This window comes from Mesorhizobium sp. B2-1-3, from assembly GCF_006442495.1.
In the GTDB taxonomy this organism is placed as follows: Bacteria; Pseudomonadota; Alphaproteobacteria; order Rhizobiales; family Rhizobiaceae; genus Mesorhizobium.
On sequence record NZ_VFWL01000007.1, the window covers coordinates 57391 to 114254 of the forward strand.

Genomic DNA, 56864 nt, shown 5'->3' on the forward strand with positions numbered 1-56864 from the left:
ATCGGTCGGCATCCTTGAAGTGCGCGAAAAACCTTGCGGGGTTCGATTTCGACATCGCGATCTGCGCTTCGGCGCAGGAGGCGGTGGAAGGGGCTCACATCATCACGACGGTCACCGCCGACAAACGCTCCGCGACCATCCTGACGGACAACATGGTCGGATCGGGCGTGCACATAAATGCCGTCGGCGGCGATTGCCCCGGCAAGACGGAATTGCATCGCGATATTCTGCTGCGCTCCGACATATTCGTCGAATACCCGCCGCAGTCGCGCATCGAGGGTGAAGTCCAGCAACTCGAGCCGGACCATCCCGTGACGGAGTTGTGGCAAGTGATGACCGGCAAGGCCGCCGGCCGCCGGGATGCCAGCCAGATCACCTTGTTCGATTCCGTCGGCTTTGCGATCGAGGACTTTTCCGCGCTGCGCTACGTCCGCGACCAGCTTCAGCGCACCGGCCTCTACGAGGAGCTCGATCTGCTGGCGGACCCGGATGAGCCACGCGACCTCTTCGGCATGCTGCTGCGCGCCGACAAGGCCGCCCAGATCACGGCCGTATCCAGCTGAGTTTTCGCAGAACCTGCGGCCGAATGTCCGCCTCGCAATAGCTGCGGCGCCGAGCGGCGCGCGGCTCGATATCCTAAAGCGGTTCATCGTTCGATGGAAATGACGAAGCGCTCTATCACTTTTATGCAATTCTCCAGGGAAAGCGCTACACGCTTTTCCGGGAAGACCGCTCTACACTTTTCCTGGAATTGTTTTAGCTCTTCGGGCTCAAGCCCACTTCAAACCACTTCTTCGACATCTGCGCGAGCGTACCGTCCGCGGCCATCTCGCCGAGCGCCTTGTTGAGGATCGCCTGAAGCTCGGGCTCCTGCTTGCGGATGCCCAGGCAAACATTTGACGCCATGATGGCGCCGACGAGACGCGGACCGCTTGTGATCAGCGTGCCGTTGCTCTTTGCCGCGCGGTCCCTCGCGAAGACGACATTGTCGGTCAAGGCAGGCTGTTTCGTGGCTTGCGCGCCATTAGCAAGGCGGCGGGCGCTGGTGTGCGCCAGACGACTTGATAGGCTTCTACTACATTGCTGGCCGTGACACTGAGCCCGGGAAGCGCGATCCAGGCCGGCGGCTGGCGTTCGAGCAGGCCGAGAATTGTGGCAATGCCCGTAGCAACGCCCTGATCGTGAGGCAGTTGCGCGGCGATGCCCTTGATCAGGCCTCCACCAACGAGGTCCGTGGCGACGTCGTTGCCGAGGTCGACTGTCGTCACCGGAATAGCCTTGCCCGCATCGCGGATCGCCGCGACGGCAGCGATTGCCGGCACGTCCCAGACGGCAAACAGTCCGGCGAGCTCCGGATTGGCCTGCAGCAAGTCGGCGGTCGCGGCTCTCGCTTGCGACACGTCGGCAAACTTGCCGCGAACCAGCGTCAGGTCGGGACGTCGAGCAGCCATCCATTTTCGGAAAGCAATCTCGCGCTCATGCGTCGCGAAGAAATCGATGCCATAGGCCAGAACGCCGACCTTTCCGCCCTGTGGTATATGTGGCGCCAGGAGTTCTGCGCCGATCTGACCGAGACCGAAATTGTCGCTGGAAACAACGCTGACGTAATCCTTGCCGGGCAGCATGCCGGTTGGGGCATTGTCGAGCAGCAACAGCTTCTTTCCGGCCGCCGATATTGCACGATGCGCGTCGGCGGCACGGTTGCTGCCGATTGGAATGGAGACCACCGCATCCACGGCTTCGCCGGCCAGCCGTTTCAGTTCCGAAATTTGCCGCTCGATGTCGAAGCCGCAGTCGACGACCTCGACCACCGCCGCTCCGTAGCGGCCAAGCGTGGTGACGATCCCGGCCAATTCCTCCTTAGCCCAGTCGCTCTTGGTGGTGTGGAGAACGATGGCGACCGAGAAGCGCCGGTTGCGGGCGAGATCGGCGTCGGCATTCGACAACCCGACCTGGTCGGCTGGAACCGCCCGTTCGCCATGCGGCCCAAGGCCGGTGATCGCCATTCCTCAACCCTCCCCAGGTTCACGCGGCCCGGCCGACTTGGCGATGCTATGCAAGCGCTCCTCCCGGTGGCCGTGGCTTTGCCGGGCGAGCGCTGGTTCCGAGTGCGGCCCGCGCGAGAAAATCCTTGAATTCCGGATGCTCACGCGGTGAACCGAGCGTAATCCACCCCTGCAGAAATTTCGCATCGAACAGTGCTTCCGCAACGACTTGGGCGGCGCCGACCAGTCCGGCCGAGCCGCCCATCTGCGAACGGACGATGCGCAGGTCGCGGGTGACGATCGGATGCGACTGGCGATAGACCGCCTCGCGTACGGCTGCCAACAGTATGTCCCCGGTCTGGGCCACGCTGCCTCCGAGTACGATCAATGACGGGTTCAGCAGATTGGCCAATGGCGCCAGTACCTCGCCGACCGCACGGCCGCAACGCCCGAGAAGGTCGATACAGAACGGATCGCCCAATTGGGCGCCGTGGCCAGCGTCGGTGACCGTCACTTCGCCGGCGCGCGCAAGCATCTCGGCCAGATAGGGGCTGCTCCCGCTCTCGGCCGCCTGGCGGGCCTCGCGTCCGAGCGCTTCGCTGCCGGCAACAGCTTCGAGATTTCTGCCCTCGATGAAAGTATGACCGATCATGCCGGCAGCGCCCTGCGCGCCACGGTGCAACGCTCCCTCCGAAACCACGCCGGCGCTGATCGAGCGGCCGAGCTTGACGAAGATCATGTCGGCGAGGCCGCTGCCGGACTTCAGTTCGCCCATCGTCATCGTCTGGACGCCGCTTCGCACCCATACCGGCGCGCCGACAAGCGTGGCCAACTGCTCGACGAAAGGGAATCCATCCCAGTTCTGGAACGCATTCAGCGCCGGCGCGAACAGCCGCTGATCATCGCATTTCTCAACGGCTCCGGGCACCGCCAGCCCGATGCCCCAGATGCTGGCCTCACTGCCATGCTCTTCCAGCATCCAGGCAAACAGCGTTGCTAGCCGCTGGACCACCGGCTCGGGACCTGCGGCCAGTTCCACCGCTTCGTGATGTTCGGCCAGCAGGCGGCCGGACAGGTCTGATACACCGACTGCCAGCGAGGAATGATCGAGCACGGCGGCCAGGATCATGCCAATGCGCGGCCGGAAGCGGACATGGCGTGGTGCGCGTCCGCCGATCGCCGGGCCGAGTTCGCCTTCTTCTATCAGCCCTAGCCGAAGCAGCGTGGCGAGACGATCCGTGACGACGGCGCGCCCCAGTTCCGACTGGTTCTCTAGCTCCTGGCGGGTCGTTGCCGCCTCGGTCCGTATAAGGTTGAGCAGCGTGGCCAAGCTGCCATGCGCGGATTCGCTGGCACGCGGCCGGCCGGCGGCGCGGCGCGGTTGGTCCGACTGTACGGGGTCTGTGGCGCTGCGCTCGTCCATAGTCTTGCCGAGGCTCATCTCCCGATCTCTATCGCTGCCGGCTCAGGGTCATCACGCCGTTAGCCATGGGTACCGTGGCCTCATTTACGGATCAAGCAGGAACTTATGTATTTTACAAACAAAAGTATGCCGACTTTTGCATTTTAATGATTGACGAGCGGCGAAAGGCGGGCATAAGTATCAGCCAGGCTCGGAGGAGGGCTCCTAACGTCGACAGCCCTCGCGAAGGCGAAGGATGTCGCACGTCCGTTGTCCGAATTCTTCTCCAGCCAAAGATGCCGGCCCCGCGCTGCGCGCGGTGATGCATCGGCTACAGGCAGGGAGGATACGAGATGCCGGTGAAACTGGCCTATCACGCCAATTGCTGGGGTGCGCTCGGTGGCAACGCCGTCGGCGTCACTTCGATCACCCAGCTTACCTATCGCACCTTCGGTGACATGGAGCAGGCGATCCGCGACATTGGATCGGCCGGATATACCGGAACAGAACTCTTCGACGGCAATCTCCTCGACTATCAAGGACGCAATGGCGCGCTGCGCGCTGCCTTGGACCAGTCCGGCGTCGTGCTCGTGGCCGGCTACTCCGGTGCCAACTTTATCTTCGACGATATCCTTGGCGAGGAGTTGGCGCGGATCGAACGCGGAGCGGCTGCCGTGGCCGAACTCGGCGGCGAGCATCTGGTCGTCGGCGGTGGCGCCAAGCGAGCCAAAGGCCGGCAGCCAGATGATTTCAAGCGCCTCGGCGCGGCGCTCGACAAGGTCATCGACATCGCAGCCAAGGCGGGCTTGCGCGCGCACTATCACCCGCATCTGTCGACCATCGTCGAAGGTCCCGACGAAGTTCGCGAGATTTTCAAACATACCGCGATCGATTTCTGTCCGGACACCGCGCATCTGGCAGCCGCTGGCGGTGATCCGGCCGCGCAGATTCGCGAATTCAGCAAGCGCATCAGCTATGTGCATTTGAAGGGCTGGCAGCGCGATCCCTTCGCCTTCACGCCGCTCGACCGCGGCGACCTTGATATGGAGCCGATCATCCAGGCGCTCGAGGACACCGGATTTTCCGGCTGGATCGCAACCGAGCTGGATGCCTGGCCAGACCCCAAGCAAGGGGCGGAACTCAGCATGAAATATCTGAAGAGCGCTTTGAAGCAGAGTTGAACCGACAGGTACCAAGCCTGTCATCAGGGAGGAGACCCAAATGACACGTTTCAACACAATAGCCGGGACGTTCACGGCGGCATTGCTGGCCGCCAGCCTCTATACCGCAGCTCCCGCTTTCGCCGACCCCGATTCAGCACTCGCCGAACTGCAGAAGACAGTGCTCTCCAAGGGGCCGAACGGCGAAGCTCCAGCGTCGGCGGCGTCCGTCAATCTGACGCAGGAGGAACTGGCCAAGATCAAGGACATGAAGGCGACGGCGGCGATCGTCATGCACTATGGCGGCAATGACTGGTCACGCGCGCAGATCGCCGGCCTCAAAGACCAGTTTGGCAAGATGGGCATCGAGGTGATCGCCACGACCGATGCCGGATTCAAGCCGGAAAAGCAGGTCGCCGACCTCGAAACTGTGATGGCCCAGAACCCCAAGATCATCGTTTCGATCCCCACCGACCCGTCGGCGACGGCGTCCGCGTACAGGGCAGTTGCCGATAAGGGCGTGAAGCTGGTGTTCATGGACAACGTGCCGGCCGGCTTCGTCGCGGGCAAGGATTACGTCTCCGTAGTCTCGGCCGACAATTATGGCAACGGCGTCGCCGCAGCGCATCTGGTGGCCAAGGCGCTGGGGGGCAAGGGCGACATTGGTCTGGTCTTCCACGCCGCCGACTTCTTTGTCACCAAACAGCGTTATGATGGCTTTAAGAAGACGATCGCCGACAACTACCCCGATATCAAGATTGTCGCCGAACAAGGCATTGGCGGCCCGGACTTCACCGGCGACGCCGAAAAGGCGGCATCGGCCATCCTCACTTCCAACCCTGCCATCAACGGCATCTGGGCGGTGTGGGACGTGCCGGCCGAAGGCGTCATCTCGGCGGCCCGCACCGCTGGTCGCGACGACCTTGTCATCACCACCTGCGACCTCGGCGAGAACGTCGCAATCAATATGGCGGGCGGGGGCTTCGTGAAGGGCCTGGGCGCCCAGCGTCCGTTTGACCAGGGCGTCACCGAAGCCCTGCTCGCAGGCTACGGTCTGCTCGGCAAGGAGGCTCCGGCCTTCGTCGCCTTGCCGGCGCTGCCCGTCACCAAGGACACGCTGCTCGAGGGTTGGAAAGCCGTCTATCACGCCGAGGCGACCGACAAGATCAAGGGCAGCATGTAGCGCGCCCTGCGGCCGGCGCACTCCCAGCCGGCCGCACCTCTTCTCAATTCGACAGGAGACCATCATGACCAAGACGCTCAACGTGGCGATGATCGGCGGCGGCTTTATGGGTAAAGCCCATGCGCTCGCTTATGCGACGATGCCGATGTTCTTCTGGCCCGCCCCCGCCATCCCCGTGCGCAAGGTGGTGGTCGACATCACCGAGGCACTGGCCGACGAAGGCCGCCGTCGCTACGGATTCGAGGAATCATCCGCTGACTGGCGTTCGGTGGTGACGCGATCCGACATCGACGTCATTGACATCGTCACCCCGAACGACAGCCATGCCGCGATCGCGATCGCGGCCGCTGAAGCCGGCAAGCACATCATCTGCGAAAAGCCGCTGGCGCGCGGCGGCGACGAGGCAAAGACCATGCTCGACGCGGTGAACAAAGCCGGCGTCATCCACATGGTTGCCTTCAACTATCGTCGCACGCCGGCAGTGGCGCTTGCCCGCCAGTACATAGAGGAAGGCCGCATCGGTAAGATTCTCAACTTCCGCGGCACCTATCTGCAGGACTGGTCGGCCGATCCGGATTCGCCTCTGTCCTGGCGCTTTCAGAGGAAGATCGCCGGGTCCGGCTCGATCGGCGACATCGGCACCCATGTCGTCGACCTTGCCCGTTATCTGGTCGGCGAGATCGCCGAGGTCAGCGCGTTGGTGCGCACCTACAACAAAACGCGACCGATCCAACGCGGCAATCTCGACAGGCTCGGCGCGGCAGAGAGGAATACCGATACCGAGCGGGCTGAGGTCGACGTCGACGACGAGGTGATGACGCTGCTGAAATTCGCCGACGGCGCGATCGGTTCGCTGGAGGCGACCCGCAACGCCTATGGCCGCAACAATTTCATCACTTTCGAGATCCACGGCACCAAAGGCTCCATTGCTTTCAACTACGAACGGCGCGACGAATTGCAGGTGATGTTTGCCGATGATCCTGCGGATGCACGCGGCTTCAGGTCCGTCTATTCCGGTCCGGCGCACCCCTATGGGTCGGGTCTGTGGCCAATCCCGGCGCTCGGCATCGGCTATTCCGAAACCAAGATCGTGGAGTGTTTCGATTTCTTCTCGGCTATTGTTTCGGGCAAGCAGCCCTTGCCCAATTTCGAGGATGGCTACAAGACCGAGCGGGTGGCCGACGCGCTGATCGAATCCGGCCAATCCGGCCAGTGGACCAAGGTCCGACCATGACAATCGCGGCGCCTGTTCATGCGGTGGAAATGAAAGGCGTCACCAAATCCTTCGGCGGCGTCAAGGCGCTGGTCGATGTCGACCTGCGGGTAGAGAAAGGCGAAATCCACGCATTGCTCGGTGGCAATGGTGCCGGTAAGTCGACCATCCTGAAAGTGTTGAACGGCGTTCATGTGCCGGACACCGGTACCATTCTAGTCGATGGCAAGCCACTCGCCGAAATCTCGCCCGAAGCTTCAAGGCGGGCGGGCATCGCCATGATCTTCCAGGAAATGAGCCTCATCCCCACGCTGACCGTGGCGCAGAATGTTTTCCTGACCCGCGAAGCCAAGGTCGCGTTCGGCCTGATCGACGATCGCACCGCCGAAAAGCGCGCCAAGGACCTGTTCGACATGCTGCAGGTCGAGGTCGATCCGAAAGCGACGATCGGCAATCTCGGCGCCGGCCAACGGCAGTTGACGGAGATCGTCAAGGCGATCTCGCAGAATGCGAAAGTGCTGGTCCTGGATGAACCGTCGACGGCGCTGGCGGTATCCGATGTCGAGCGGCTGTTTGCCTTCCTGCGCAAACTGAGATCGGAAGGCGTCGCCATCATCTATGTCTCGCACCGCATGGACGAGATAGCCCGCATCGCCGACCGCGCCACGATCTTGCGCGATGGCCGCAACGTCATCACCGCGCCGATGTCGGAACTGCCGATCGAAACGATGATTGAGCATATTGTCGGCAAACGCTCGCGTGGTCTGTCCGACGTGGTACGCGGCGAATCGAATGTCGGGGCGCCGCTGCTTGAGCTCGACGGTGTTTCAGGGGTGGAGAAACCGAAGAACGTCAGCTTCGTCGTCCACAGCGGCGAAGTGGTCGGCCTAGCCGGGCTGCTGGGCTCCGGGCGGTCGGCGATCGCGCGCGTCATCGCCGGCATAGATCCGATCGTCGAAGGCGAGATCCGCATTGCCGGCGAGCCGGTGGCGATCGCCAGACCAAGTGACGCCATCGAGGCCGGTGTGGCGCTGGTGCCGGAGGATCGGCTACGGCAGGGCGTCATCGCGGAGCATTCGGTCGCCTCCAACATGACGCTCGCCGTGCTCGACCAGTTGAGCAGCAAGGCCTTTGTGTCGACGAAAAAGATGCGCGAGCTGACTGATCGCCAGATCGCCCAGCTGCGGATCAAGACTGCATCGCGCGACAGCCCGGTGCGCACACTTTCGGGCGGCAACCAGCAGAAGGTCGTCATCGGCAAATGGCTTTCGAGGAATCCGGAGATCCTGGTCCTCGACGAGCCGACCTCCGGCATCGATATCGGTTCGAAGTCGGAAATCATCCTGCTGGTTCGCCAGCTCGCCAACGCCGGCAAGGCAATCATCATGATCTCGTCGGAGCTGTCCGAGATGCTGTCGGCCTGCGACCGTATCATCGTCGTCTCCGAGGGGCGCGTCGTGAACGATGTCAGCCGCGCCGATCTCGACGATCCCTCGGCGCCAAAGAACGATCCGGTTGCGCGACTCCAGGCGGCCGAGCGCAAGCTGCAGATCGTCATCCAGAAAGCGCTGAGCAAGAGCCAGGGAGGAATACATGTCCACTAGTCAGGCTGCCGCGTCCCAGTCCTCGCTGGCAGCGAGGCTTGGGCTCACCAACTGGCGGCAGAACATCATCTACATCGGTTTCGTCGTCATCTTCATCATTTTCGCGATAACGTTGTTCGACAAGGGCTTCCTCAACCTCAACAACCTGCTCAACATCGTGCGGCAGACGGCGATGATCGCGGTGATGGCGATCGCCATGACCTATGTTCTGTCGGCAGGCGAGATCGACCTGTCCGTTGGTGCCGTCGCGGGTCTCGCCTCGGTGACGACGGCGATGGCGATCGACGCCGGCGGACCGATCACCGGTGTGATGGCGGGGCTCGCCACAGGCGCCGTCGTCGGCACCTTCAACGGCCTGTTGACGACGCGGGTCGGAATTCCATCCTTCCTTACCACGTTGGCTATGATGGGCATCGCTACCGGCACCGCAATGTGGATCAGCGATACGGCTGCGGTGCCGATCATCTCGAAGAGCTACTCCTGGATCTTCGGCGGCGGCAATGTCGGGCCGGTGCCGGTGCTGCTGATCTGGATGCTGGTGCTGGGAGCCGTCGGCCACGTCGTTTTGAGGCGAACGAGCTTTGGCCGCCGCGTGCTGGCCACCGGCGGCGGCGAGATCGCGGCGCGTTATTCCGGCATCGACACCAAGTCGGTCAAGTTCCGCGTGCTTACCATCTCGGCCATGGCGGCGGCGCTGGCCGGAATGCTTTACGCCGGCCGGCTGCAATCGGGGCGCTTCCAACTCGGCCAAGGCGACGAACTGTCGGTGATAGCCGCGGCGGTGCTTGGCGGCACCAGCCTGTTCGGCGGCTCCGGCACGGTGATCGGGACAATTGTCGGCGCGCTGATGATCGGCCTCATCAATAACGGCCTGATTCTGATGGGGTTGGAGTTCAGCCAGCAGCTAATCGCGCGCGGCGCCATCATCATCCTTGCTGTTGCACTCAGCCAGGGGAGGAAATGAGATGACGGTTCCCTATACGGTCATCGGCACCGTGGTTGCCAAACCCGAAACCCGCGATGAACTGCAAAGAATCCTGTCGGGCCTCGTCGAACCGACACGTGCCGAGGAGGGCTGCATCAACTACGACTTCCATGTCGACCCGGCTGACCCCTGCGTATTCATGTTTTACGAGAACTGGCGTTCGAAGGACGATCTCGACAGGCACCTCTCCATGCCACATCTGATGCCGCTGTTCGGGAAGCTCGACGCCCTCGTTGCGCGGCCGGTGGATGTCCGTCAATTCGTCATGCTCAGCCAGCTGGCGCTGGCATCGCATGAGCGATCGTTTCCAACCCCGCGCGGTGAGAGCAGATCCGATGGAGACAGGTAAAGCGCTCGGGACGCGGGTGACAGCTGAAAGTGCCAGCTTTTGACGGAACGCCAATGGCCTCAGCCGGAAACCAGGTTTGTCAGCATGGTTGCCGCCTCGGTGCCGGCCAAGCCGAGGTCGAGAACGCTGCTCATGTGATTGGCTCCAGGAAGGGCGGTCTGCGAGACCTGTAGTCCCTGCTCCTTCAGATGCCGCGTAAACGCCTCGGCCTGGCTGTGGAATGGCGGCGTTTCATCGGTGCCGACAGCGATCTCGACCGACACCGACGGATCGAAACGGCGGGTGAGCGGCGAGAACCTGGCTGCGTCCTCGTCCGTTATCGCGATCTCGGCGGCAAGGAAAGAGGTCTGAAGGGGCTTCAGGTCGTAGAGACCGCCAAGCAGCAACGCGCCTTTGATTGTCGAAGTCCGGCCGTCGTCATTGAAAAGCATCGTCGCAAGTTGGGCGCCGGCTGAATGTCCGCTCACGGTCAGGCGCTCGGTATCGCCGCCGTGATCGCCGATATGGTCGAGCACCCAGCTTTTGGCGCGCCGCACCTGGTCGACGATCGTGGCCATCCTCACAGCCGGCATCAGCGCATAATCGACGATGACCGCGATTGCGCCGGCGCGCGTCACCGTCTCGGCGACATAGGAATAGTCGCGCTTGGAGAACATGCGCCAGTAGCCGCCATGGATGAACACATGGACCGGCAGGCGGTCGCGTTTGCCCTCCGGAAAGAACAGGTCGATGATCTCGGTGGCATCCGCTCCATAGGCGATGTCGGCAACCATCGGTATTGTTGCGCGCACCTCCGTGCTGCGACGAACGATCTCGGCGACGATGTCGTCGAACTCGGCGACGTGGTCGCGGATGCGGAAAGGATCATTCTGCATGGGGTGCCCGTTCACATGGTCACGGCGATGTACTTCGCCTCCATGAACTCGGCAATGCCGTGCTTCTGTCCGCCTTCGCGGCCAAGGCCGCTCTGCTTGACGCCGCCGAAAGGTGCCGCCGGATCCGACATCAGGCCGCGATTGAGCGCGACCATGCCCGTTTCGATCTTCGATGCCACGTGCATGCCCCTGGCCAGATCACGCGTGTAGATGTAGGCGGCAAGGCCGTATTCCGTGTCGTTGGCGCGCGCGATGACTTCGTCCTCGTTCTCGAAGCGGCTGATCGGGGCCACCGGACCGAATATCTCCTCCTGCGCCATCTCGGCATTGGCGGGCACGTCCCGAAGGACGGTCGGCGGATAGAAATAGCCCTTGTCGTCGGCGACCGCGCCGCCGCACAGGATCCTGGCCCCACGGGCGACCGCGTCCTTGACCAGCCGATCGATCTTGTCGACGGCCTTCCTGGTAATCATCGGACCGCATTCGGTGTCCGGGTCGGTGCCTGAACCGAGCTTGAGCGCGGCCATGCGTTGGCGCAGACCTTCGGCAAAAGCGTCATGGATGCCGGCCTGCGCGTAGATGCGGTTGGCTGCCGTGCAGGCCTCGCCGGCGTTTCGCATCTTGGCGACCATCGCGCCGTCGAGGGCCGCGTCCAGATCGGCGTCATCGAAGACGATGAACGGGGCGTTGCCGCCGAGTTCCATCGAGCATGAGATGACGTGCTTGGCGGCTTTGGCCAGCAGAACACGACCCACGCCGGTCGAACCGGTGAAGGATAGCTTCCGGACGCGCGGGTCGGCGAGCATGGCGGAGGTCACTGGTCCGGGGTTCGAAGTGGTGAGCACATTGACGACGCCGGGAGGCACACCCGCCTCCTCGTACAGCGCGGCGAGCGCGTAGGCGGTCAGGGGCGTCTCGCTGGCGGGCTTCAGAATGACGGTGCAGCCGGCGGCCAGCGCCGGCGCGATCTTGCGTGTCGCCATGGCGGCGGGGAAATTCCAGGGCGTTATGAGCACGCAGATGCCGATCGGATGATAATCAACGACGATCCGGTTGGCGCCTGACGGCGCCAGGCCGAACTCGCCGCTGATGCGCACCGCTTCCTCGGCATTCCAGCGGAAGAATTCAGCCGCATAGGCGACCTCGCCGCGCGCGTCCCGCAGCGCCTTGCCGTTCTCCAGCGAGATCAGCGCCGCCAGCGTATCGGACCGTTCGACCATCAATTCGAAACAACGCCGCAGTATTTCCGAACGCTTGCGCGGCGCGGTTGCGCGCCAGCCTGCCGCCGCCTTCGCAGCCGCCTCGACGGCAGCGGCGGCATCGGCAATCGTGGCGTCCGGGACAGCCGCAATCACGGCCTCCGTGGAAGGATCGATCACCTCAATGAGACGACCGTCGCAAGACGGTCGCCAGTGTCCGTCGATATAGAGGCCGTGCGAGAATGTGGTGTAGTCGAACATGTCCGGATCTTCGTTGAGTTGCCCTTGGGGTACGTTCATCTCATCACCTCTGGTCAGACTGAGCTTGCGGCCATGTCGCCGTCATAGGCGGCCCTCACCAGCCGCCGCATCGCGGCGATGTCGAAAGGACGAGGGTTGTTCTTGATCAGCCGATCGATGCCGAGCGCCTGCTCGGCGGTCCAGTCGATCTTGTCGTGTGGAAGACCCAGATCGGCCAGCGTGCGGGTGATGCCGATCGCCGCGAACAGCCGGGCCACCTCATCGATGGTGGCGCGCGCGGTCGCCTCGGAGCTCTTTGTCTCCGTCACCCCCAGAGCGGCGCCGACCGCCGCTATTTCGTCGGTCGCGGCGGGCAGATTGTAGCTCATCACGTAGGGAAGCATCGTCGCCACGCCCAATCCGTGCGGCGTGTGGGTAAGCGCGCCGACGGGATATTGCACGGCGTGGGCAGCCGCCGTTCCGGCCGTGCCGAAAGCGCAGCCGGCCGCCAGCGCTCCCATCATGACATCGGCGCGTGCGTCTTCGTCCGAGCCGTCCCTGTACGCCTTTTCGAGACTGCGGCCCAGGAGCTGGATGGCCAGCAGCGCGAAATGATCGGTAAGGGCGCTCTTGCCGACGAAGACATGCCGCTGCGGCAAGTGCGGATCGGCGCCGCGTTTGGCGGACGTAAAGGCTTCGATCGCGTGGGTGAGCGCGTCGGCTCCGGCAATTGCCGTGAGGGAGGGCGGGCATGTCGAGGTGAGTTCCGGATCGCAGAGCGCGACCGCGGCAATGAGATGGGGACTGGAAATGCCGACCTTAAGCGTCCGCTCCGGATCGGAGATCACCGCCACCGGCGTCACTTCCGAACCGGTGCCGGCGGTGGTCGGGACCGCGATTACCGGAAGCGTGGGGCCGGGCACCTTGAACTCCCCGTAGTAGTCCTGAAGCGACCCGCCGTGACTGATCAGCAGCGCGGCGCTTTTGGCCATGTCCAGGCAACTGCCGCCACCGATCCCGATCACCATGTCCGGCTTGAAGTCCTTCGCATGGGCGGCACAGACGGCAACGCTGTCACGAGGGACATCCGGGAGGATGCGATCGTACACGAGCGTTTCGATCGAGCCTGCTCTCAGTGCCGCGCTGATCTGCGCGAACATTGGCGTCCCGGCGAAACGCTCATCCGTGCAGATGAATGCGCGCCGGCCATATCTGGCGGCAATATCAGGCAGCGCGTGGCGCTGGCCTTTGCCGAAAAGAATCTCATGCGGCAACCGGGCTGCTGCAAATAGCGTCATGAAGTGTGTCCTTCGAATATGGATTGGGGAGCGGGGGATCGGAGATCACCGCTTGCCCAGCGTGCGTGGCGTGGTTCGGGCAAGGCACGGGCCAGAGCCGTCGTCGAGTTTTCCTGCCTCACGAATATCCTCTATAAAATCGTATAGGATATAGGATTGAATTGCGCGGAGCATCGTGTTAGAGGTCGCCCCTGTCAAGAGGCAAAACATGCAGAATCCAGACCTTACCGTCGACAATGACGCTCGGTTGACAGGCCGCATCCAGCGCGCCAACAGCCTGTCGGGCGACGTCTACGAGGCGATCTTCCAGCAGCTGATGTCGCTGAAGATAGCTCCGGGATCGCGGATCACCGTCGATAACCTCGTCAAGGAGTTCAACGTCTCGCATACGCCCATCCGCGAAGCTCTTGGGCGGCTGGAAGGCGAGGGCCTGGTGGTGAAAACCCATCTTATCGGGTACCGGGCCGCGCCCCAGATCACACGGCGCCGTTTCGACGAACTCTATGAACTGCGCCTGCTGCTCGAACCCGCAGCCGCCGCCAAGGCAGCCGCTGCGCTCGATGAAGCCCGGCTGATGATTTTGCAGGAGGCGGCTGGCGTGATGGCCAGGCGGGTGGGCAAGGACGAACGCCTGCGTTATTCGAACTTCGCCCGCCAGGATGCCATCTTCCACGACAAGGTCATGGAGTTCGCGCAGAACGAGCTCATCCGCGAAACGCTGAACCACCAGCACACCCACTTCCACATTTTCCGCCTGATGTATCACTCGCGGGTCACCGAGGAGGCGCTCGACGAGCACGAAGCCATCCTCGCCGCTTTCGCGGCCAGCGATCCGGTTGCCGCCGAAAAGGCGATGCGCGTGCACATAGAGAATTCGCGGGACAGGCTCCTGCCTGCATTCGAGTAGGCCGCGATGTCAGTTGCCACTCGCATCGACGGAAGCGTCACCGCTTTGCCGCCGGAGCCCACACAGGCTGTGGCTCCGGTGCTACGCGCGGAAGGGCTTTGCAAACAATACGGCCCGGTGACCGTGTTGTCGGACATCACGCTGGATATTTTCCTTGGCGAGATCCATGCCGTCATCGGCGAGAATGGCGCCGGCAAGTCGACGTTCATGCGCTTGCTTTCCGGTTACATCGAGCCAACCGCCGGCAGCCTGTCCATGGCCGGTGACCGCGTGAGTTTCAGGACACCTCACCAGGCGCAGGCGGCAGGCATCGCGCTGGTGCATCAGGAAATCCTCCTGGCCGAAGCGCTCACGGTGACTGACAATCTCTTTCTCGGCCGCGAGCTCTCCAGGCGCGGAATCGTCGATGATGGCGCCATGCGCCGCATAGCGGCCGCGAAACTGGCCGAGATCGGTTGCGAGGTGTCGCCGACCGCGCTGGTCCGGGACATTTCGCTGGCGGATCGCCAGCTCGTGCAAATCGCCCGCGCGTTGCTCGACGATCACAGGGTCGTCATCTTCGATGAGCCGACAGCGGTGCTGACCGGTGGGGAGGTCGAGCGTTTGCTCGCCATCATCTTCGGGCTCAGGGCGCGGGGCATCGCCGTTCTCTACATCAGCCACCGCCTCGACGAGGTGCAGCGGCTGGCGGACAAGGTCACGGTCCTGCGCGACGGCAAGATGATCGGCACCTATCCCGGCCATGCGTTGAGCCAGGCCGACATGGCGCAGCTTATGGTCGGGCGCGAACTCGCCGCGCTTTATCCTCACAAGCGCGAGGTCCAGACGAGCCGGCCCATGCTGACCGTCAGAAACGCGACTGTTCCGGGTTATGCACGGGACGTGTCCTTTACCGTTCACAAAGGCGAGATTCTTGGCTTCGCCGGAATGATCGGGGCGGGGCGAACCGAGTTGTTCGAAGGCATTGTGGGGCTTAGGCCGGCGACGGCTACGATCGAGCTCAACGGGTCGCCGATACAGATACGTTCGCAGCGCGAGGCCATAGAGGCGGGCATCGGCTATCTGACGGAAGATCGCAAGGGCAAGGGCCTGCTTTTGCAGGAGCGGCTGGCGCCGAACCTGACTCTCTCGTCGCTTGACCTTCTGCATCCGGGACTGCTGGTTCTGCGCGGTCGCGAATCCGAGGCGCTCGCCCGGGCCGTCTCCAGCTACGACATCCGGGTGAAGAGCCACAACGCCAGGGCAGGGCAGCTTTCAGGCGGAAACCAGCAGAAACTTCTGCTGGCCAAGGTGCTTCTGACCAATCCTTCGGTCGTGATCATCGATGAGCCGACGCGCGGGATCGACATCGCCAACAAGGCGCAGATCTACGCCTTCATCCAGGAACTCGTGAGCCAAGGCAAAGCCTGCATCGTCATCTCCTCGGAGATGCAGGAGCTGGTCGGCATCTGCGACCGCGTCCTGGTCATGCGCGAAGGCAGGATCAGCGGCGAGGTCTCGGGCGAAACGATGATCGAAAGCAACATCGCGCTGCTGGCGACCAGTGACAAAGGCCATGGCACGGCCCAAGGAGGAAGACAGTGACGGCGCTTACCCATTCCATGTCTGCCCGAAGCGACAGGCAGCACCATTTCTCGTGGACGGATGCCGGCCCTTTCCTTGCACTGTTCGCACTACTGGTGGCGGGATTCCTCATCAATCCGGATTTTCTTTCCGCGACAAACCTGGGCAACGTGATCACGCGCAGCGCTTATGTCGCCATCATAGCCGTCGGCGCCACATTCGTGATCTCATCAGGCGGGCTCGACCTTTCGGTCGGTTCGATGGTCGCCTTCATCGCCGGCGTCACGATCATGTTCATGAACATGATGGCCCCCAGCCTCGGCCTTTGGGCCATCCCGGCAGGCATGGTGATAGCAGTCGTCGCGGGGCTTCTATGCGGCCTCGCGAACGGTCTCATCGTCACGGTCGGAAGGATCGAGCCGTTCATCGCCACGCTCGGCACAATGGGTATCTTCCGCGCACTGATCACCTATATGACCGATGGCGGCACGATCCCGATCGATCGCTCGCTGCGGGACGCGTACCGGCCGGTCTATTTCGGCGCCGTCGCGGGCATTCCGGTGCCGATCCTTCTGTCGGCGCTCGTTGCGGTGGTCGGCGCATTTGTCCTCTACAAGACCAAATATGGCCGCAAATGCGCGGCGGTGGGCGCGAACGAGGACGTCGCCCGCTATTCGGGCATCTCGGTCGTCAAGACGCGCACCATTGCCTATGTCATCCAGGGTGCATGCGTGGCGGTCGCCGCAATCTGTTACGTGCCTCGTCTGGGAGCCGCCACCCCGACCACCGGACAGCTTTGGGAGCTGCAGGTGATAACGGCCGTTGTCATTGGCGGAACGGCGCTGCGGGGCGGCAAGGGCCGCATCTGGGGCACCATCGCCGGTGCGGTGATCCTGGAGCTGATCGCCAACCTGATGGTGTTGTCGGATTTCGTTTCCGAATACCTCGTCGCCGCGGTGCAGGGCGTCATCATCATCATCGCCATGCTCGTGCAAAGATTTTCGAAATAGCTCGTCTTCGGACCGGACGGGCGCCTGTTGTGTGGTCCATATCTCTGGGAGGTATTTATGTTTAGCAGGAAATGGGTTGCCGTTGCGGCAGTCGGCGCACTGATGGTGGCCGGCCAGGCGCTTGCAGCCGACAAGAAGGTGGTCGCGGTGTCGATCCCGGCGGCGGATCATGGCTGGACGGCCGGCATCGTCTATCACGCGCAGGCCGCCGCAAAGGAAATCAACGCGGCCTTCCCGGATGTCGAAGTCGTCGTGAAGACGTCGCCCTCGGCGGCCGACCAGGTAAGCGCGCTGGAGGATCTGTCGGCCAGCCGCAAGCTGGATGCGCTGGTGATACTGCCCTACACCTCCGAGGAACTGACCCAGCCGGTGAAAGCCATCAAGGAGATGGGTACGTTCATCACCGTCGTCGACAGGGGATTGACTGACCCTTCCATTCAGGACCTGTATCTTGCCGGCGACAACATCGCGGTTGGCACCAATACGGCGAAGTTCATGATCGACAAACTGGGCGGCAAAGGTGACGTCGTCGTGCTGCGCGGCATTCCCACCGTCATCGACGACGAGCGCATCAAGGGCTTCGAGGATACCATCAAGGGCACCGGCCTGAAGGTGCTCGACATGCAGTATGCCCACTGGAACAGCGACGAGGCCTTCAAGCTCATGCAGGATTACCTGGCCAAGCACCCGCACATCGATGCGGTCTGGGCCAATGACGACGACATGCTTCTCGGTGTGCTCGAGGCCGTCAAGCAGTCCGGCCGAACCGATATCAAGCTAGCGCTCGGCGGCAACGGCATGAAGGACATCGTGAAGAAGGTGATAGACGGGGATGCGATGACACCGGTCGAGACGCCGTATCCGCCGGCGATGATCAAGACCGCTATCTACATGACCGTGGCCAACTTGATCGGTCAGGCTCCGGTTCGCGGTGCCGTCAAACTCGACGCCCCGCTCATAACCCAGGCCAACGCCAAGGAATATTACTTCCCCGACTCCCCGTTCTGAGGCCCGCAATCCGAATGAGGCAAGGCGCGTGATGCGCCTTGCATGCCAACAACAGAGAGGAAGAGCTATGCCAGGCAAGAAGATATTGATGCTGACCGGTGAGTTCACCGAGGAATACGAGATTTTCGTTTACCAGCAAGCGATGGAAGCCGTCGGCCACACGGTCCATGTCGTCTGCCCCGACAAGAATGCGGGCGACCTGATCAAGACCTCGCTGCACGATTTCGAGGGCGACCAGACCTACACCGAAAAGCTCGGACACTACGCGTTGATCAACAAGACGTTCTCGGATGCGGAAAAGCAGCTCGACCAGTACCACGCGGTCTACTGCGCGGGCGGACGCGGACCGGAATACATCCGCACCGACAAGCGGGTGCAGACGATCGTTCGACACTTTCACGAGACCAAGAAGCCGATCTTCACGATCTGCCATGGCGTGCAGATCCTGATTGCGGTCGACGGCGTCGTGCGCGGCAAGAAGGTCGGCGCGCTGGGCGCCTGCGAGCCGGAAGTCACTCTCGCGGGCGGTACCTATATCGACCTCTCGCCGACGGAAGCCTATGTCGATGGTACGATGGTGTCGGCCAAGGGATGGACGGCGCTGGCCGCCTTCATCCGTGAGTGCCTGAAAGTGCTCGGCACGGAAATCCGCCACAACTGAGCCGCTAACCAAGGCGGAGGCCGGCGCGCTGCCGTGGCGTGTCGGCCTCCACCAGTGATGCCGAGACCTTCGCCGATGCGGACGACTATATCGACCGTCGTGCAAAAGGTATGCGCGCGGTGCGTCCTGCCGGTTTAGCGGCCGCTGCGCCGGACAGGTCCAGCTTTTTCCTTACGCAATCGCGAGCGGAAAACGTTACGCACTTTCCCGGGATTGCTTTAACGCGCGGCGGCAATCCAGTCGGCAAGGCTGATGGCGAAGCTTCGCGGCACGATCAGGTCACAGCTGCTCTCGCCCGTTCGCAGATAGAGCGCCGGCACGTGATGGATGGACGTCTGTACGGCACGGCCGGGGACCGAAGCGGCGGACGACCAGTCGACCGGCATGCAGGCAGAGAGAATGTCCTGAAGACGCGCACCCTCCATCCTGAACCGCACCCGGCCTTCACCAAGCAGAACCGAGCAGCCCAATTCCGGATCGATCGCAATGGCGGGCGGTTCCGCGCCTGTCTCGACGATCAGCCAAAGACGGCAGGGCGCGATCCTGACGATGAGGGCGCCAGCGTGCCGAACCGTCTCGCCGACGCTGGCAGGGAGCCTCGCGTCCAAGGCCTGCGAGACGCTCGTTTCGAATCTTGCCAGTGTTCCGTCCCAGCCCTCGATCTGAATGATCCGGCAATCGGAGGCCCACAGGTTGAAGTCCTTCGACAGCACAGGTTCAACCATGCATACGCTCTCCCTTGGGATCGAGGAAGACGGAGGGCACGACGCGGGCGCGAACCGTCTCTGTCCGCATCGGGTAGACCGCGATGATCTCGTCTCCTTCGGCCGCGGCATTGCCCGCGAACAGCGCCAGTCCGACATAGTGGCCGAGTTCCGGGCTGAAGGTAACCGAGGTGATCCGACCGCGCCCGTGGCCGGTGACGGCATCGCCAGGCAGGAACAATATGGCGCCTCCGCGCAGCCGCTTGCCGTTCTCGATGCATTCCAGTCCGATGAGGCGCTGGCGGTCGGGCGCCTGAAAGGCCGGGCGGCGGCGCAGGACGTCGCCGACGAATCCGCCACGTTTGCCGGCCATGCGGCCGAGGCCGAGATCGTCGAGCGTGGTGCGGCCATCGATCTCGGGCCCGGCGACGTGGCCCTTTTCGACGCGCAGCGCACCGAGTGCCTCGACGCCGTAAGGTTTGAGGCCGAACGGCGCGCCTGCTTCGATGAGACGGCTCCAGGCCTGTTCGCCGGCGCTGGCACCGACATAGATTTCGTAGGCGCGCTCGCCGGAATAGCTGAGGCGGATAACGCGCAGGGCCCGTCCGTCGAACCCGGCTTCGATGACGCCCATATGCGGCAGCGTCTCGTTGGAGACATCGAGCGCGGGAAAGGCGGCGGCAAGGACATCGCGGCTTGCCGGCCCGGCGACCGACATCGCCGCCCACTCGTCGCTTACCGAAGAAACCGCGACACGCAAATCCGGCCAGGCGGTGTCGAGCAGGAATTCCAACCGCGACAGGACGTCGGCGGCCTTGGCGGTAGAGGTGGTCATGAAGAAGCGATTTTGCGACAAGCGCGTGGTGGTGCCGTCGTCGAAGACGACGCCGTCGTCGCGCAGCATGACGCCGTAACGCGCGCGGCCAACCGGAAGCTTGGCGAAACCGTTGGCGTAGACACGGTCGAGGAATATGGTCGCGTCCGGCCCCTGCACGTCGATCTTGCCGAGGGTGGAAATGTCCATCAGCCCGGCGCCGCCGCGCACGATCCGCATCTCCGCGACATAGGCTTCATTCACGTCGCGTCCGGCATCGCGATAGAAATACGGACGCATCCAGAGACCGACCTCGAGCATCTCGGCACCGTTTGCCAGGTGCCAGTCGTGCATCGGCGTGCGACGGACCGGCTTAAAGTGATGACCGACGGCGCGACCGGCCAGCGCGCCGATCGCGACCGCCGCGTAGGGCGGGCGAAAGGTCGTGGTTCCGGTTTGCGCAATCGTTGCCCGGCGCAGCGCCGCCATGGCCGAAAGTGCTGCGAAATTGCTGGTTTTGCCCTGGTCGGTCCCCATGCCGAGCGTGGTGTAGCGCTTCAGGTGTTCGACCGATTCATAGCCCTCGCGATGGGCGAGCTCGATGTCCTTGGTGGTTACATCCATCTGTAGATCGACGAAGGCCTTGCCGCGCCCAGCGGAAGAGATCGCACGAAAGGGAGCGGCCGGGGCCCCTTCGAGATCGAGTTCATCCGGCGCCGGCATGGCCGCCGGTTTTCCACAGAAGCATGCCGCTTCGACGCCGGCGCGGTGGCCGTCCTCGATCGCGTCGGCGGTCGAGAAGCGCCCCATTACCGCGCCGGCGCCGAACTGGCCTGCCGGAAAGCCGCCCGGAACGAAGCCGTCGATGTCGTCGCGATAGACGGGCCTGACGCCAAGATGCGAGGTGAGATGCACCGTCGGCGACCAGCCGTCGGAGACGCAGACGAAATCGCAGGCGATTTCCGATTTGGCGCTCGGGCCGGCAAGCCGTACGGCCTTCACCGCATGGCTGCCGCGCAGATCGGCGATCCGGGTTCCGGAGCGGATCTCTACGTTCAGGCGTCCGGCTTCCGCCGCCAGACCGGCGGGCGGAGCGCCGCGCTGATCCGCGACCGTCACCTGCGCGCCGGCGGCGGCGAGGTCGAAAGCAGCGCGATAGGCACCGTCGTTCATCGTGGCCACGAGGATATTCTTCCCCGGCAGCACGGCGAAGCGGTTGAGATAGGTCCGGGCGGCGGACGCCAGCATGATGCCTGGCCGGTCGTTGTTGGAGAACACCAGCGGCCGTTCGATAGCACCGGCGGCAAAGATGATCGAGCCGGCGCGAAGCACGGTGAAAACCTGCCGCGCAGCGCCTTGCGCGACCTGGCCGTCATGCCGCTCGATCAGCCCCAGCGTGTTGCCGTCATAGGTGCCGAAGGCCATCGTCTTGCGCATCAGGGTGACGTTGGGCTGGCCTGCAAGCTCCGCCTCGATCTTTGTCAGCCAGGCTGCCGCCTTGCCATCGGTGCGCTCGGCAAGAAGCTGGCCACCGAGCAGAAAGTCCTGTTCGACGAGGACGACCCTGGCGCCGCTGGCTGCCGCGGCGCGCGCCGCCGACAGGCCGGCAGGGCCGCCGCCGACGACTGCAACATCGGCAAATGCATGCCGGGTCTCGTAACGGTCGGGATCGGGTTCGGTGCCGGCCCGGCCCAATCCCGCGGCTTTACGGATGAAATGCTCGTAGAACATCCAGGCGCGGCGGGTCGGACCCATGAAGGTCTTGTAGTAGAAGCCGGCGGAAAGAAGGGGCGCAAACAGGCCGTTGACGCTCTGCACGTCGAAGGCAAGGGACGGCCAGCGATTCTGGCTTTCGGCAGTCATACCTTCAGCCAGTTCCAGTGTCGTGGCCGGAAGGTTCGGTTCGCGCCGTCCACCGCTTCCGAGCGTAACCAGCGCGTTGGGTTCTTCCGGGCCGGCCGAGAAGATGCCGCGCGGCCGATGGTATTTGAAGCTGCGGCCTGTCAGCATGAGCCGATTGGCAAGCAGCGCGGAAGCAAGCGTATCGCCTCGATAGCCGCCCAGCTCGCGGCCGTCGAATGTGAAGCGGAGCGGCTGCGTGCGGTCGATGCGGCCGCCGGCGGCCAGACGATTTCCAATCATTTTCATGCTGGCATGTTCCTGGTGAAGCCGACCGATGCGATAGCGTGGTTCCTCGTGTCGCGCTCGATGACCAGCCATTGCCGGCAGCCGGTCACATGCTGCCAGAATTCCCGGTGCAGCCCCGCCGGGTTCTTGCGCACATAGACATAGCGGTACCACGCCTCCGGATCGGGATCGTCATGCGCCGGACGCACCGCGGAAGCGTCGCCGCCATAGCGGAACTCGTCATGGTCGCGCGGGCCGCAGCATGGGCAGTCGATGCGAAGCATTTCTCTCGTTCTCTATTGCAGCCAGGCCGAGGGGCCGGCGCCGGCTTCGTCGAGCGTGTGGCCGGTCCGGAAACGGTCGAGCGCGTAGGCGGCGGTCAGCGGATGCGGCTTGCCGGTGGCCAGCATATGGGCAAAGCACCAGCCGGAGGCCGGCGTCGCCTTGAAGCCGCCATAGCACCAGCCGCCATTGAGATAGAGCCCTTCTATCGGGGTCGGGCAGATGATCGGACTGGCGTCCGGCGTCATGTCCATGACGCCGCCCCAATGGCGCAGCAGCCTGACACGCGAGATGCAGGGCATCAGGGCTATCGCCGCCTCCGCCACTTCGCGCACGACGCCGAGATTGCCGCGCTGGGCGTAGGAATTGTAGCCGTCGAGATTGCCGCCGAAGACCAGCCCGCCCTTGTCGGACTGGCTGACATAGAAATGGTCTGCGCCATAAGCGACGACGTGATCTACCAGCGGCTTGAGCGGCTCGGTGACGAAAGCCTGGAGCACGTGGCTTTCGATCGGCAGTTCCAGGCCGGCCTTGGCGGCAAGGAGCGAAGTATGGCCTGCGACGGCGAGGCCGACCTTGCCGGCGCCGATGCGGCCCTTGCTGGTCTCGACGCCGACGATCCTTTCGCCGTTGCGGACAAAGCCGGTCACCTCGCAATTCTGGATGATGTCGACCCCGTGGCCGTCGGCAGCGCGCGCATAGCCCCAGGCGACGGCGTCATGACGCGCCGTGCCTGCGCGGCCTTGCAAGATCGCACCATGGATCGGAAATCGCGCGGTTTCGGAGAAATCGAGATAGGGTACCAGCCGGCGCACAGCGTCGCGGTCGAGTATGTCGGCGTCGATGCCGTTCAGACGCATGATGTTGGCGCGATGGCTGAATGTGTCGAGTTGATCGGCCGAATGGGCAGTGACGATCTGGCCGCGCTGCGAAAACATCACGTTGAAGTTCAGCGCCCGCGACAAGCCTTCCCACAGCTTGACCGAGAATTCGTAGAACTGGGTGTTGCCGTCGAGCAGGTAGTTGGAGCGGATGACGGTGGTGTTGCGGCCGACATTGCCGCCGCCGACATAGCCCTTTTCCAGAACGGCGACATTGCGGATGCCGTGGTTCTCGGCGAGGTAGAAAGCCGTCGCAAGGCCATGCCCGCCGCCACCGACGACGATCACGTCATAGGCGGGCTTCGGCTCGGCCGCGCGCCAGGCGCGCCGCCAGTTCTTCTGGCCGGAAAGGGCATTGCGGAAAATCGAAAACGCCGAATAGCGAGCCATGTTCATGGTCTAGCGGACGATCGGGCCGGCTGGGGTGCGGGTCAGCACTTCGGCCCCCGCATCGGTCAGCAGCACGGTGTTGGAGATGAAATGGTCGCCGCGGCCGGTGCCCATCAGCCAGGACAGGATGTGGAAGCTCATCCCGGTCTCGATTTCGAGATCGGAATCGTGCCTGAGGCCCGTCACCGAATTGCCGCCGGTCCATGAGGGCGGCTGGCCGATGCCAACGAGATAGCCGCAATGATGGCGGCGATAATGCGACAGGCCGGCCTCGTCGGCGACGCCTTGCCAGGCGGCGTAGACATCGCGCGCCCTGGCGCCGGGCTCGAGCGCCCTGACGACGGCCTCGAATGCCTTGGCCGTGACCTCGGCCATGGCGGCGTCTTCGTCCTTGATGTTGCCGATGCGGATCAGCCGGCCAAGCGGCGCGTGATAGCGCGAGACACAGCCCGACAGTTCGACGAAGACCGGCTCGCCGCTGCGATAGATGCCGTCGCCCCAGGTCGTGTGCTCCTCGCCGAGCCGGGCGGCGGGCCGGATGAACGGGCCGAAGCCCGGCGCGTGGCCGCCGGCGCGCACCATCGCCGCCACGCATTGGGCGGCAACCTCCTGCTCGGCGGCGCCGTCGGAGATGGCAGCGATGGCGGCACCTGCCGCAGCATCCGTGACCTTGGCGGCGCGGCGCATCAGCACCTGTTCCTCGGCGCTCTTCACCAACCGCATCTTGTCGACCAGTCCCGAGACGTCGCTCCACTTGGCGTCGGCCTGCGCCTCAAGCTTCAGGGCGAGGCCGTGGCTGAGGCCGGAGGTCCAGTTTTCGATGCCGATCCGTTTGCCGGCCAGGCCGAGTTCGGAAATGACGCGCGCGGCGAGGTCGGCCGCCGTCTCGCTGTCAGAGTGACCGCGGAATTCTGCTGCCTTCACCTGATTCTCGATCGTCACCTTCTCCATCGACCGGGTGACCAGGATAGGGCGCCGGTCGAGCGTGACGATCAGGAGGTGCGGCGCGAAATAACCCCAATGGTCGAGGCCGGTGAGGTAGAAAACAGTCTCCGGCGAGGCGAAGACGGCGGCGTCGAGCTTGCGCTCTGCCAATGCCGTGCGAACTTTCGACAAGCGGCCGGCGATCTCGGCTTCGGAAAAGGGATTGCGGTCCATTGAGGTGTCCTTGAGTTGCCGGTCCTGGGCTGATGGTCAGTCGATGAAGATGGGATCGCGGGTCACGTCGCAGAGCCGCTCGCCGCCGCCTTCGCTGGCGCTGGGATCCTGGCAGATGATGAGATCGAAGCCGGCCTTTGCCATGCGTTGCTTCACGTCGGCCAGGCGCCGCGCGTATTCCGCCTTGGTGGGCCCGCCCGACGCGTCCAAAGCCGTTTTCCTTCCTGCCCTCATCCAAAGGCGGTTCGTATCCGCATCGAGAAAGCACACCTTAATTGTGCACAACTTGCGCATCACAAAGCCGCACAATCAACCCCAATGGCGATTTTTCCAGATTCGTACAGTGCGTCTTGCGATATGTCCAGATGAGTTGTATACGTCTTAGTGCGCTTGACGCGATGGTGGAGAAACATCGTTCGAGCCCGATAATTATCGAAGAAGAAAAGGGGAAAGCATGTTCACGTCACAGATATCCCGCCGCGCGCTCGTGAAGGCCGCCGCCTGTCTTGCGCTCGCCGCGACCGCATTCACGTCACTGCCGGCCCATGCCGAAACGACGCTCGAACGCGCCAAGAAGGACGGCTATATCCGCGTCGGCTTCGCCAATGAGGCGCCGTTCGGTTTCGCCACGCCTGACGGCAAATTGACCGGCGAAGCGCCGGAAGTCGCCAAGGCGGTGCTCGCCAAGATGGGCATTGCGCAGGTCGACGGCGTGCTGACCGAATTCGGCTCGCTCATTCCGGGTCTCAAGGCCGGCCGCTTCGACATCATCGCCGCCGGCATGTTCATCAATCCCAAGCGCTGCGCCGAGATCAATTTTTCCGAACCGTCCTATGGCATCGGCCAGGCCATGCTGGTCGCGAAGGGCAATCCGAAAGGCGTGAAGGACTATTCGAGCATCAAGGACAATCCCGATCTCAAGCTCGCCGTGATGGCGGGCGCCGTCGAGGGGGGATATGCGAAGGACGCCGGCGTTGCCCAAGGACAAGTCGTTTCCTTGCCCGACCAATCCAGCCTGGTCGCGGCGGTCCAGTCTGGCCGTGCCGATGCTGCCGCGCTAACCGCGCTCTCGATCGCCGACATGGCCAAGAAGGCCGATGGCGTCGAATCGACCAAGCCCTTCGGTGAAGTTGCCGGCAAGTCGGTGAAGGGCCATGGCGGCTTCGGCTTCCGCAAGGAGGACACCGATCTGCAGGAAGCGTTCAACGCCGAACTGAAGAAGTTCCTCGGTACGCCGGAGCATATCGCGCTGGTCGAGCCGCTCGGCTTCGGCAAGGACTATCTGCCGAACAAGACGACTGCAGAGCTCTGCAAGGGCGAATAAATTCCCAACTGCTGGGCGGCGTGAAAACGCCGCCCTCTTTTTTCCTCGGAGAAGCAGATGGGGATCCGCACGCTCGTTGCCATGCTGGTCGTTTCGCTGGCCGTGATCGCGGCGCTTGCGACGCAGGAGACGTACAGGCTGTTCCTACCGGGACTATTGCAGGGCGCCGTCCTGACGATCGAGATCGCTGTTCTCGGCAGCCTGCTGGCGGTCGTCATGGGCGTGCTCGCCGCGCTAGCGCGCATGTATGGTCCAGCGCCGCTCAGATGGCTGGCGACTGTCTATGTCGAAGTCTTTCGCGGCACCTCGGCGCTCGTGCAATTGTTCTGGCTGTTTTTCGTGCTGCCGCAATTCGGTGTCACGCTCGACGCGTTTCCCGTCGCGGTGCTGGCGCTTGGTCTGAATGTCGGCGCCTATGGATCCGAATGCGTGCGCGGTGCAATCCAGTCGGTCGCGCGCGGCCAATGGGAGGCGGGAACGGCGCTCAACATGAGCCGCGCGCAAATGCTGCGCCGGATCATCCTGCCGCAGGCCTTCGTCGCCATGATCCCGCCCTGGGGCAATCTTTTCATCGAGCTTTTGAAATCGACGGCGCTGGTTTCGCTGATCACGCTCACGGACCTCGCCTTCAAGGCGCAGCAGATGAACCAGAACACCTTCAAGACCATTCCCATCTTCACGCTGGTGCTGCTGATGTACCTCGCCATGTCGCTCACCGTTTCCATCGGCATGCGGCTTCTCGAAAGGCGGGCCTCGCTCGGCCTGGCGCGGGGGAGGGCGGCATGATCTGGGATTGGAGTTTTGCCGCAGAGATCCTGCCGGTGCTGGCACGCGCCGCCGTCGTCTCGATCGAGGCGACGCTGCTCGGCTTCGTCATCGCGGCTTTGCTCGGCCTGGTACTTGCGGTAATCCGTATCGCGGTGCCCTGGACCGGCTGGACGATCTCGGTGCTGGTCGAACTGATCCGCTCGACGCCGCTGCTCATCCAGATCTTCTTTCTCTATTTCGTCTTTCCGAAATTCGGCGTCGTGCTCGACGCATTCACGGCCGGTGTTCTGGCCATCGGCATCCACTACGCCGCCTATTGCTCGGAGGTCTACCGCGCGGGCTTCGACAACATCCATCGCGGCCAGTGGGAAGCCTCGATCGCACTCAACCTCTCCTCCTGGACGACCTTTCGCGACATCATCATCCCGCAGGCGATACCGCCCATCGTGCCGGCGCTCGGCAACTATCTCGTCGCGCTGTTCAAGGAGACGCCGCTGCTGTCGGCCATCGCCGTGCTGGAACTCATGCAGACGGCCAAGATCATCGGCTCCGAAACCTTCCGCTACACCGAACCGATCACGCTGGTCGGCCTGTTCTTCCTGGCCATGAGCCTGGTTTCGGCCGCGCTCATCCGTGCCCTCGAACGCCTGCTCAACCGAAGGACCGCGCGATGACCGAACAACCGATGGTCCGTTTCGACAATGTCTCGAAGCGTTACGGCGCGCTCACCGTGCTCGACGGGCTGAACCTCGAAATCGCGCGCGGCGAGAAGGTTTCCGTCATCGGACCGTCCGGTTCCGGCAAGACCACGGTCCTGCGCATGCTGATGACGCTGGAGACGATCAACGACGGCGTCATCTGGGTCGAAGGCGAGCCACTGACCCATATGAAGCAAGGCGGAAAGCTGGTGCCCGCCAATCTCGCCCACATCCGCCGCATCCGGGCGAAGATCGGCATGGTGTTCCAGTCTTTCAACCTGTTTCCACACATGACGGCGATGGCCAATTGCATCGAGGCGCCGATGACCGTGCTTGGCATGAAGCGGGCCGATGCCGAGGCACGGGCGGCCGAGCTTCTCGACATGGTCGGGCTGTCGCAGAAGAAGGATCATTATCCTTCACAGCTTTCCGGCGGCCAGCAACAGCGCGTCGCCATTGCAAGGGCGCTGGCGATGCGGCCCAAGATAATGCTGTTCGACGAGGTGACGTCCGCGCTCGATCCGGAACTTGTCGGCGAAGTGCTGCAAGTGATAAGGCAAATCGGCCGCGAGCATGATCTGACGATGCTCATGGTCACCCACCAGATGGGCTTCGCCAAGGAATTTTCCGATCGCGTCTGCTTCTTCTATCAGGGCAAAATTTGCGAGCAGGGGCCGCCGGCAGAGCTTTTCGGCGCACCCAAGAATGAGCGGACGCGACAGTTCCTGCACGCTGTCCTGGAGGCTGGATGACGCTTGATACGGATGCCTCGGCCAAGACCGTGCCGCCTTCGCGTCCGCTTTCGGCGCGCGAACGGTTCGAACGCATCTACCTGATCCTGCGCGACCGTATCTGCCTTCTCGATTATCCGCCGGGGAGCCGGCTCTCCGAGGAAGAACTCGCCCAGGAATTCGAGATCAGCCGCACACCGGTCCGACGCGTGCTGGCGCGGCTCGAGGCCGAAGGGCTTGTGCAATCGATCCACGGCGTCGGTACGATCGTTACCGACGTCGACATCGAGGAGTTGCAGCAGGTCTATCATCTGCGACTGGAACTCGCGCTGCTTGTCGGCAAGCTTTCGCCAATTCCCCGAACGGCGGTCGACCTCGATCGCATCCGAGCGCTCATCGCGCGCTGCGATTCCGATATGCTCAACCCGGATCAGCGTGCCTTTCTGCAGCTGAACATGGACTTCTTCACTGAACTGTCCGGCATGACCGGGAACCAGCCCCTGCGCGAAATAAGCGAAAGATTGTATTTTCAGGTTGCGCGCGTAGTCCTCAAGATGATGCCGCAACTCGGCCTTGTGGAGGAGTTCACGGCCTTCCGGCGCGAAATGGAGGAAGTGCTGGCCGCGGCGGAAATCGGGGATTGGGAATCGATCGGGCACATCAGGCGAGCCCATATCTCGATGAGCTTTCGGCGCATGGTGCGCCATGCCGGCCGACATGATGAATTTGACGGCAAGACCTGACGGTCGTCCTTTGTCATGGTGACGTAGCTTGCGGCGCCGAGAAGCGCTGCTGCTCCGTCCTCTTATTTAGGGTGCCGCCGTTCAGCCACGGCATCAGGCACCACCACCAGCTTGCCGACGAAATCCTTGGCGATGAAATCGGCTTGGGCGCGGTGGAAATCGGAAAGCCTGTAGACGCCGCCGACCAGCGGCCGGATCTTGTCTTCCTCGATATAGCGCACGATACGGCGGAAATCCGCACGTGTGCCCTGGCTCGAGCCGTGGAGCTGAAGCTGCTTGAGATACATGGTCCTGAGATCGAGCTGGACGACCGGGCCGGCGATGGCGCCTGCGGTGGTGTAGCGGCCCTCGGGCCTCAGGATGCGCAACAGATCGTTGAAGATCGCGCCGCCGACAAGGTCGGCCACGACGTCGATGGGCTGGCCGCCGGTCGCCTTGGCCACGGCTTGCGGCAGGTCGGCCACGCCACGGGTGATCACGGCTTCGGCGCCGATGTCGAGCACTGCCTGCTCCTTGCCCTTGCCGACGACGGCATAGGGAATGGCTCCGCGCGCCCGCGCCAATTGCACGATGCCGGAGCCGACGCCGCCCGAGGCGCCGGTGACCAGCACGCGTTCGCCAGCATTGAGCCCTGCACGTTCCAGCATCTGCTCGCCGGTGAGATAGGCGCAGCAGAAGGTGGCGAGTTCGAGGTCGCTCAAGTCGGTGTCGACGACATGGGCGTTCTCGGCCGGCACAGCCTGGTATTCGGCGTAACCGCCGTCGCGGCCGTGGCCCATATAGTCGATGTCGGCGAGCGAATCGTCGTCGCGATTGTAGATCGAGAAATCGACCATCACTCGCTCGCCGATGCGATCCGGCGAGACGCCTGCGCCAACGGCGGCGATGGTGCCGACCGTGTCGGTGCCCTGGATGCGGGGGAAGGTCAGCGTGTTGCCCTGACGCCGCCATGTCGACACGGCCCCTGCGTCCTCCTCCGTGCCATAGGCGCCCTGGCGAACCCAGACGTCGGTATTGTTCATGCCGCAGGCGGTGACCTTGACCAGCACTTCGCCGGCGGCGGGCACAGGCACTTTCACGTCGGTGCGGTAGACGAGCTTTTCCGGGCCGCCGTGGCCGGTAAGCTGCACGGCCGCCATGGTGGCGGGGAGGGTGGGATGAGAGGTCATCGCGTTCACTTCCGAATACTTTGTACGTTGGCGCTGCCCCTCACCTTTACCCTCTCTCCGTGAACGACGAGAAGGTGCCGGCAGGCGGATGAGGGGCAGCGCCGATCTTGACAATTAGAGATTGGCGAACACGCTCCTCACGGCATCGGCGGCCTTGGCCACCACGGTGTCAGCCTCCTCGCGCGTCAGGCAAAGCGGTGGGGCGAAGCCCAGAATATCGCCCTGCGGCATGGCGCGGCCGATGACCCCGCTTGCGGCGAGGGCCGTGGCGATCTGCGGTCCGATCTTCTGCGCCGGATCGAAGAACACACGGTCGTCCTTGTCGGCGACGAACTCGACCGCCGCCAGCATGCCGTCACCGCGCACCTCGCCGACGTTTTTGTGGCCGCCGACGGCCTTGGCCAATTCGGCGCGGAAATAGGCGCCGGTCTCGCCGGCATTCCTCACCAGATCCATCTCATCGATCAGTTCGAGATTGGCCACACCCGCGGCGACGCAGATCGGATGCGCCGAATAGGTCCAGCCGTGCCCCAGTGAGCCGAGCTTGTCGGAGCCCTGCACCAGCACCTGCCACATCTTGTCGGCGACGATGACGCCCGACAGCGGCGCATAGGCGGAGGTCAGGCCCTTGGCGATGGTGATCAGGTCCGGCTTGATGCCGTAATGGTCGGAGCCGAACATGGTGCCCAGTCGGCCGAAGCCCGTCACCACTTCGTCGGCGACCAGGAGCACGTCGTACTTCTTCAGCACCGCCTGGATTTTCTCCCAGTAGCCGGCGGGCGGCGGCACGATGCCGCCAGTGCCGAGGATCGGCTCGCCGATAAAGGCGGCGACGGTCTCGGGGCCCTCGGCCAGGATCATCTCCTCGAGCTTGTCGGCGCAATGCTGCGAAAATTGCTCCTCGCTCATCGAACGGTCGGCGCGGCGGAAATAGTAGGGCGCCTCGGTGTGCAGGATCGGCGCGCGCGGCAGGTCGAAGGCATTGTGGAAGAGATCGAGCCCGGTCAGCGACCCCGTCATGATGCCGGAGCCGTGATAGCCGCGCCAGCGCGAGATGATCTTCTTCTTCTCCGGGCGGCCAAGCACGTTGTTGTAGTACCAGATCAGCTTGATGTTGGTTTCGTTGGCATCCGAACCGGAGAGGCCGAAATAGACCCTCGACATGCCCTTCGGCGCACGGTCGATGATCATCTTCGACAGCGTGATCGAGGCCTCGGTGCCGTGGCCGACATAGGCGTGGTAATAGGCGAGGTTCGTGGCCTGGGCGGCGATGGCGTCAGCGATCTTCTGGCGGCCATAGCCGACATTGACGCAGTAGAGGCCGGCGAAGGCATCGATACTTTTTCTGCCGTTGCTGTCCCAGACGGTGACGCCTTCACCGCCGGCCATGATGCGCGTCGGCGATTCACCGCGCGCGTGGGTGCCCATATGCGTCGAGGGATGGAAGAAGTGATCACGATCCCAGGCGGCGAGTTCGTTGGACTGGTCGAGCATTCTTTTGACTCCTTGAGGAACGTGGACGCGGCTTAAGCGACGTCCAGGCAAAGATATTTGAGATCGGTGAAAGCTTCGAGCCCCTGACGCGAACCCTCGCGGCCAATGCCGGACTGCTTGACGCCGCCGAACGGGATCGGCGCACCGGTGATCTTGACGCGGTTGATGGCGACCATGCCGTAGTCCAGCGCCCTGCCCAGGCGCTGCTGGCGGGCGCCGTTCTCGGTCACGACATAGGCGACCAGACCATATTCAGTGGCGTTGGCGCGCGCGGTCACCTCGTCCTCGCTGTCGAACGGCGTCACGGCTGCGACCGGACCAAACGTTTCTTCGCGCATGATCAGTGCCTCGTCAGATACGTCAGCCAGCAGCGTCGGCTGGTAAAACAACGGGCCGGCCTGGTGCCTTATGCCGCCAACGAGGCAGCGGGCGCCATGGGCGAGCGCGTCGGTGACCTGCTCCTCGACCTTCTTGACGGCGCGCTCATGCATCAGCGGGCCGATGTCGCTTTCGTCGGCAAGGCCATTGCCGGTCCGCAGCGCCTCGATGCGCTTGGCGAAGGCGGCGCAGAAACGATCGTAGATCGGCCGCTGGACATAGATGCGGTTGGCCGCGAGGCAGTCCTGGCCGGACGTGGCGAATTTGGCGTCGACGGCGATGCGCACGGCCTTGTCGAGATCGGCGTCGGCAAAGACGATCAGCGGCGCGTGGCCGCCAAGCTCCATAACCAGCCGCTTCATCGTCGGCGCGCTCTGGGCCGCGATCAGCCTGCCGATCTCGGTCGAACCGGTGAAGCTCATGGCGCGCACGCGCGGGTCCTCGCACATTCGCCCGACTATGATCGACGCCTTGCCGGTGACGACGTTGAAGACGCCGGCGAGCAGGCCGGCGCGCTCGCCCAGTTCGGCCAGCGCCAGCGCCGAGAGCGGCGTTTCCGAAGAGGGGTGCGCGACGATGGTGCAACCGGCGGCAAGGGCCGCAGCCGCCTTGCGGGTCAGCATGGCGGACGGGAAGTTCCACGGCGTCACGACGCCGACGACGCCGAGCGGCTCGCGCCGCACCGTCATTTCAGCCTTCGCCAGATGGCTAGTTACGCTTTCGGCGTTGAGGCGCTTTGCTTCCTCGGCATACCATTCGACGAAAGAGGCGGCATAATCGATCTCACCGAGCGATTCCTTCAAGGGCTTGCCCTGTTCCAGCGTCATCAGCAGAGCGAGATCGTCTTTCGCGGCAATGATGAGGTCGAACCATTTGCGCAGGATTTTCGAGCGCTCCTGCGGCAACAGCGCCCGCCAGGCAGGGAAAGCGCGCGCCGCCGCATCGATCGCACTTGCCGTCTGGCGGCCATCGAGCGCGGCGACAAAGGCCACCGTGGCGCCGGTCGCCGGGTCGGTGACCTCGAAGCTCTCCGCCGCCTCGCTTGCCGTCCAGTGCCCGTCGACATAGGCAAGCTCGCGCAGCAGCCGGCGGTCGGCGAGGCGGTCGAGCGCCTCATGGCGGTGCGAACGGGCAAAGTGCGCGGACATCATCGATTGCTCCCGATTGGGGTGATGCCGCAAGACTAGGGGCGTCGGCGCGAAGGATGAGGCTGTTTAGGTGCAGCTATATAGAGAGATTCTCTCTATTCGGCTGGGGAGCAGGACGATCTGTCTAGCCGCAGGGGTGGGGCGGGTGCTTTCGCGCATTCTCCGAGCGTACGGTGCCAGATGAACGCTGGTTTCGATCTCAGGACTGCACCGGCAACAGATCGGCAAGCGGTAGCACGGTCTCGTCCTTCACCGTCTTGATGACGATGTAGGTGAAGTAACGATCGATGCCGATTTCGCGTTCGAGCAAGGCATCGACCAGCCGCTGATAGGTATCGATATCGCGCGCCATCACCTTCAGAACGTAGTCGACGCCGCCGCCCACCGACCAGCAGGCTACAATCTCAGGTATGTCGCGGATGACACGCTCGAAGCGGTCGAAATCGGCCTGGCGATGGCTGGCCAGCGTCACCTCCATCAGCACGGTGGCGACGGGTGCGACGACGCGCATGGCAATCGAGGCATGATAGCCGGAGACGATGCCGGCCTTTTCCAGCTTGCGCAGCCGCATCCAGCACGGCGTCGGTGACAGGCCGACCTTGTCGGCCAGCGCCAGCTTGGTGATGCGCCCGTCACGCTGGATCGCGTCGAGGATTCTGAGGTCGATCGGGTCGAGTTTCGCGGCGGCCATCTGTATCCACTTTTTGGTCCCGCCGTACCATGACGGCGCATTATTTCGATTGTCAATTGCACTGATTTCGATCTCTAATAAGTCATGACATTATGGCAACCTGATCCCGCGCTCATCCGGCGGCCCGCCTACCAGTCGCTGGCCGACCAGTTCGCTCGCGCCATTCATGACGGGCGGCTCGCCAACGGCGCGCGGCTGCCGACGCATCGCCGGCTGGCCGACGAGTTGAAACTATCGGTGCAGACGGTCAGTCGCGCCTATGAGGAACTGATTCGCCGCGGCCTGATCTCGGGCGAGATCGGCCGCGGCAGCTTCGTCCAGACGCAGCGGCGCGAGCCTGAGCCGCCCTATCTGCCGGAGCGGCTGGGCGAAGTGATCGATCTCTCGATCCTGAAGCCGGTCTGCGAGCCGATGCATCTGGAGCGGCTGAAGCAGGCGCTGGGCTGGCTGGCCGACAACCTGCCGTCGAGTTCGGCGCTGTCGTTCCGGCCCAACATGGTGTTTCCCCGTCACCGCGCCGTGGCGGTCGAGTGGCTGAAGCTGTGCGGTCTCGATGCCTCGCCGCAGAATATCAGCCTGACCAATGGCGCTACCGCCGGCATGACGGTGGCGCTGATGAGCGTGGCGCCGCCCGGCTCGACCGTCGCCACCGAGGCGATCGGCCACCATACGCTGGTGCCGCTCGCCCGCTATCTCGGCTTCAACCTCGAAGGCCTGCCGATAGACGGCAATGGCCTTATCCCGGAAGCGCTGGACGAGGCCTGCCGGATCTCCGACATCCGCGCCGTGTTCGTGCAGCCTTCGGTGATCAACCCGACGGCGACGCTGATGGATGCGGCGCGGCGCGAGCAGATTGCGGCGGTTGCGCGCACGCACGACATAGCCATCATCGAGAACGACGTGCTGGGGCCGCTGGTCGAGGACCGGCCGCCGCCGGTCGCCGCCTTCGCGCCTGAACGCACGCTCTACGTCACGTCCTTCACCAAGATCGTGGTGCCGGGCCTGCGCATCGGCTATCTCGCCGCACCCGACCGCTATGTCGCCGCGGTCGCCAACCGGCATCTGGTTTCCAACTGGATGGCGACGCCGCTGGTGGCGGAAATCGCCACCAAATGGGTGACCGACGGCACCGCGATGGAACTGGTGCGCTGGCAACGCACAGCATTGCGGCGACGCCAGGACATCGTCGCCGAGGTGCTGGCCGGCGTCGACTATCGCACCCGGCGCGACGGACTGCATGTCTGGTTGCAGTTGCCGGCCGACCGTGCCGAGGAGAGCTTCGTCGCCCAGGCGCGCCTGCAAGGCGTGGCGATCGCGCCCGGCGCTTCTTTCCGCATCTCGCAAGCGCCCTGGCAACCGGCGGTGCGCATCTCGCTGGGTTCGACCACCGAGGGGGAACTGCGCGCCGGCCTCGGCGTTGTCACCAAGCTGCTGCTTGGCGACCCCGAGCATCTGCTGCTCGCAATCTAGCGAGATGTGCCGCTATCCAGACGATGCCGACCGCCAAAGTCGTCCCCGGTGCTGTCATTTTCGGTTCGACTTGATTTCGATCTCGGCACATTGCTAGGCACTGAATGCCCAAGAATTGTGCGGGATCAGAATAATTGTCATGATATTATTTTCCCGATTGACATGATTTGGCGGGTTCCGCATCGTTAAGGGCATAGGCTTCTCCAGCACGGGAAATTCGTTTGTCCGCATCCGCGCCTATCATCAAGGTCGATGGCATTTCGAAAAGCTTCGGCACTTTCAAGGTGCTGGACGGCCTGTCCATGCAGGTCATGCCCGGCGAGAAGCTGGCGCTGATCGGCCCGTCCGGCTCGGGCAAGACGACGATCCTGCGCATCCTGATGACGCTGGAGCGCATCGATGGCGGCCACATCCAGATCGACGGCGAGCATCTCTATCACATGGAGCGAAACGGCCAGCTGCTGGCTGCCGACGAGCGGCATCTGGCCAGGATGCGCCAGAAGATCGGCATGGTCTTCCAGCTGTTCAATCTGTTCCCGCACAAATGCGTCATCGACAATGTCACGCTGGCGCCGATGCTGACCAAGGGCACGCCGCGCGCTGCCGCCGAGAAGCGGGCGATGGAATTGCTCGACATGGTCGGCATGGCCGACAAGGCCAAGGCCATGCCGGCACAGCTTTCGGGCGGCCAGAAGCAGCGCGTCGCGATTGCCCGCGCGCTGGCGCTGTCGCCCCGGATCATGCTGTTCGACGAGGTCACCTCGGCGCTCGATCCCGAACTGGTCGAGGAGGTGCTCAACGTGATGCGCAAGCTCGCGGCCGAAACCGACATGACGATGCTGCTCGTCACCCATGAAATGGGCTTTGCCCACGACTTCGCCGACCGGGTGCTGTTCTTCGACCGCGGCCGCATCGTCGAGGAGGGCAAACCCGATGAGATTTTCCGCCATCCCAAACAGGAGCGCACGCAAGGTTTCCTGAAGAAGATCATCGCGGCCGGACATCGCGTCTGACCGCCATGCCAGAGGCGGCGACACCGTCCGCAAGGGCGGTATTGCCGTCCTGAAATGACTGCAACCAAGAACACAAACATGGAGTTGGGAACAATGAAAAAACTTGGCATTCTGGCCGGCGTCGCCGGTCTTGCGCTGACCGCGGTGCTCGCGGCCTCGAACATCGGATCGGCCGACGACAGCAAGCTCGAGCAGCTGAAGGCGCAAGGCTTCGCCCGCCTCGCCATCGCCAACGAGCCGCCCTACACGGCGGTCGCCGCCGACGGCAAGGTTTCGGGCGCCGCGCCCGACGTAGCACGGGAAATCTTCAAGCGGCTGGGCGTCGCCGACGTCGCCGCGTCGATCTCGGAATATGGTGCCATGATCCCCGGCCTGCAGGCCGGCCGTTTCGATGTCGTCACCGCCGGCCTGTTCATGAAGCCGGAGCGTTGTGCGGCGGTTGCCTATTCCGAGCCGGTGCTGTGCGACGCCGAGGCGATGCTGGTGAAGAAAGGCAATCCGAAGGGCTTCAAGAGCTACGAGGATGTCGCCAAGGACACCTCCGCCACCATCGGCGCGCCCGGCGGCGGCACCGAGGAGAAGCTCGCGCTCAACGCCGGCGTGCCGCGTGACCGCGTCATCGTCGTGCCCGACGGCCAGAGCGGGCTGAAGATGGTGCAGGACGGCCGCATCGACGCCTATTCGCTCCCCGTCCTGTCGATCAACGATCTGATGAAGAAGGCCAATGACCCGAGCCTCGAAGTCATAGCACCCGTGCAGGGCGCGCCCGTCTATTGCGACGGCGCCGCTTTCAAGAAGGGTGACGAGGCGCTGCGCGACGCCTTCGACGTCGAGCTCGCCAAGATGAAGAAGTCGGGCGAGTTCGCCAAGATCATCGAGCCCTACGGCTTCTCGGCGGCGGCGGCGATGTCGACGACGCGCGACAAGCTCTGCGCGGCGAAATAAGCGCTTTTCCCTTCTCCCCGTCCACGGAGAGAAGGTGGCTGAAGGGCCGGATGAGGGGCAGCGCGCGTTTTTGCGAGCTTGGAGCCGCGCCTCATCCGCCTGCCCGTCCTTCGCGGCAGCTGCGCTGCAGCTAAGGAGGGTGAACCGGCAACTTCTCCCCGTGAGAGAGGAGAAGTTGCTAAAACCAAACGTTGGAAGCCTCTGATACATGACCCAATGGTCCGGCTATCTCGGCCTGATATTGCAGGGAGCGCTTGTCACCATCGAGCTGACGCTGATGGGGTCGGTGCTGGCCCTCGTGATGGCCTTCCTGGCCGGCATGGGGCGGCTGTCGCGCTTCTTCGCGTTGCGGGCGCTCGCCACCGCTTATATCGAGTTCTTCCGCGGCACATCGATTTTCGTACAGCTGTTCTGGGCCTATTTCGTGTTGCCCCTGGCGGGCGTCGAGCTCACTCCGCTGCAAGCCGGCGTGCTGGCGCTGGGCCTCAATGTCGGCGCCTATGCGGCGGAAGTGGTACGCGGTGCCATCCAGTCGGTCGGCGCCGAGCAATACGAGGCCTGCACGGCTCTCAATCTCGGCCGCTGGCAAGGCATGCGCCATGTCATCCTGCCGCAGGCGCTTCTTGTGATGCTGCCGACCTTCGGCAACAACGCCATCGAACTGCTCAAGGCGACATCCGTCGTCTCCCTGATTTCGCTCGCCGATCTCACCTTCCAGGCGCAGGTGGTGCGCTCGCAGACCGGCAGCACGCTGATGCCGTTCACCACCATCCTGGTGATCTATTTCGCGCTCGCGCTCGTCATCTCCTGGGGCGTGCGGTCGCTGGAGCGGCGCATGGCGCGCGGCCTCGACGGAGTGCGCGTCTGATGGATTGGGCCCTGTAATGGATTGGGACTGGGATTTCGTCCGGCAGATCCTGCCGACGCTGATCGAGGGGGTGAAGATCACCATCCTGGCGACGGTGCTCGGCTCGGTGCTGGCGGCAATCGTCGGGCTGGGCATCGCACTGGCCCGCCGCTCGCCGAACAAGATGATGTCGCGCACGGTCGGCTGGGCGGCCGAATTCATCCGCGGCACGCCGCTGCTGGTGCAGCTCTACTTCATTTTCTACGTGCTGCCCGATTTCGGCATCCTGCTGCCGCCGCTGGTGGCCGGCGTCATCGGTCTTGGGCTGCACTACGGCACCTATACGGCGGAGGTCTATCGCGCCGGCATCGAGAACGTGCCGCGCGGCCAGTGGGAGGCGGCCAAAGCCTGCAATCTCAGCGCTCGCCAGACCTGGACCCACATCGTCATACCGCAGGCAATCCCGCCGATGATCCCGGCGCTGGCCAATTATTTCATCGCCATGTTCAAGGAGACGCCGCTGCTGTCGGCGATCACCGTGCTGGAGCTGATGAACCAGGCCAAGAGCGTCGCCAACACCTATTACCGCTATGTCGAGCCGATGACGCTGGTCGGCGCCTTCTTCCTGATCATCAGCCTTTTCTCGGTTATGCTGCTGCGCTGGCTGGAACATCGCTACGGCAAGATCGAAAGGTAGTTCCCATGAAGCCGCTTCCCGAAATCAGGCTGATGCCGACAAGGCCCGCACTCGAGGTGTGCCCGTTGGAAAAGCGCGTCGGCCTGATCATCCTGGCCACCGACCACACCAGCGAGCCGGACTTCCGTCGCATGGTGGCGAGTGAGAGGATCGGCATCTATGTCGCCCGCATCCCCTATAAGAATCCGACCACACCTCAGAATCTGCGCAAGATGCAGCCCGAACTGACGGCTGGCGCGGCGCTGATCCTGCCGGACGAACCGCTCGATGCCATCTGCTACTCCTGCACGTCGGCCTCCGTGGTGATCGGCGATGCCGAGATCGAGGCGGCGATCCAGGCGGCCAAGCCTGGCGTGCCCGTGGTCACGCCGCCGATGGCGGGCGTGCGCGGACTGAGGGCTCTGGGCGCGAAGAGGATCAGTATTCTCACCCCCTACACCGTCGAGACGAGCCGGCCGATGGCGGCCTATTTCGCCGAACGCGGCTTCGAGATCGCCAGCTTCACCTGTCTCGGCTTCGAGGATGACCGCGAGATGGCGCGCATTGCGCCGGCAGCCCTCGTCGATCTGGCGTGCGAGGCGACTGACCCGCAGGCCGAGGCGTTGTTCGTGTCCTGCACGGCGCTGCGCTCGGCGCTGGCGGTTGCCGCGATGGAACAGGCTATCGGCCGCCCGGTCGTCACCAGCAACCAGGCGAGCGCGTGGAATTGCCTGCGACTGTGTGGCGATGATGTGCCGCGTCCGGAGTTCGGGCGGCTGACGACCTTGCCGCTTGGACAGTAAGGTCATGTCCTGCATGCACGAGCGACCCATGACGCACGCCGTCGCCCTTTCAGACATCCGCGCCGCGCGCCAACGCATCACCGGCAAGGTCGAGCCGACACCGGTCGTGCCGTCCGAGAGCCTGTCGGAGCGGCTCGGCCTTCCCGTTCACCTTAAGCTGGAGCACCGCCAGACCACGGGCAGCTTTAAGCTGCGTGGCGCCTCGAACGCCATTGCTTCGCTCAATGCCGAGCAGCGGGCACGCGGTGTTGTCGCGGCCTCGACCGGCAATCACGGCCGCGCACTCGCCCATGCCGCCAGGCTCGAAGGCATGCGCGCGGTTGTCTGCATGTCGCGGCTGGTGCCTCGGAACAAGCTCGATGCCATCCGCTGCCTCGGCGCGGAAATCCGGATTGTCGGCGACAGCCAGGACGACGCGCAGCAGGAGGTCGGGCGGCTGGTGGGGCAAGAGGGTCTGGTGATGCTGCCACCCTTCGACCATCCCGACATCATCGCCGGGCAGGGCACGCTCGGGCTGGAGATCATGGAGCAGGTTCCTGACGCCGCTCTGGTGCTGGTGCAGCTCTCCGGCGGCGGGTTGGCCTCCGGGATTGCCGCAGCGGTCAAGGGCGTCAGGCCGAGCACAAAGGTCGTCGGCATCTCGATGGCGCGCGGCGCGGCGATGAAAGCCAGCCTCGATGCAGGGCGCCCGGTGCAGGTGGAGGAACTGCCGACACTGGCCGATTCGCTCGGCGGCGGCATCGGCCTCGACAACCGGCTGACCTTTTCCATGTGCCGAGACCTGCTCGACGACGTCGTGCTGCTTTCCGAAGACGAGATCGCCGCCGGCATCCGCCATGCCTATGAACAGGAGCGCGAGGTCGTAGAGGGCGCCGGCGCGGTCGGTATCGCTGCGCTGCTTGCCGGCAAGGTGAAGCCAAACGGACCGGTGGTCGTTCTGCTTTCCGGTCGTAATATCGATATGAGCCTGCACAGAAAGATCGTTTGCGGCGAAGTAGTTGCGGAGCGCGCCTGATGAACCGGATGACCATCCTTACCGAAAAAGAACTACGCGAGATCGTAGCTCTCGATCTCGACGCCGTCGCCTGCGTCGAAAACGCCTTCCGGGCGCTCGCTACCCTGCCGGTGGCGATGCCGCCGATCCTGCGGCTCGACATCCCCGAGCATCGCGGCGAGGTCGACGTGAAGACCGCCTATGTGCCTTGCATCGACGGCTTCGCCATTAAGATCAGCCCCGGCTTCTTCGATAATCCCAAGCTCGGCCTGCCCAGCGTCAACGGCATGATGGTGCTGCTGTCGGCAAAAACCGGTCTGGTCGAGGCGTTGCTGCTCGACAATGGCTATCTCACCGACGTCCGCACCGCAGCCGCCGGGGCGGTCGCCGCAAAACATCTGTCGCGGCCGGATTCATCCATTGCCGCGATCTTCGGCGCCGGCGTGCAGGCCGGATTGCAGCTCGAGGCGCTGCGCCTGGTGCGGCCGATCGAAGAAGCTCGCATCTGGGCGCGCGACGCGGCCAAGGCGCAAGCCGCGGCCGGCGCCTTGAGCGAAAAACTGGGCATCGTGGTGCGCGCAGAACCGGATGCGGCCAAGGCGGCCGCCGGCGCCGACATCATCGTCACCACCACGCCCTCGACAGAACCATTGATCAAGGCCGGCTTCGTCTCGGCCGGCCAGCACATCACCGCCATGGGCTCGGACGCCGAGCACAAGAACGAGATCGCACCGGCAATCCTGCGCATGGCCGATCTCTATGTCGCCGACAGCGCAAGGCAGACGCGCCGGCTCGGTGAATTGCACCATGCCATCTCCGCCGGCGTGATGGCGGCGGACGCGGAGGTGGCCGAACTCGGCCAGATCATCGCCGGCGAACGGCATGGCCGGCGCGCGGCGGACGACATCACCATCGCCGACCTGACCGGCACCGGCGTGCAGGACACCGCGATCGCCACGCTAGCCCGTGACCGGGCCCGGGTTGCGAAAGCCGGAACCATTTTTGAAAGTTGATGCTGGCCGCAAGAGCATGATCCGGAAAAGTGGAAACCGGTTTTCCGAGGAGATCATGCTCAAACAAAAAGTTACCTGGAGCCAGGTTCAACGGAAGTTGAAGCGGGTTCCAGGGCCCAACAAACGAGGACCAACAAAATGCAACCGAACTTGAAATTCTCGCGAAGCGAGTATGCGGATCGCCTCGCCAAGACGCGGAAAGCCATGGCGGTGAAAGGCGTCGATCTGCTTATTGTCAGCGACCCCTCCAACATGGCCTGGCTCACCGGCTATGACGGCTGGTCCTTCTACGTGCATCAGGCCGTCATCGTGCCGCCGTCGGGCGAGCCGGTCTGGTATGGCCGCGGCCAGGACGCCAACGGCGCCAAGCGCACCGCCTATCTCGCGCATGACAACATCGTCGGCTATGCCGATCACTATGTGCAGTCGACCGAGCGCCATCCGATGGATTTCCTGTCGAGCGTGCTTGCCGATCGCGGCTGGGGCAAGCTGACCGTCGGCGTCGAGATGGACAATTACTGGTTCTCGGCCGCCGCTTTCGCCTCTTTGCAGAAGCACCTGCCCAATGCCCGTTTCGTCGACGCCACCGCGCTGGTCAATTGGCAGCGCGCGGTGAAGAGCCCGACCGAGATCGACTTTATGCGCAAGGCCGCCCGCATCGTCGAGGCGATGCACCAGCGCATCGTCGACAAGATAGAGGTCGGCATGCGCAAATGCGATCTCGTCGCCGAGATCTATGATGCCGGCACGCGTGGCGTCGACGGCATCGGCGGCGACTATCCAGCGATCGTGCCGCTGCTGCCGTCGGGCGCCGACGCCTCGGCGCCGCACCTGACCTGGGATGACAAGCCGATGAAGTCGGGCGAGGGCACGTTTTTCGAAATCGCCGGGTGCTACAACAGGTACCATTGCCCGTTGTCGCGAACAGTGTTCCTCGGCAAGCCGACACAGGAATTCCTCGATGCGGAGAAGGCGACGCTCGAAGGCATGGACGCGGGGCTCGCGGCAGCCAAGCCCGGCAACACGTGCGAAGACATCGCCAACGCCTTCTTCGCGGTGTTGAAGAAATATGGCATCGTCAAGGACAACCGCACCGGCTATCCGATCGGCCTTTCCTATCCGCCGGACTGGGGCGAACGCACGATGAGCCTGCGCCCCGGAGACCGCACCGAGCTGAAGCCCGGCATGACCTTCCATTTCATGACCGGCCTGTGGCTGGAGACGATGGGGCTGGAAATCACCGAATCCATCCTGATCACCGAGACGGGCGTCGAGTGCCTGGCCAATGTGCCGCGCAAGCTGGTGGTGAAGAATTGAAACCGATGTCCGACCTTCGTCCGTCGCCGGTCTCGCCCTCGGTCAATTTCGATCGCGACGGCGCACAGCACGGTTTCCTGCGCCTGCCCTACAGCCGCGACGATTCGGCGTGGGGCTCGGTGATGATCCCGATCTGCGTCCTGCGCAACGGCAAGGGGCCGACGGCCCTTCTGACCGGCGGCAATCATGGCGACGAATATGAAGGGCCGCTGGCGCTCTATGATCTGGCGCGCACGCTCGATCCCGCCCAAGTCAGCGGCACGGTCATCATCGTGCCGGCGATGAACTATCCGGCCTTCCGCGCCGGCACGCGCACCTCGCCGATCGACAAGGGCAACATGAACCGCAGCTTTCCAGGCCGGCCAGACGGTACGGTGACGGAAAAGATCGCCGATTATTTCCAGCGGGAGCTGCTTCCCCGCGCGGATATCGTGTTCGACTTCCATTCCGGCGGCAAGACGCTGGACTTCGTGCCGTTCTGCGCCCACCATGCGCTGCCGAACAAGGCCCTGGAGCAGAGGGCCTTCGCGGCGGTCGAAGCCTTCGCGGCGCCGTTCTCGATGCGTATGATCGAAATCGATGCCGTCGGCATGTACGATACCGCCGCCGAGGACATGGGCAAGGTGTTCGTCACCACCGAGCTCGGCGGTGGAGGCACGTCGAGAGCCGAGACGGTGCGGATCGCCCGGCGCGGCATGCTCAACGTGCTGAGGCATGCCGGCATCGTTGCCGGTGCGGTCGAAAAGACGCCAACCCAATGGCTCGACATGCCGTCCGGCGATTGCTTTGCCTTCGCGGAGGAAGACGGCATGGTCGAGACGATGGTCGATCTCGGCGAGCCCGTCGAGAAGGGCGCGGTGCTGGCACGCATCCATTCCACCGGCCGAACCGGCATCGCCCCCCAGGAGATCCGGGCTAAAATGTCGGGCATGTTGGCGGCGCGGCATTTCCCCGGCCTGGTCAAGGCCGGCGACTGCGTCTCGGTGGTTGCCGCATTGGTCGATTGACGGAAGGGCCCGCCCGCCTTCAGGCAAGTTCGGGCCTATCCCGCATTTTTCCATCCTGGATCCAGATAGCGGCCGGCGAGCCAGCCGGCCGCGCACGGCTCCGGCCGGCGCGCTGCGGAGGCGCGTGCCTTGCCAGGGCCTCAGACATCCAAAGCCACCGTCATCGAAGAGGCGATGGCGCGACGACTTGTTCCGGCGCGAACTCGGGTATCAAAGAGTATGACTTTGCTGCCATACTCGCGATAAAGAGGGTGTCGGAATGCAACAAAAATGGGATTTCTGGATCGACCGCGGCGGCACGTTCACCGATGTTATCGGCCGTGATCCCGAGGGCGGCCTGCATCCGCGCAAGCTTCTGTCCGAAAATCCCGAGGCCTATGCCGACGCAGCCATCCAGGGCATTCGCGACCTTCTCGGCCTGCGCCCCGGCGAGCCTATCCCCGCCGGGCTGATAGGCGACGTAAAGATGGGCACCACGGTCGCCACCAACGCGCTGCTGGAGCGCAAGGGCGACCGCGTGCTTTTGCTCATCACCAAGGGATTTCGCGATGCGTTGAGGATCGCCTATCAGGCGCGGCCCGACATCTTCGCCAAGGAGATCATCCTCCCCGAACAGCTCTACGAGCGCGTCATCGAGGTCAACGAGCGCGTGCTTGCCGACGGCTGCGTCGAACGGCTGCTCGACATCGCTGCCTGTCGCCCGGCGATCGAACAGGCAAAGGCGGACGGCATCGATGCGGTCGCCATTGTCTTCATGCACGCCTGGAAATATCCCGATCACGAAAAGGCCGTCGCTAAGGTCTGCCGCAAGCTCGGTTTCGGCCAGGTTTCGGTCAGCCACGAGGTGTCGCCGCTGATCAAGCTGGTCGGCCGCGGGGACACCACCGTGGTCGACGCCTATCTGTCTCCGATCCTGTCGAGATATGTGCAAAGGGTAGGCCAGGAACTCGGCGTTCTCTCCCCCCTCGAGGGGGAGATGTCGGCGAAGCCGGCAGAGGGGATCGCCGCAGAAGGCACCACCAAGACGTCGAACCCCGTCGATCCGACCCGACCCGGCGGCTTCGCCGCCACCCTCCCCTCGAGGGGAAGGGAAAATCCCCGCCTGATGTTCATGATGTCTTCTGGCGGGCTGACCGCCGCGGACCTGTTCCAGGGCAAGGATGCGCTGCTGTCTGGCCCGGCCGGCGGGGTCGTCGGCATGGTCGAGACGGCAAAGATCGCCGGCTTCGAAAAGGTGATCGGTTTCGACATGGGGGGCACCTCCACCGATGTCGCCCATTATGACGGCGAATATGAGCGCGCCTTCGATACCGAGGTCGCAGGCGTGCGCGTGCGCGCGCCGATGATGCGCATCCACACCGTGGCGGCCGGCGGCGGCTCGGTCCTGCACTACGAAGCAGGCCGCTTTCGCACCGGCCCAGACTCCGCCGGCGCCAATCCAGGCCCCGCCGCCTACAGGCGCGGCGGCCCGCTCGCCGTCACCGACGCCAACGTCATGCTCGGCAAGCTGCAGCCGGATTTTTTCCCGACCATCTTCGGCCCCGGCCAGAACGAGCCGCTCGATGTGGACACCGTTCGCCAGAAATTCACCGCGCTCGCCGCCGAAATCGGCGACGGCCGCTCGGCCGAAGCGGTCGCCGAAGGTTTCGTCACCATCGCGGTCGAAAACATGGCGAACGCCATCAAAAAGATCTCGGTGCAGCGCGGCTACGATGTCACCGAATATCTCCTGAACTGTTTTGGCGGCGCAGGCGGCCAGCACGCCTGCCTGGTCGCCGACGCACTCGGCATGGAGGCGGTGCTGATCCATCCGTTTTCCGGCCTGCTGTCGGCCTACGGCATCGGCCTGTCTTCGGTCTTTGCCTCACGCCAGCAGGCCTTGCTTGCACCGCTGGCGGAAGAATCCAGACGGGCAATCGAAGGCCTGATCGCGGCCTTGCAAACCGCCGTTGTCGCGGAACTCGCCGCACAAGGCATCGCCGAGGACGCGGTGACCGCCAGACCGGCGCTGCAGATCCGTTATGACGGCACCGACACCGCACTTCCGGTGCATTTCGACCATGGCTCGATGTTGCGGGCGAGGGCCGATTTCGAGGCCGCTCACAAGGCGCAATTCGGTTTCGTCTATGAGGACAAGCCGATGATCGTCGAAGCGGTGAGCGTCGAGGGGATGGAGGCGGGCGGCGAGCTGAATGCCGAAGCCTATGCGCCGGCGGGGCAGCCATCAAAAGCCAGGGCCGAGGAGGTCCGGCGGATCTATACGGAAGGAAAATGGCACGAAGCCGACGTCTGTCGGCGCGAGGCCTTGCGGCCGTCCGATCGGGTCGCCGGCCCCGCACTGATCATCGAGCCCAACCAGACGATCGTCGTCGAGCCGGGCTGGCAGGCCGAGATCACGGCCAGGAACCACGTGCTGATGCGGCGCACCAGCAAGAAACGCCGGCAGGCAGCACTTGGCACCGAGGCCGATCCGGTGATGCTGGAAGTGTTCAACAATTTGTTCATGTCGATCGCCGAGCAGATGGGCGTGACGCTGCAGAACACCGCCTATTCCGTCAACATCAAGGAAAGGCTGGATTTCTCCTGCGCCGTTTTCGACCGGAACGGCGCGCTGGTCGCCAATGCGCCGCATATGCCGGTGCATCTGGGCTCGATGGACCGCTCGGTCGAGACCATCATCCGGCTGAATTCCGGCGACATTCATCCCGGCGACGTCTTTGCCCTCAATGCCCCCTATAATGGCGGCACGCATCTGCCCGATATCACGGTGGTAACGCCGGTTTTCGAGGAAGAGCGGCCGATTTCCCCCACAAGAGGGGAGATTAGCCAATCGCCCAAGATCCTCTTCTGGGTGGCCTCGCGCGGCCACCACGCAGACATCGGCGGCACCGCGCCGGGCTCGATGACGCCACTTGCCACCACGGTCGACGAGGAAGGCGTGCTGTTCGACAATTTCCGTATCGTCGATCGCGGAAAGTTCCGCGAGAATGAGCTGCAGACGCTGCTCACCGATCACCGCTATCCGGCCCGCAATCCGCACCAGAATATCGCCGATCTCAAGGCGCAACTCGCTGCCAACGAAAAGGGCGTGGCGGAGCTGCGCAAGATGGTGGCGCATTTCGGGCTCGATGTCGTGGAGGCCTATATGGGCCATGTGCAGGACAATGCGGCCGAGAGCGTGCGGCGAGTGATCGAGCGGCTGCCGGATACATCGGCCTATGAATATCCCACCGACACCGGCCAGGTGATCAAGGTGAAGATATCGGTCGACCGGCAAAAGCGCGAGGCGACGGTCAATTTCACCGGCACGTCGCCGGTGATGAAGAACAATTTCAACGCGCCAGAGCCTGTCGCCCGGGCCGCGGTGCTCTATGCCTTCCGCGTCATGGTCGAGGACATGATCCCGATGAATGCCGGTTGCCTGAGGCCGATCAACATCATCATCCCGGACGGCTCGATGCTGAAACCCGCCTATCCCGCCGCCGTCGTCGCGGGCAACGTCGAGACCTCGCAGCACGTCACCAACGCGCTGTTCGGCGCCATGGGCGCCATGGCCAATGCGCAAGGCACCATGAACAATTTGACCTTCGGCAACAGCAAGTACCAGTATTACGAGACGATCTGTTCCGGTTCGCCCGCCGGCGAGATGAATTCCGGCCGCGGCTTTGCCGGCACGTCGGGCGTTCACACCCATATGACCAATTCGCGCCTTACCGATCCGGAAATACTGGAGCTGCGGTTTCCGGTGATGCTGGAGGATTTCCACATCCGCGAAGGCTCCGGCGGCAAGGGCAGGTGGAATGCCGGCGACGGCACGAAGCGCACCATCCGTTTCCTGGAGAAGATGGAATGCGCCATCCTGTCCTCGCATCGCAACCGGCCGCCGCAAGGGCTTGACGGCGGTGGCGATGGCGAGGCCGGCTCGACCAAGGTGCGCCGCAAGGACGGCAAGGTCGAGGTGCTGAAAGCCTGTGACCAGACGGTGCTTCAGGCCGGCGACGCCGTCATCGTGACGACGCCGACGCCCGGAGCGTTTGGAAGGCCGGAGCCAGGGCCGTCCAACGTTTGATAGAATCGCGGAACCGCTCTATCCATTTTTTGGAATCCGGATTTCCCTTGCCTTTCACACCGGGCCTTCGCCATGCCAAGCAAATCCCCATTGAAGACACTGGCGCCCGATGGACTCGGGCCGACCGTCACCGTCGGCGAGATCCTGGTGGAGATCATGGCCACAAGCCGTGGCAACGGCTTTCTCGAGCCCATCGAGCTGACCGGACCTTATCCGAGCGGGGCGCCGGCGATCTTCATCGACCAATGCGCCAGGCTTGGCGGGCGGGCCGGCATCATCGCCTGCGTCGGCGACGATGATTTCGGCAGGATCAATGTCGAGCGCCTGCGCCGGGACGGTGCGGATGTCACGGCCATCGCCGTCAGCCCCGACTATCCGACGGGCAGCGCCTTCGTGCGCTACCGCGAGGACGGTTCGCGCGACTTCGTCTACAATATCGGCAAATCGGCCGCGGCGCTGGTCGGCTTGACCCCTGAGGCCAGGGCGCTGCTGGCGCGTTCAGGCCACCTGCACGTCATGGGCACCGCACTCAGCATTCCCGCCATTTGGCAGGTGCTCGACCATGCCATCGATGTGGTCAAGGCGCGTGGCGGAAGCATCTCGCTCGATCCCAATCTTCGCAAGGAACTGCTCGGCCATGGCCAGACGCGCGAGCGCTTCGCGCGGCTTCTCGACATTGCGGATCTGATCCTGCCGTCGGGTGAGGAACTCCACACCGCTTCGGGCAACGACAATGAAGCCGACGCGCTCGCCTCGCTGTTTGCCCGCGGCGCCGGCGAGGTCGTCGTCAAGCGGGGCGCGTTGGGCGCGTCCCTGTTCGGCGCCGACGGCAGCCGCGTCGAGTCGCCCGGCTTCCTGGTCGAGGAGATCGATCCGACCGGCGCGGGCGACTGTTTTGGCGGCGCCTACATCGCCTGCCGCAGGCTCGGCATGCCTGCCGTGACCGCGCTCGATTACGCGAATGCGGCAGGCGCGCGCAACGTCACGCGGCAAGGCCCGATGGAAGGAGCCGGTACGCGCGCTGAACTCGATCTGTTCATTGTCAACACGCCGAGGCGACGCCCGTGACCGATCCATTGCTGAAACTTGCAAATTCCCGGCTGCGGGGCGCGGCGGAAGGCATCACCTCCGTCTGCTCGTCCCATCCGGTCGTGATCCGGGCCGCAGTGCGCGACGCCGCGCTGTTCTCGCGGCCGCTGCTGATCGAGGCGACCTGCAACCAGGTCAACCAGTTCGGCGGCTATACCGGCATGCAGCCCGCTGACTTCGTCGCGGCGGTGACCGCTATTGCAGGCTCCGAAGGCCTTGCGCCCGAGCGGGTCATCTTCGGCGGGGATCATCTCGGTCCCAATCCATGGCGAAAGGAAGATGCCGGCGCGGCCATGGCGAAGGCCGAGGACATGGTGTCCGCCTATGTCCGGGCCGGTTTCCGCAAGATCCATCTCGATGCCTCCATGGGATGCGCGGGCGAGCCGGCGGCGCTGGATGACGCTACGATTGCCAGGCGCGCCGCCCGCCTGGCGCGCAAGGCCGAGGACGCCGCCAGCGGGACCGACCGGCCACTCTACGTGATCGGCACCGAGGTTCCGCCGCCGGGCGGAGCGGATCATCTCATCGGCGAAATCAGCCCCACAAGCCTGTCCGCGGTCCAGCACACACTGGCGGTGCATCGGCAGATCTTCCACGAGAACGGCCTCGCAGACGCCTTCTCGCGGGTCATCGCCGTGGTGGTGCAGCCGGGCGTGGAGTTCGGCAACGAGAACGTGGTCTTCTACGATCGCGCCAAGGCGCTGCATCTGCGCGAATTGCTCGACCAGGAAGCGGGCCTGGTCTACGAAGCCCATTCCACCGACTATCAGACGCAAGCGGCCCTACGCGAACTGGTCGAGGACGGCTTTGCCATCCTCAAGGTGGGGCCGCAGCTGACTTTCGAACTGCGCCAAGCGCTCTATGGGCTGGACCTGATCGCCTCCGATCTGTTGCCCGACTACGGCGCGCGCCCGCTTTATCAGACCATGGAAGCGCTGATGACGGCCGATGCCAAGGACTGGCACAGCCACTACCACGGCTCTGCGGCGCAACAGCGCGTGCAGCGGCACTATTCGCTGTCGGACCGCATACGTTACTACTGGAACCATCAGGAGGCGATGGAAGCTGTCCAGCGATTGACGGCCGCCTTGTCGGGCAAGGCCGTGCCGGTGACGCTGTTCCATCAGCATCTGCCCGCGCTCGACCGCTTTGCCGGGCAGCCGCTCGATCCGGAGGCGGTGTTGGTGGCCGCGGTTCAGCAGGCGCTGGAGGGCTACCGCTTCGCCTCCAGCGGTTGAGCGGCCGATAGCCAGGGGACGCAGTTCGGTCATTTCGACGACTTGTCGGCTTACTTGCTTGAGGTGTGCCTGCACCGGGGTAATAGTCGCGACGGAATGGCGAGGAGGAGGATATGACGCTGAACTTCGACCCAAGGGCGAAGGCCGCGACGCTCTACCATGGCGAATTCCGGCCGATGTTCATCGGCGGCAAATGGGTCGCTGCGCAGTCCGGACAGGAGATGCAGGCGCTCAACCCGGCGACGGGGCAGGTGCTGGCGACGGTGCCGCGCGGAGGCGCCGCCGACATCGACGCGGCGGTGGCGGCTGCGCGCACCGCTTTCGAAGGTCCGTGGTCCGGATTTTCGCCTTACGAACGGCAGTGCGTGCTGCTCAGGATCGCCGATCTCTTCGAGAAGAACTGGGAAGAGCTCTGCGTCTCCGACACCCTCGACATGGGGCTGCCGATCACGCGCACGCTCGCCAACCGGCGCCGGGTCATCGGCATGCTGCGCTTCTATGCCGGGATGGCGACCGCGCTGCATGGCGAATCAATCGACAATTCGATCCCGGGCGAGATCGTCACCTTCACCCGGCGCGAGCCGGTGGGCGTGGTCGGCGCCATCATTCCCTGGAACGCGCCGACCGCCGCGTCGATCTGGAAGATCGCGCCGGCGCTGGCTACTGGCTGCACGATCGTGCTGAAACCTTCCGAGGATGCATCGCTGACGCCGCTTTTGATCGCGCGGCTGATGCAGGAAGCGGGCGTTCCCGACGGCGTTGTCAACATCGTCACCGGAACCGGGGCCGAAGCCGGCGCGCGGCTTGCCGAACATCCCGACGTCAACAAGATCGTCTTCACCGGCTCGACGCTCACCGGCCAGGCGATCGCCCGGGCGGGTGTTGCCAATCTAAAGCGCGTTTCATTAGAACTCGGCGGCAAGTCGCCGCTCATCGTGTGCCGCGACGCCGATATCGACAAGGCCGTTCCGATCGCGGCGATGGCTGTCTTCGTGCATTCGGGCCAGGTCTGCATCGCCGGTTCGCGGCTGTTCGTGGCGCGCGAAATCCATGACGAGTTCGTGCGCCGGCTCGCTGACTTCGCCGGCAGGCTGCGCATCGGCCACGGCATCGAAGCCGAAACCGAAATGGGGCCGCTCATCAATGCGCGGCAGGCCGGCAAGGTTGAGGGTTACATCAAGGCGGGCAGCGAGGAGGGCGCGGAACTGGTCGCCGGCGGATCGCGGCTGACCGGCGGCCTCTATGACGGCGGCAATTTCATCGCCCCAACCGTCTTCGGCGCGGTGTCCGACACGATGACCATAGCGCGCGAAGAGATCTTCGGGCCCGTTATCTCGGCAATGCCCTTCGATACGCTTGACGAAGCCGTCGCCCGCGCCAATGCGACGCCCTATGGGCTGGCCGCCGGCATCTTCACCACCCATCTCGGCACGGCGCACAAGCTTGCCCGCCGGGTCAAGGCGGGTTCCGTCTGGGTCAACATGTACCACGCCATCGACCCCGCCGTGCCGTTCGGCGGCATGAAAATGTCCGGGTATGGCCGCGAGGGCGGCATCGAACATCTGCACGAATATCTGGAGACCAAGTCGGTGTGGATCCAGACCGACTAAGGCTTTTGTCGGTTTGTCAGGCGAGCCGGCCTGCGCCGCCGGTTCTCACGCTGCCGCTCATGCACGCCGGCTGCAAATCAACCGGCGCCCGTTCTCAGGAACTTTTCTTTATCCGGCGATTTTTGGATATAAGATGAAATCCGGTTGGCCAGGAAGGTGTTGTCGATGACGACGAAACGCTTCGCGATCTGCGCTCTCGCCCTTGTGATGGGCTGCGGCATCGTCTCTTCGGCGTCCGCCGGGGCCAGGCACCGCCACCACCAGGGCGAACCCGAACGCTATGTTCCCGCTGACGGCGATATTATTGACATACTGTTCGGCGGCCCGCGCTACTATGACCGGCAGCTTGTCACGACGGCCGCCGGCGCCTGTTCCTACCACCGGGTGGGGCCGGATGCGAATGCGCTGAACAAGATCAACGATCACCATTGCGGAAAATAGCGGGCCGACCGCTCCGCAAGCAGGCTCATGACGCTTCCCATCCGGGAAAGCGGTCCGGCCGCAGCCATGTCTGGGCTGGGCTGCCATTGCCGGAAAACACGGCGTCAACCAGCCAGCGCGCGGTGGCGGGGGCGGCATGCATGCCGATGGAACCCATGCCGCCATGCACGAACAGGCCCTCGACGGCCGTCCTGCCAGCGACCGGCAAGCCATCGGACAGCATCGGGCGGTTGCCGGGATAGACGTTCCTGACCTGCGGCGCGCCGAGGCCCGGCAGCATGCGCAGCGTGCGGCTGGCGATCCGGCTCGCCATGTCAGTGTTGCGGACGAGATCGCGGAAGGCCGGCTGGACGGAGGCGCCAAGCTTGGCATCGCCGCCGCCCATGGGGTTGAGGCAGATGGCTTCCACCGCCGGCTGGTCGTCGCGCTGCGCGGCGACATCGGCAAGGCCGTCGAGCCTCATGCGCCGGCCGAGCTCTTCCTGATCCGGCCAGGTCAATTCCTCGACGATCCAGGGCAGCTCGAAGTCGAGTTTTCCCAACTGGATCAACCAGCCGCGCCCGGCGGTGAAGGGCAGGCCGGGCAGCGGTCCGTCGCCGACGGTGCGGCGCAGAAGGTCCGACATCCACAATCCGTTGGCGATGAAGATGAGATCGGCGGGAACGATCCCCTGGTCGGTCAAGATACCCTGGACCTTGCCGCCCCTGGAGAAGATCTGGGCGACGCGCAGGCCAGTACGGATCGTCGCGCCGGCCTCACGGGCGGCGTGGGCGAAGGCATGTGTCGCGCCCATGGGTTCCAGCGTCCATGCACGGCCGACGGAATAGGCGCCTGCCACGTTGAAGCCGACACGCGGGTGGTCGCGCGCCAGTTCCTTGCCCGTGATCTTTTCCATTGCCACGCCGGCTTCCCTGTAGCGGTCGGCCACGGCGGCAGCCGCCTCGAAACTCGCCTCGTCTTCGGAAATCAGCAGATGTGCGATGGCGGCGAATTCGAAGGGAACGGGTCCGTCGGCAAGCTCGGCATAGATCGCGACGCTGGCGTCCAGCAGTTCGACGACCTCTTTCTGCGGGCCGGTGAGCAAGGTGCCGGTGTTTCGTCCTGAGGACTCGGCGGCGATCATGCTCTGCTCGAGGATCGTCGTCTTGAGACCGTGGCGGGCCAGTTCATAGGCGAGCGTGCAGCCGGCGATGCCGCCGCCGATGACCACGGCATCCATTGGTGTCTGGACGCGAGTCGAGTTGAAGGACATGGAGCGCAGCCTCCTCCCAATGAAAGCATCTCGTATACTCGTATACGAGATGCTTTTCAAGTATGCCGCCCACGACTGCCGCAAGTGCCGCCACGATATCGTCTTCGGTCCGAGCCGGGCGCAGGCCAGTCGGCGATTTCCTCAGCAAAGGCGGGTAGCCTATTCAACGACTTGCGGCTGGATCCGCAAGTTCGGCACGAATCTCCGCACCATGTTCGTCGCGTGCCGGACTTTTCGCCGGTGCCTTTGCCGTCCGTTTGGAAAAACGGGGGGCGGAGGCAGCTTGGAGCGCGCCATTCTCGACCAACCAGGAGCCGCGTGCGGCCATGTGCGGATGCAGCGCCGCCTCATGCGGGCTGAGCACAGGCCCGACGCAGGCATCCGTTCCTTCGAACAATTTCATCCACTCGTCTCGGGATTTTTCGGCAAAGATCGCTTCCAGCCGGCTGCCGAGCTCAGGCCAGAGGCCGCGGTCGAACTGAGCGGCGAACTGCGGATCGCCGCCCAGACCAAGCCTGTCGAGGAACAGCGCATAGAATTTCGGCTCGACGCACTGGACGCTGATGAAGCCGCCATCAGACGTGCGGTAGACGCGGCACCAATGCGGTCCGTCCAGAAGGCTCCGGCCACGCTCGGCGGCAAGCCCGCCGGATGGTGCGAGCGACATCAACAGGTTCATCATATGGGCCGAGCCGTCGACGATCGCCGCGTCGACGACCGTGCCTTCACCACCGGCGCGGGCGTTCATGATGGCGGCCAGCATGCCGATCACCAGATAGAGCGCGCCGCCGCCTATGTCGCCGACCAGCGTCGGCGGCGCCATTGGCGGCTCGCCCGGCAGGGAAGCATACCAGAGTGCGCCCGACACGCCGGTATAGTTCATGTCGTGGCCGGCGGTGCGGGCGAGCGGGCCTTCCTGCCCCCAGCCGGTCATGCGGCCATAGGCCAGGCGAGGGTTGGCGGCCAGACACACATCTGGACCAAGCCCGAGACGCTCCATCACGCCCGGCCGGAAGCCCTCGATCAGGCCGTCGGCGGTGGCGATCAGGCGCATCAGCACGGCAACGTCCTCGGCATCCCTGAGGTCGAGCGCGATAGAGCGCTTGCCGCGATCGAGCAGCGAGCGCTCGGGAAGGCCCGGCACGGATGCATGCTTGCGGTGGACGACGATCACGTCGGCGCCGAGATCGGCGAGCAGCATGCCGGCAAAGGGCGCCGGCCCCAACGCCTCGATCTCGACGATGCGGATTCCCCTGAGCATCCCACCCTCCACGGCATTCAAACTTTCGGTAAGGCACACTTTTGCTGTCACGCAGGGGCGACGGTGTGTAACCCTGCTCTTTTGGCATTGAAGCACGTGTCGCCGGTATATACGTCAGGGCCATGAAAAAAATCGGTTTCCTGTCATTCGGGCACTGGACGCCCTCGTCGCAATCGCAGGTGCGCTCGGCGTCGGACGCGCTGTTGCAATCCATTGATCTCGCCGTCGCGGCCGAGCAACTCGGCGCTGACGGCGCGTATTTCCGCGTCCACCATTTTGCCCGACAGCTCGCCTCGCCATTTCCGCTGCTGGCGGCGGTCGGCGCCAAGACCAGCCACATCGAGATCGGCACGGCGGTCATCGACATGCGCTACGAGAATCCGCTCTACATGGCGGAGGACGCGGGTGCCGCCGACATCATCGCAGGCGGGCGCCTGCAGCTCGGCATCAGCCGGGGCTCGCCCGAACAGGTGATCGATGGCTGGCGCTATTTCGGCTACGCGCCGCAGGAAGGCAAAAGCGACGCCGACATGGCGCGGCATCACGCCGAGGTCTTCCTCGACACGCTGCGCGGCGAGGGCTTCGCCCAGCCCAATCCGCGGCCGATGTTCCCCAATCCCCCCGGGCTGTTGCGGCTCGAACCGCATTCGGAGGGCCTGCGCGAGCGCATCTGGTGGGGTGCCGCCACCAACGCCACTTCGGAGTGGGCGGCGAAGCTGGGCATGAATTTGCAGAGCTCGACCCTCAAATTCGACGAAAGCGGCAAGCCCTTCCATATCCAGCAGGCCGAGCAGATCCGGATCTATCGCGAGGCCTGGAAGGCGGCCGGCCATGAACGCGAACCGCGCGTCTCGGTCAGCCGCAGCATTTTCGCGCTGGTCGACGACCGGGACCGCGCCTATTTCGGGCGCGGCAATGAGGGCCGCGACCAGATCGGCTTCATCGAGGAGAACACGCGGGCAATCTTCGGGCGCAGCTATGCCGCCGAACCGGACGTGCTGATCAAGGAGTTGGCCGAGGACGAGGCGATCGCCGAGGCCGACACGCTGCTGCTCACCGTGCCCAACCAACTCGGCGTCGACTACAACGCCCATGTCATCGAGGCGATCCTGACCCATGTCGCGCCGGCGCTGGGTTGGCGCTGACAGCCGAGCCGTGTAACCATCGCTGCTGCGGACAGTTCAGGAGGTTCACTGCATGGCAAAGAAGGCCTTGATTGCCTGGGGTGGGTGGGAAGGCCATACGCCCCAGCGCAGCGCCACTGTGGTGCGCGACATGCTGGAGCGCAATGGATACACGGTCACGCTCGGCGAGGGCACGGGGATGTTTGCCGATCCGGAGCTGAACTCATTCGATCTCATCGTGCCCGTCATCACCATGTCGAAGATCGAAAAGTCCGAGCTGCAGAATCTGACGCGCGCGGTTCGACAGGGAACGGGACTCGGCGGTTTCCACGGCACGATGGGCGACAGTTTCCGCAACGAGCCGGACTATCAGTTCATGACCGGCGGCCAATGGGTCGCGCATCCCGGCGACATCATCGACTATCGCGTGGTCATCACCAAACCGGACGATCCGATCACGAGAGGCATTAGCGACTTCGCCTACCGGTCGGAGCAGTACTACATGCATGTCGACCCGAGCAACGAGGTGCTGGCGACGACCACCTTCACCGAC

The 56864-nt window shown here is 64.0% G+C and carries 52 protein-coding genes (2 of these 52 only partly in view); 34 read left to right on the plus strand and 18 right to left on the minus strand.

Annotated elements, in window-relative coordinates:
* A protein-coding gene (locus FJ973_RS13820; protein ID WP_140556247.1) for an ornithine cyclodeaminase crosses the window boundary here: on the plus strand, positions 1-563 show its 3' portion. Its footprint begins 505 nt before the window's first position; only the last 563 of its 1068 coding nucleotides appear in the window; its start codon lies off the left edge, out of view; the stop codon is at positions 561-563.
* A gap of 193 nt (positions 564-756) precedes the next feature.
* Here the strand turns inward: FJ973_RS13820 and FJ973_RS13825 are convergent, their stop codons facing one another.
* From FJ973_RS13825 to FJ973_RS13835, 3 genes are read right to left on the minus strand one after another with little or no spacing between them, the layout of a single operon-like run.
* Entirely contained in the window at positions 757-996 is a 240-nt protein-coding gene (locus tag FJ973_RS13825; protein ID WP_181167255.1) for a transporter substrate-binding domain-containing protein, read from the minus strand.
* Positions 993-2006, minus strand: coding sequence for a substrate-binding domain-containing protein (locus FJ973_RS13830; protein ID WP_140499314.1), 1014 nt, complete (start codon positions 2004-2006; stop codon positions 993-995). Before FJ973_RS13830 ends, FJ973_RS13825 begins: the two co-directional genes overlap by 4 nt.
* 46 nt (positions 2007-2052) lie before the next feature.
* Positions 2053-3426, minus strand: a complete 1374-nt coding sequence (locus FJ973_RS13835) for an ROK family protein (protein ID WP_224519041.1) — start codon at positions 3424-3426, stop codon at positions 2053-2055.
* Positions 3427-3740: 314 nt separating this feature from the next.
* On the opposite strand from FJ973_RS13835, the gene FJ973_RS13840 reads away from it, so the two are divergent.
* The 6 genes from FJ973_RS13840 to FJ973_RS13865 all read left to right on the plus strand — a co-directional run bounded on the left by FJ973_RS13840 (position 3741) and on the right by FJ973_RS13865 (position 9881).
* Positions 3741-4568 carry a sugar phosphate isomerase/epimerase family protein gene (locus tag FJ973_RS13840; RefSeq protein WP_140499312.1) on the plus strand — a complete coding sequence of 276 codons (828 nt, stop codon included), beginning with the start codon at positions 3741-3743 and terminating at the stop codon, positions 4566-4568.
* Positions 4569-4608: 40 nt separating this feature from the next.
* Entirely contained in the window at positions 4609-5730 is a 1122-nt protein-coding gene (locus FJ973_RS13845) for a substrate-binding domain-containing protein (protein ID WP_140556248.1), read from the plus strand.
* A gap of 64 nt (positions 5731-5794) precedes the next feature.
* Entirely contained in the window at positions 5795-6964 is a 1170-nt protein-coding gene (locus FJ973_RS13850) for a Gfo/Idh/MocA family oxidoreductase (protein WP_140556250.1), read from the plus strand.
* Positions 6961-8547, plus strand: coding sequence for a sugar ABC transporter ATP-binding protein (locus FJ973_RS13855; RefSeq protein WP_246675878.1), 1587 nt, complete (start codon positions 6961-6963; stop codon positions 8545-8547). The genes FJ973_RS13850 and FJ973_RS13855 overlap by 4 nt, the downstream gene beginning before the upstream one ends.
* Positions 8537-9511: an ABC transporter permease gene (locus FJ973_RS13860; RefSeq protein WP_140499306.1), complete on the plus strand. Its 975-nt coding sequence runs from the start codon at positions 8537-8539 to the stop codon at positions 9509-9511. The genes FJ973_RS13855 and FJ973_RS13860 overlap by 11 nt, the downstream gene beginning before the upstream one ends.
* 1 nt (position 9512) lies before the next feature.
* A complete protein-coding gene (locus FJ973_RS13865; RefSeq protein ID WP_140556251.1) occupies positions 9513-9881 on the plus strand; it encodes a putative quinol monooxygenase in 369 nt (122 codons plus the stop codon).
* Positions 9882-9940: 59 nt separating this feature from the next.
* Here FJ973_RS13865 and FJ973_RS13870 read toward each other — a convergent pair whose 3' ends face one another.
* The 3 genes from FJ973_RS13870 to FJ973_RS13880 are packed head-to-tail and all read right to left on the minus strand — an operon-like array spanning position 9941 to position 13493.
* Positions 9941-10756, minus strand: coding sequence for an alpha/beta hydrolase (locus tag FJ973_RS13870; protein WP_140556253.1), 816 nt, complete (start codon positions 10754-10756; stop codon positions 9941-9943).
* An 11-nt stretch (positions 10757-10767) separates the two neighbouring features.
* Positions 10768-12255 carry an NAD-dependent succinate-semialdehyde dehydrogenase gene (locus FJ973_RS13875; RefSeq protein WP_140556254.1) on the minus strand — a complete coding sequence of 496 codons (1488 nt, stop codon included), beginning with the start codon at positions 12253-12255 and terminating at the stop codon, positions 10768-10770.
* 14 nt (positions 12256-12269) lie between these two features.
* Positions 12270-13493 carry an iron-containing alcohol dehydrogenase gene (locus FJ973_RS13880; protein ID WP_140556256.1) on the minus strand — a complete coding sequence of 408 codons (1224 nt, stop codon included), beginning with the start codon at positions 13491-13493 and terminating at the stop codon, positions 12270-12272.
* A gap of 208 nt (positions 13494-13701) precedes the next feature.
* Here FJ973_RS13880 and FJ973_RS13885 point away from each other — a divergent pair, with 208 nt between their 5' ends.
* The 5 genes from FJ973_RS13885 (at position 13702) to FJ973_RS13905 (ending at position 18642) form a co-directional block, all read left to right on the plus strand.
* Positions 13702-14400, plus strand: a complete 699-nt coding sequence (locus tag FJ973_RS13885; RefSeq protein WP_140499296.1) for a GntR family transcriptional regulator — start codon at positions 13702-13704, stop codon at positions 14398-14400.
* 6 nt (positions 14401-14406) lie between these two features.
* Positions 14407-15984: a sugar ABC transporter ATP-binding protein gene (locus tag FJ973_RS13890; RefSeq protein WP_140556257.1), complete on the plus strand. Its 1578-nt coding sequence runs from the start codon at positions 14407-14409 to the stop codon at positions 15982-15984.
* A gap of 17 nt (positions 15985-16001) precedes the next feature.
* Positions 16002-16973: an ABC transporter permease gene (locus tag FJ973_RS13895; RefSeq protein WP_140499447.1), complete on the plus strand. Its 972-nt coding sequence runs from the start codon at positions 16002-16004 to the stop codon at positions 16971-16973.
* 57 nt (positions 16974-17030) lie between these two features.
* Entirely contained in the window at positions 17031-17981 is a 951-nt protein-coding gene (locus tag FJ973_RS13900; RefSeq protein WP_140499292.1) for a substrate-binding domain-containing protein, read from the plus strand.
* 67 nt (positions 17982-18048) lie between these two features.
* Complete coding sequence (locus tag FJ973_RS13905) at positions 18049-18642, plus strand: DJ-1/PfpI family protein (protein ID WP_140499290.1); 594 nt, start codon at positions 18049-18051, stop codon at positions 18640-18642.
* 218 nt (positions 18643-18860) lie between these two features.
* Here the strand turns inward: FJ973_RS13905 and FJ973_RS13910 are convergent, their stop codons facing one another.
* The 6 genes from FJ973_RS13910 to FJ973_RS30900 are packed head-to-tail and all read right to left on the minus strand — an operon-like array spanning position 18861 to position 25208.
* Positions 18861-19367, minus strand: coding sequence for a sarcosine oxidase subunit gamma family protein (locus FJ973_RS13910; protein ID WP_246675680.1), 507 nt, complete (start codon positions 19365-19367; stop codon positions 18861-18863).
* On the minus strand, positions 19360-22308 hold the full coding sequence (locus tag FJ973_RS13915) for a sarcosine oxidase subunit alpha family protein (RefSeq protein ID WP_348640463.1): 2949 nt from the start codon (positions 22306-22308) through the stop codon (positions 19360-19362). The genes FJ973_RS13910 and FJ973_RS13915 overlap by 8 nt, the downstream gene beginning before the upstream one ends.
* Positions 22305-22571: a sarcosine oxidase subunit delta gene (locus tag FJ973_RS13920; RefSeq protein WP_140521354.1), complete on the minus strand. Its 267-nt coding sequence runs from the start codon at positions 22569-22571 to the stop codon at positions 22305-22307. The genes FJ973_RS13915 and FJ973_RS13920 overlap by 4 nt, the downstream gene beginning before the upstream one ends.
* Positions 22572-22583: 12 nt before the next feature.
* Positions 22584-23840: a sarcosine oxidase subunit beta family protein gene (locus tag FJ973_RS13925; RefSeq protein WP_140556259.1), complete on the minus strand. Its 1257-nt coding sequence runs from the start codon at positions 23838-23840 to the stop codon at positions 22584-22586.
* Positions 23841-23849: 9 nt separating this feature from the next.
* On the minus strand, positions 23850-24998 hold the full coding sequence (locus tag FJ973_RS13930) for a Xaa-Pro peptidase family protein (protein WP_140499284.1): 1149 nt from the start codon (positions 24996-24998) through the stop codon (positions 23850-23852).
* A gap of 36 nt (positions 24999-25034) precedes the next feature.
* Positions 25035-25208: a hypothetical protein gene (locus tag FJ973_RS30900; protein WP_181167224.1), complete on the minus strand. Its 174-nt coding sequence runs from the start codon at positions 25206-25208 to the stop codon at positions 25035-25037.
* Positions 25209-25452: 244 nt separating this feature from the next.
* On the opposite strand from FJ973_RS30900, the gene ehuB (FJ973_RS13935) reads away from it, so the two are divergent.
* From ehuB (FJ973_RS13935) to FJ973_RS13955, 5 genes are read left to right on the plus strand one after another with little or no spacing between them, the layout of a single operon-like run.
* Positions 25453-26322 (plus strand): ectoine/hydroxyectoine ABC transporter substrate-binding protein EhuB, encoded by an 870-nt coding sequence (gene ehuB / locus FJ973_RS13935; protein ID WP_140499283.1) that lies wholly within the window; start codon positions 25453-25455, stop codon positions 26320-26322.
* A gap of 57 nt (positions 26323-26379) precedes the next feature.
* Positions 26380-27108, plus strand: coding sequence for an ectoine/hydroxyectoine ABC transporter permease subunit EhuC (gene ehuC, locus FJ973_RS13940; RefSeq protein WP_140556261.1), 729 nt, complete (start codon positions 26380-26382; stop codon positions 27106-27108).
* Positions 27105-27764 (plus strand): ectoine/hydroxyectoine ABC transporter permease subunit EhuD, encoded by a 660-nt coding sequence (ehuD, locus tag FJ973_RS13945; RefSeq protein WP_140499281.1) that lies wholly within the window; start codon positions 27105-27107, stop codon positions 27762-27764. Before ehuC (FJ973_RS13940) ends, ehuD (FJ973_RS13945) begins: the two co-directional genes overlap by 4 nt.
* Complete coding sequence (gene ehuA, locus FJ973_RS13950) at positions 27761-28540, plus strand: ectoine/hydroxyectoine ABC transporter ATP-binding protein EhuA (protein WP_140499280.1); 780 nt, start codon at positions 27761-27763, stop codon at positions 28538-28540. Before ehuD (FJ973_RS13945) ends, ehuA (FJ973_RS13950) begins: the two co-directional genes overlap by 4 nt.
* A complete protein-coding gene (locus FJ973_RS13955) occupies positions 28537-29262 on the plus strand; it encodes a GntR family transcriptional regulator (RefSeq protein WP_140517353.1) in 726 nt (241 codons plus the stop codon). The genes ehuA (FJ973_RS13950) and FJ973_RS13955 overlap by 4 nt, the downstream gene beginning before the upstream one ends.
* 62 nt (positions 29263-29324) lie before the next feature.
* Here the strand turns inward: FJ973_RS13955 and FJ973_RS13960 are convergent, their stop codons facing one another.
* The 4 genes from FJ973_RS13960 to FJ973_RS13975 form a co-directional block, all read right to left on the minus strand.
* Positions 29325-30431, minus strand: coding sequence for an alcohol dehydrogenase family protein (locus FJ973_RS13960; protein ID WP_246675879.1), 1107 nt, complete (start codon positions 30429-30431; stop codon positions 29325-29327).
* A gap of 114 nt (positions 30432-30545) precedes the next feature.
* Positions 30546-31925, minus strand: a complete 1380-nt coding sequence (locus tag FJ973_RS13965; RefSeq protein ID WP_140556265.1) for an aspartate aminotransferase family protein — start codon at positions 31923-31925, stop codon at positions 30546-30548.
* A gap of 32 nt (positions 31926-31957) precedes the next feature.
* Entirely contained in the window at positions 31958-33451 is a 1494-nt protein-coding gene (locus tag FJ973_RS13970; protein WP_140556460.1) for an NAD-dependent succinate-semialdehyde dehydrogenase, read from the minus strand.
* A gap of 199 nt (positions 33452-33650) precedes the next feature.
* Positions 33651-34142 carry an Lrp/AsnC family transcriptional regulator gene (locus FJ973_RS13975; RefSeq protein WP_140517347.1) on the minus strand — a complete coding sequence of 164 codons (492 nt, stop codon included), beginning with the start codon at positions 34140-34142 and terminating at the stop codon, positions 33651-33653.
* Between the two features lie 84 nt (positions 34143-34226).
* Here FJ973_RS13975 and FJ973_RS13980 point away from each other — a divergent pair, with 84 nt between their 5' ends.
* From FJ973_RS13980 to FJ973_RS14050, 15 genes are all read left to right on the plus strand, one after another.
* A complete protein-coding gene (locus tag FJ973_RS13980; RefSeq protein WP_140556267.1) occupies positions 34227-35612 on the plus strand; it encodes a PLP-dependent aminotransferase family protein in 1386 nt (461 codons plus the stop codon).
* Between the two features lie 221 nt (positions 35613-35833).
* Positions 35834-36625 carry an ectoine/hydroxyectoine ABC transporter ATP-binding protein EhuA gene (gene ehuA, locus FJ973_RS13985; protein ID WP_140499274.1) on the plus strand — a complete coding sequence of 264 codons (792 nt, stop codon included), beginning with the start codon at positions 35834-35836 and terminating at the stop codon, positions 36623-36625.
* Between the two features lie 93 nt (positions 36626-36718).
* Positions 36719-37570, plus strand: a complete 852-nt coding sequence (gene ehuB / locus FJ973_RS13990) for an ectoine/hydroxyectoine ABC transporter substrate-binding protein EhuB (protein WP_140499273.1) — start codon at positions 36719-36721, stop codon at positions 37568-37570.
* A 208-nt stretch (positions 37571-37778) separates the two neighbouring features.
* Positions 37779-38438, plus strand: a complete 660-nt coding sequence (ehuC, locus tag FJ973_RS13995; protein WP_140499272.1) for an ectoine/hydroxyectoine ABC transporter permease subunit EhuC — start codon at positions 37779-37781, stop codon at positions 38436-38438.
* 16 nt (positions 38439-38454) lie between these two features.
* Positions 38455-39114 (plus strand): ectoine/hydroxyectoine ABC transporter permease subunit EhuD, encoded by a 660-nt coding sequence (gene ehuD, locus FJ973_RS14000; RefSeq protein ID WP_140521357.1) that lies wholly within the window; start codon positions 38455-38457, stop codon positions 39112-39114.
* A gap of 5 nt (positions 39115-39119) precedes the next feature.
* Positions 39120-39896, plus strand: a complete 777-nt coding sequence (gene eutA / locus FJ973_RS14005; RefSeq protein ID WP_140556269.1) for an ectoine utilization protein EutA — start codon at positions 39120-39122, stop codon at positions 39894-39896.
* Positions 39897-39924: 28 nt separating this feature from the next.
* Complete coding sequence (gene eutB, locus FJ973_RS14010) at positions 39925-40911, plus strand: hydroxyectoine utilization dehydratase EutB (RefSeq protein WP_140556271.1); 987 nt, start codon at positions 39925-39927, stop codon at positions 40909-40911.
* On the plus strand, positions 40911-41903 hold the full coding sequence (gene eutC / locus FJ973_RS14015) for an ectoine utilization protein EutC (RefSeq protein ID WP_140556272.1): 993 nt from the start codon (positions 40911-40913) through the stop codon (positions 41901-41903). Before eutB ends, eutC begins: the two co-directional genes overlap by 1 nt.
* Positions 41904-42041: 138 nt before the next feature.
* Positions 42042-43220: an ectoine hydrolase DoeA gene (gene doeA / locus FJ973_RS14020; protein WP_140556274.1), complete on the plus strand. Its 1179-nt coding sequence runs from the start codon at positions 42042-42044 to the stop codon at positions 43218-43220.
* Positions 43221-43225: 5 nt separating this feature from the next.
* A complete protein-coding gene (gene doeB, locus FJ973_RS14025; protein ID WP_140556276.1) occupies positions 43226-44227 on the plus strand; it encodes a N(2)-acetyl-L-2,4-diaminobutanoate deacetylase DoeB in 1002 nt (333 codons plus the stop codon).
* Between the two features lie 259 nt (positions 44228-44486).
* Complete coding sequence (locus FJ973_RS14030; protein ID WP_140556278.1) at positions 44487-48296, plus strand: hydantoinase B/oxoprolinase family protein; 3810 nt, start codon at positions 44487-44489, stop codon at positions 48294-48296.
* Between the two features lie 72 nt (positions 48297-48368).
* On the plus strand, positions 48369-49364 hold the full coding sequence (locus FJ973_RS14035) for a sugar kinase (RefSeq protein WP_140556280.1): 996 nt from the start codon (positions 48369-48371) through the stop codon (positions 49362-49364).
* Positions 49361-50623, plus strand: coding sequence for a D-tagatose-bisphosphate aldolase, class II, non-catalytic subunit (locus FJ973_RS14040; protein ID WP_140556282.1), 1263 nt, complete (start codon positions 49361-49363; stop codon positions 50621-50623). Before FJ973_RS14035 ends, FJ973_RS14040 begins: the two co-directional genes overlap by 4 nt.
* Before the next feature lie 113 nt (positions 50624-50736).
* Positions 50737-52233, plus strand: a complete 1497-nt coding sequence (locus FJ973_RS14045; protein ID WP_140517325.1) for an aldehyde dehydrogenase family protein — start codon at positions 50737-50739, stop codon at positions 52231-52233.
* A gap of 165 nt (positions 52234-52398) precedes the next feature.
* The gene (locus FJ973_RS14050) at positions 52399-52674 is read left to right on the plus strand and encodes a hypothetical protein (protein WP_140517323.1); all 276 of its coding nucleotides are present in this window, start codon (positions 52399-52401) and stop codon (positions 52672-52674) included.
* A gap of 25 nt (positions 52675-52699) precedes the next feature.
* Here the strand turns inward: FJ973_RS14050 and FJ973_RS14055 are convergent, their stop codons facing one another.
* Both FJ973_RS14055 and FJ973_RS14060 read right to left on the minus strand, forming a co-directional pair.
* Complete coding sequence (locus tag FJ973_RS14055; RefSeq protein WP_140556284.1) at positions 52700-53926, minus strand: FAD-dependent oxidoreductase; 1227 nt, start codon at positions 53924-53926, stop codon at positions 52700-52702.
* 163 nt (positions 53927-54089) lie between these two features.
* A complete protein-coding gene (locus FJ973_RS14060) occupies positions 54090-55187 on the minus strand; it encodes a CaiB/BaiF CoA-transferase family protein (RefSeq protein ID WP_140521366.1) in 1098 nt (365 codons plus the stop codon).
* Positions 55188-55309: 122 nt separating this feature from the next.
* Between FJ973_RS14060 and FJ973_RS14065 the strand changes: the two genes are divergently transcribed.
* Both FJ973_RS14065 and FJ973_RS14070 read left to right on the plus strand, forming a co-directional pair.
* Positions 55310-56332, plus strand: a complete 1023-nt coding sequence (locus tag FJ973_RS14065; protein ID WP_140517317.1) for an LLM class flavin-dependent oxidoreductase — start codon at positions 55310-55312, stop codon at positions 56330-56332.
* 52 nt (positions 56333-56384) lie between these two features.
* A protein-coding gene (locus FJ973_RS14070; RefSeq protein WP_140499244.1) for a ThuA domain-containing protein crosses the window boundary here: on the plus strand, positions 56385-56864 show its 5' portion. The gene runs 168 nt beyond the window's last position; 480 of the gene's 648 nt are visible here — the first part of the coding sequence; the start codon lies at positions 56385-56387; its stop codon lies beyond the right edge, outside the window.

What these genes read in the sequence shown, in the direction of transcription:
- FJ973_RS13830 (WP_140499314.1), bottom strand. Translation starts at nt 2,006, where the DNA reads ATGGCGATCACCGGCCTTGGGCCGCATGGCGAACGGGCGGTTCCAGCC.
- FJ973_RS13835 (WP_224519041.1), bottom strand. Translation starts at nt 3,426, where the DNA reads ATGAGCCTCGGCAAGACTATGGACGAGCGCAGCGCCACAGACCCCGTA.
- FJ973_RS13840 (WP_140499312.1), top strand. Translation starts at nt 3,741, where the DNA reads ATGCCGGTGAAACTGGCCTATCACGCCAATTGCTGGGGTGCGCTCGGT.
- FJ973_RS13845 (WP_140556248.1), top strand. Translation starts at nt 4,609, where the DNA reads ATGACACGTTTCAACACAATAGCCGGGACGTTCACGGCGGCATTGCTG.
- FJ973_RS13850 (WP_140556250.1), top strand. Translation starts at nt 5,795, where the DNA reads ATGACCAAGACGCTCAACGTGGCGATGATCGGCGGCGGCTTTATGGGT.
- FJ973_RS13855 (WP_246675878.1), top strand. Translation starts at nt 6,961, where the DNA reads ATGACAATCGCGGCGCCTGTTCATGCGGTGGAAATGAAAGGCGTCACC.
- FJ973_RS13860 (WP_140499306.1), top strand. Translation starts at nt 8,537, where the DNA reads ATGTCCACTAGTCAGGCTGCCGCGTCCCAGTCCTCGCTGGCAGCGAGG.
- FJ973_RS13865 (WP_140556251.1), top strand. Translation starts at nt 9,513, where the DNA reads ATGACGGTTCCCTATACGGTCATCGGCACCGTGGTTGCCAAACCCGAA.
- FJ973_RS13870 (WP_140556253.1), bottom strand. Translation starts at nt 10,756, where the DNA reads ATGCAGAATGATCCTTTCCGCATCCGCGACCACGTCGCCGAGTTCGAC.
- FJ973_RS13875 (WP_140556254.1), bottom strand. Translation starts at nt 12,255, where the DNA reads ATGAACGTACCCCAAGGGCAACTCAACGAAGATCCGGACATGTTCGAC.
- FJ973_RS13880 (WP_140556256.1), bottom strand. Translation starts at nt 13,493, where the DNA reads ATGACGCTATTTGCAGCAGCCCGGTTGCCGCATGAGATTCTTTTCGGC.
- FJ973_RS13885 (WP_140499296.1), top strand. Translation starts at nt 13,702, where the DNA reads ATGCAGAATCCAGACCTTACCGTCGACAATGACGCTCGGTTGACAGGC.
- FJ973_RS13890 (WP_140556257.1), top strand. Translation starts at nt 14,407, where the DNA reads ATGTCAGTTGCCACTCGCATCGACGGAAGCGTCACCGCTTTGCCGCCG.
- FJ973_RS13895 (WP_140499447.1), top strand. Translation starts at nt 16,002, where the DNA reads ATGTCTGCCCGAAGCGACAGGCAGCACCATTTCTCGTGGACGGATGCC.
- FJ973_RS13900 (WP_140499292.1), top strand. Translation starts at nt 17,031, where the DNA reads ATGTTTAGCAGGAAATGGGTTGCCGTTGCGGCAGTCGGCGCACTGATG.
- FJ973_RS13905 (WP_140499290.1), top strand. Translation starts at nt 18,049, where the DNA reads ATGCCAGGCAAGAAGATATTGATGCTGACCGGTGAGTTCACCGAGGAA.
- FJ973_RS13910 (WP_246675680.1), bottom strand. Translation starts at nt 19,367, where the DNA reads ATGGTTGAACCTGTGCTGTCGAAGGACTTCAACCTGTGGGCCTCCGAT.
- FJ973_RS13915 (WP_348640463.1), bottom strand. Translation starts at nt 22,308, where the DNA reads ATGAAAATGATTGGAAATCGTCTGGCCGCCGGCGGCCGCATCGACCGC.
- FJ973_RS13920 (WP_140521354.1), bottom strand. Translation starts at nt 22,571, where the DNA reads ATGCTTCGCATCGACTGCCCATGCTGCGGCCCGCGCGACCATGACGAG.
- FJ973_RS13925 (WP_140556259.1), bottom strand. Translation starts at nt 23,840, where the DNA reads ATGGCTCGCTATTCGGCGTTTTCGATTTTCCGCAATGCCCTTTCCGGC.
- FJ973_RS13930 (WP_140499284.1), bottom strand. Translation starts at nt 24,998, where the DNA reads ATGGACCGCAATCCCTTTTCCGAAGCCGAGATCGCCGGCCGCTTGTCG.
- ehuB (WP_140499283.1), top strand. Translation starts at nt 25,453, where the DNA reads ATGTTCACGTCACAGATATCCCGCCGCGCGCTCGTGAAGGCCGCCGCC.
- ehuC (WP_140556261.1), top strand. Translation starts at nt 26,380, where the DNA reads ATGGGGATCCGCACGCTCGTTGCCATGCTGGTCGTTTCGCTGGCCGTG.
- ehuD (WP_140499281.1), top strand. Translation starts at nt 27,105, where the DNA reads ATGATCTGGGATTGGAGTTTTGCCGCAGAGATCCTGCCGGTGCTGGCA.
- ehuA (WP_140499280.1), top strand. Translation starts at nt 27,761, where the DNA reads ATGACCGAACAACCGATGGTCCGTTTCGACAATGTCTCGAAGCGTTAC.
- FJ973_RS13955 (WP_140517353.1), top strand. Translation starts at nt 28,537, where the DNA reads ATGACGCTTGATACGGATGCCTCGGCCAAGACCGTGCCGCCTTCGCGT.
- FJ973_RS13960 (WP_246675879.1), bottom strand. Translation starts at nt 30,431, where the DNA reads ATGACCTCTCATCCCACCCTCCCCGCCACCATGGCGGCCGTGCAGCTT.
- FJ973_RS13965 (WP_140556265.1), bottom strand. Translation starts at nt 31,925, where the DNA reads ATGCTCGACCAGTCCAACGAACTCGCCGCCTGGGATCGTGATCACTTC.
- FJ973_RS13970 (WP_140556460.1), bottom strand. Translation starts at nt 33,451, where the DNA reads ATGTCCGCGCACTTTGCCCGTTCGCACCGCCATGAGGCGCTCGACCGC.
- FJ973_RS13975 (WP_140517347.1), bottom strand. Translation starts at nt 34,142, where the DNA reads ATGGCCGCCGCGAAACTCGACCCGATCGACCTCAGAATCCTCGACGCG.
- FJ973_RS13980 (WP_140556267.1), top strand. Translation starts at nt 34,227, where the DNA reads ATGACATTATGGCAACCTGATCCCGCGCTCATCCGGCGGCCCGCCTAC.
- ehuB (WP_140499273.1), top strand. Translation starts at nt 36,719, where the DNA reads ATGAAAAAACTTGGCATTCTGGCCGGCGTCGCCGGTCTTGCGCTGACC.
- ehuC (WP_140499272.1), top strand. Translation starts at nt 37,779, where the DNA reads ATGACCCAATGGTCCGGCTATCTCGGCCTGATATTGCAGGGAGCGCTT.
- ehuD (WP_140521357.1), top strand. Translation starts at nt 38,455, where the DNA reads ATGGATTGGGACTGGGATTTCGTCCGGCAGATCCTGCCGACGCTGATC.
- eutA (WP_140556269.1), top strand. Translation starts at nt 39,120, where the DNA reads ATGAAGCCGCTTCCCGAAATCAGGCTGATGCCGACAAGGCCCGCACTC.
- eutB (WP_140556271.1), top strand. Translation starts at nt 39,925, where the DNA reads ATGACGCACGCCGTCGCCCTTTCAGACATCCGCGCCGCGCGCCAACGC.
- eutC (WP_140556272.1), top strand. Translation starts at nt 40,911, where the DNA reads ATGAACCGGATGACCATCCTTACCGAAAAAGAACTACGCGAGATCGTA.
- doeA (WP_140556274.1), top strand. Translation starts at nt 42,042, where the DNA reads ATGCAACCGAACTTGAAATTCTCGCGAAGCGAGTATGCGGATCGCCTC.
- doeB (WP_140556276.1), top strand. Translation starts at nt 43,226, where the DNA reads ATGTCCGACCTTCGTCCGTCGCCGGTCTCGCCCTCGGTCAATTTCGAT.
- FJ973_RS14030 (WP_140556278.1), top strand. Translation starts at nt 44,487, where the DNA reads ATGCAACAAAAATGGGATTTCTGGATCGACCGCGGCGGCACGTTCACC.
- FJ973_RS14035 (WP_140556280.1), top strand. Translation starts at nt 48,369, where the DNA reads ATGCCAAGCAAATCCCCATTGAAGACACTGGCGCCCGATGGACTCGGG.
- FJ973_RS14045 (WP_140517325.1), top strand. Translation starts at nt 50,737, where the DNA reads ATGACGCTGAACTTCGACCCAAGGGCGAAGGCCGCGACGCTCTACCAT.
- FJ973_RS14050 (WP_140517323.1), top strand. Translation starts at nt 52,399, where the DNA reads ATGACGACGAAACGCTTCGCGATCTGCGCTCTCGCCCTTGTGATGGGC.
- FJ973_RS14055 (WP_140556284.1), bottom strand. Translation starts at nt 53,926, where the DNA reads ATGTCCTTCAACTCGACTCGCGTCCAGACACCAATGGATGCCGTGGTC.
- FJ973_RS14060 (WP_140521366.1), bottom strand. Translation starts at nt 55,187, where the DNA reads ATGCTCAGGGGAATCCGCATCGTCGAGATCGAGGCGTTGGGGCCGGCG.
- FJ973_RS14065 (WP_140517317.1), top strand. Translation starts at nt 55,310, where the DNA reads ATGAAAAAAATCGGTTTCCTGTCATTCGGGCACTGGACGCCCTCGTCG.